At 71.5% G+C, this 56,739-nt stretch carries 52 protein-coding genes (1 of these 52 only partly in view); 30 read left to right on the top strand and 22 right to left on the bottom strand.

The window, feature by feature from the left end:
* Positions 1-323, bottom strand: the 5' end (the start) of a protein-coding gene (locus LPA41_RS30170; RefSeq protein WP_229074406.1) for a carbohydrate ABC transporter permease. It extends 667 nt beyond the left edge of the window; only the first 323 of its 990 coding nucleotides appear in the window; it begins with the start codon at positions 321-323; the stop codon falls past the left edge of the window.
* A 5-nt stretch (positions 324-328) separates the two neighbouring features.
* Positions 329-1,615, bottom strand: a complete 1,287-nt coding sequence (locus LPA41_RS30165; protein ID WP_229074405.1) for an ABC transporter substrate-binding protein — start codon at positions 1,613-1,615, stop codon at positions 329-331.
* A gap of 224 nt (positions 1,616-1,839) precedes the next feature.
* Here LPA41_RS30165 and LPA41_RS30160 point away from each other — a divergent pair, with 224 nt between their 5' ends.
* A complete protein-coding gene (locus LPA41_RS30160) occupies positions 1,840-3,369 on the top strand; it encodes an alpha-N-arabinofuranosidase (RefSeq protein ID WP_229074403.1) in 1,530 nt (509 codons plus the stop codon).
* Here the strand turns inward: LPA41_RS30160 and LPA41_RS30155 are convergent.
* The 3 genes from LPA41_RS30155 to LPA41_RS30145 form a co-directional block, all read right to left on the bottom strand.
* Positions 3,315-5,018, bottom strand: a complete 1,704-nt coding sequence (locus LPA41_RS30155) for a glycoside hydrolase family 43 protein (protein ID WP_229074401.1) — start codon at positions 5,016-5,018, stop codon at positions 3,315-3,317. The two genes, LPA41_RS30160 and LPA41_RS30155, sit on opposite strands and share 55 nt — an antisense overlap.
* A gap of 116 nt (positions 5,019-5,134) precedes the next feature.
* Positions 5,135-6,157: a glycoside hydrolase family 11 protein gene (locus tag LPA41_RS30150; RefSeq protein ID WP_229074399.1), complete on the bottom strand. Its 1,023-nt coding sequence runs from the start codon at positions 6,155-6,157 to the stop codon at positions 5,135-5,137.
* Between the two features lie 291 nt (positions 6,158-6,448).
* The gene (locus LPA41_RS30145; RefSeq protein ID WP_229074398.1) at positions 6,449-7,534 is read right to left on the bottom strand and encodes a DICT sensory domain-containing protein; all 1,086 of its coding nucleotides are present in this window, start codon (positions 7,532-7,534) and stop codon (positions 6,449-6,451) included.
* A 489-nt stretch (positions 7,535-8,023) separates the two neighbouring features.
* Here LPA41_RS30145 and LPA41_RS30140 point away from each other — a divergent pair, with 489 nt between their 5' ends.
* From LPA41_RS30140 to LPA41_RS30130, 3 genes are all read left to right on the top strand, one after another.
* On the top strand, positions 8,024-9,037 hold the full coding sequence (locus LPA41_RS30140) for a hypothetical protein (RefSeq protein WP_229074396.1): 1,014 nt from the start codon (positions 8,024-8,026) through the stop codon (positions 9,035-9,037).
* A gap of 6 nt (positions 9,038-9,043) precedes the next feature.
* A complete protein-coding gene (locus tag LPA41_RS30135) occupies positions 9,044-10,129 on the top strand; it encodes a hypothetical protein (protein WP_229074394.1) in 1,086 nt (361 codons plus the stop codon).
* A 537-nt stretch (positions 10,130-10,666) separates the two neighbouring features.
* Positions 10,667-11,044 carry a hypothetical protein gene (locus tag LPA41_RS30130; RefSeq protein WP_229074393.1) on the top strand — a complete coding sequence of 126 codons (378 nt, stop codon included), beginning with the start codon at positions 10,667-10,669 and terminating at the stop codon, positions 11,042-11,044.
* A gap of 152 nt (positions 11,045-11,196) precedes the next feature.
* On the opposite strand, the gene LPA41_RS30125 is transcribed toward LPA41_RS30130, so the two are convergent.
* Complete coding sequence (locus LPA41_RS30125) at positions 11,197-12,210, bottom strand: LacI family DNA-binding transcriptional regulator (RefSeq protein ID WP_229074391.1); 1,014 nt, start codon at positions 12,208-12,210, stop codon at positions 11,197-11,199.
* Positions 12,211-12,459: 249 nt separating this feature from the next.
* Between LPA41_RS30125 and LPA41_RS30120 the strand changes: the two genes are divergently transcribed.
* The 7 genes from LPA41_RS30120 (at position 12,460) to LPA41_RS30090 (ending at position 21,219) form a co-directional block, all read left to right on the top strand.
* Entirely contained in the window at positions 12,460-13,761 is a 1,302-nt protein-coding gene (locus LPA41_RS30120; protein WP_229074389.1) for an extracellular solute-binding protein, read from the top strand.
* A 61-nt stretch (positions 13,762-13,822) separates the two neighbouring features.
* Positions 13,823-14,707: a carbohydrate ABC transporter permease gene (locus LPA41_RS30115; RefSeq protein ID WP_229074387.1), complete on the top strand. Its 885-nt coding sequence runs from the start codon at positions 13,823-13,825 to the stop codon at positions 14,705-14,707.
* A gap of 2 nt (positions 14,708-14,709) precedes the next feature.
* Positions 14,710-15,609: a carbohydrate ABC transporter permease gene (locus LPA41_RS30110; RefSeq protein WP_229074385.1), complete on the top strand. Its 900-nt coding sequence runs from the start codon at positions 14,710-14,712 to the stop codon at positions 15,607-15,609.
* 33 nt (positions 15,610-15,642) lie between these two features.
* Entirely contained in the window at positions 15,643-18,198 is a 2,556-nt protein-coding gene (locus tag LPA41_RS30105) for an alpha-L-rhamnosidase (protein WP_229074384.1), read from the top strand.
* 93 nt (positions 18,199-18,291) lie between these two features.
* Positions 18,292-19,269, top strand: coding sequence for a LacI family DNA-binding transcriptional regulator (locus tag LPA41_RS30100; protein ID WP_229074383.1), 978 nt, complete (start codon positions 18,292-18,294; stop codon positions 19,267-19,269).
* On the top strand, positions 19,262-20,023 hold the full coding sequence (locus LPA41_RS30095; RefSeq protein ID WP_229074382.1) for an IclR family transcriptional regulator: 762 nt from the start codon (positions 19,262-19,264) through the stop codon (positions 20,021-20,023). Before LPA41_RS30100 ends, LPA41_RS30095 begins: the two co-directional genes overlap by 8 nt.
* Positions 20,024-20,055: 32 nt before the next feature.
* Entirely contained in the window at positions 20,056-21,219 is a 1,164-nt protein-coding gene (locus tag LPA41_RS30090; RefSeq protein WP_229074381.1) for a MalY/PatB family protein, read from the top strand.
* A 47-nt stretch (positions 21,220-21,266) separates the two neighbouring features.
* Here LPA41_RS30090 and LPA41_RS30085 read toward each other — a convergent pair whose 3' ends face one another.
* A complete protein-coding gene (locus tag LPA41_RS30085; RefSeq protein WP_229074379.1) occupies positions 21,267-22,454 on the bottom strand; it encodes a serine hydrolase in 1,188 nt (395 codons plus the stop codon).
* Between the two features lie 213 nt (positions 22,455-22,667).
* Between LPA41_RS30085 and LPA41_RS30080 the strand changes: the two genes are divergently transcribed.
* Both LPA41_RS30080 and LPA41_RS30075 read left to right on the top strand, forming a co-directional pair.
* Positions 22,668-23,876, top strand: coding sequence for an EAL domain-containing protein (locus LPA41_RS30080; RefSeq protein WP_229074377.1), 1,209 nt, complete (start codon positions 22,668-22,670; stop codon positions 23,874-23,876).
* A 179-nt stretch (positions 23,877-24,055) separates the two neighbouring features.
* The gene (locus LPA41_RS30075) at positions 24,056-24,685 is read left to right on the top strand and encodes a hypothetical protein (RefSeq protein WP_229074375.1); all 630 of its coding nucleotides are present in this window, start codon (positions 24,056-24,058) and stop codon (positions 24,683-24,685) included.
* 42 nt (positions 24,686-24,727) lie between these two features.
* Here the strand turns inward: LPA41_RS30075 and LPA41_RS30070 are convergent, their stop codons facing one another.
* Entirely contained in the window at positions 24,728-25,903 is a 1,176-nt protein-coding gene (locus tag LPA41_RS30070) for an epoxide hydrolase family protein (RefSeq protein WP_229074373.1), read from the bottom strand.
* A 102-nt stretch (positions 25,904-26,005) separates the two neighbouring features.
* Here LPA41_RS30070 and LPA41_RS30065 point away from each other — a divergent pair, with 102 nt between their 5' ends.
* The gene (locus LPA41_RS30065; RefSeq protein ID WP_229074371.1) at positions 26,006-26,638 is read left to right on the top strand and encodes a TetR/AcrR family transcriptional regulator; all 633 of its coding nucleotides are present in this window, start codon (positions 26,006-26,008) and stop codon (positions 26,636-26,638) included.
* A gap of 14 nt (positions 26,639-26,652) precedes the next feature.
* Positions 26,653-27,042, top strand: coding sequence for a PPOX class F420-dependent oxidoreductase (locus LPA41_RS30060; RefSeq protein WP_229074369.1), 390 nt, complete (start codon positions 26,653-26,655; stop codon positions 27,040-27,042).
* Between the two features lie 135 nt (positions 27,043-27,177).
* On the opposite strand, the gene LPA41_RS30055 is transcribed toward LPA41_RS30060, so the two are convergent.
* Entirely contained in the window at positions 27,178-28,287 is a 1,110-nt protein-coding gene (locus LPA41_RS30055; protein WP_229074368.1) for a polyprenyl synthetase family protein, read from the bottom strand.
* A gap of 154 nt (positions 28,288-28,441) precedes the next feature.
* On the opposite strand from LPA41_RS30055, the gene LPA41_RS30050 reads away from it, so the two are divergent.
* Positions 28,442-28,900, top strand: a complete 459-nt coding sequence (locus LPA41_RS30050; protein ID WP_374238227.1) for a MarR family winged helix-turn-helix transcriptional regulator — start codon at positions 28,442-28,444, stop codon at positions 28,898-28,900.
* Positions 28,901-28,974: 74 nt separating this feature from the next.
* Here the strand turns inward: LPA41_RS30050 and LPA41_RS30045 are convergent, their stop codons facing one another.
* Both LPA41_RS30045 and LPA41_RS30040 read right to left on the bottom strand, forming a co-directional pair.
* Positions 28,975-29,628, bottom strand: a complete 654-nt coding sequence (locus tag LPA41_RS30045; protein ID WP_229074366.1) for a fasciclin domain-containing protein — start codon at positions 29,626-29,628, stop codon at positions 28,975-28,977.
* Between the two features lie 156 nt (positions 29,629-29,784).
* Positions 29,785-30,456 (bottom strand): enoyl-CoA hydratase-related protein, encoded by a 672-nt coding sequence (locus LPA41_RS30040; protein WP_229074364.1) that lies wholly within the window; start codon positions 30,454-30,456, stop codon positions 29,785-29,787.
* A gap of 153 nt (positions 30,457-30,609) precedes the next feature.
* Here LPA41_RS30040 and LPA41_RS30035 point away from each other — a divergent pair, with 153 nt between their 5' ends.
* Genes LPA41_RS30035 through LPA41_RS30010 form a run of 6 tightly spaced genes read left to right on the top strand, consistent with a single transcriptional unit; the run spans position 30,610 to position 36,359 of the window.
* A complete protein-coding gene (locus LPA41_RS30035) occupies positions 30,610-31,629 on the top strand; it encodes a MoxR family ATPase (RefSeq protein WP_229074363.1) in 1,020 nt (339 codons plus the stop codon).
* 49 nt (positions 31,630-31,678) lie between these two features.
* On the top strand, positions 31,679-32,659 hold the full coding sequence (locus LPA41_RS30030; RefSeq protein WP_229074361.1) for a DUF58 domain-containing protein: 981 nt from the start codon (positions 31,679-31,681) through the stop codon (positions 32,657-32,659).
* Positions 32,656-33,606 (top strand): VWA domain-containing protein, encoded by a 951-nt coding sequence (locus LPA41_RS30025; protein ID WP_229074359.1) that lies wholly within the window; start codon positions 32,656-32,658, stop codon positions 33,604-33,606. The genes LPA41_RS30030 and LPA41_RS30025 overlap by 4 nt, the downstream gene beginning before the upstream one ends.
* 11 nt (positions 33,607-33,617) lie before the next feature.
* Positions 33,618-34,487: a S1C family serine protease gene (locus LPA41_RS30020; RefSeq protein WP_229074358.1), complete on the top strand. Its 870-nt coding sequence runs from the start codon at positions 33,618-33,620 to the stop codon at positions 34,485-34,487.
* 7 nt (positions 34,488-34,494) lie between these two features.
* The gene (locus LPA41_RS30015) at positions 34,495-35,169 is read left to right on the top strand and encodes a response regulator transcription factor (protein WP_229074357.1); all 675 of its coding nucleotides are present in this window, start codon (positions 34,495-34,497) and stop codon (positions 35,167-35,169) included.
* Positions 35,166-36,359, top strand: coding sequence for a cell wall metabolism sensor histidine kinase WalK (locus LPA41_RS30010; RefSeq protein WP_229074355.1), 1,194 nt, complete (start codon positions 35,166-35,168; stop codon positions 36,357-36,359). Before LPA41_RS30015 ends, LPA41_RS30010 begins: the two co-directional genes overlap by 4 nt.
* Positions 36,360-36,449: 90 nt before the next feature.
* Here the strand turns inward: LPA41_RS30010 and LPA41_RS30005 are convergent, their stop codons facing one another.
* The 3 genes from LPA41_RS30005 to LPA41_RS29995 all read right to left on the bottom strand — a co-directional run bounded on the left by LPA41_RS30005 (position 36,450) and on the right by LPA41_RS29995 (position 38,759).
* Positions 36,450-36,773 carry a TraR/DksA C4-type zinc finger protein gene (locus tag LPA41_RS30005; protein ID WP_229074353.1) on the bottom strand — a complete coding sequence of 108 codons (324 nt, stop codon included), beginning with the start codon at positions 36,771-36,773 and terminating at the stop codon, positions 36,450-36,452.
* 261 nt (positions 36,774-37,034) lie between these two features.
* Positions 37,035-37,403: a DUF2255 family protein gene (locus tag LPA41_RS30000; protein WP_229074351.1), complete on the bottom strand. Its 369-nt coding sequence runs from the start codon at positions 37,401-37,403 to the stop codon at positions 37,035-37,037.
* Positions 37,404-37,643: 240 nt separating this feature from the next.
* Positions 37,644-38,759 carry an FAD-dependent monooxygenase gene (locus LPA41_RS29995; RefSeq protein WP_229074349.1) on the bottom strand — a complete coding sequence of 372 codons (1,116 nt, stop codon included), beginning with the start codon at positions 38,757-38,759 and terminating at the stop codon, positions 37,644-37,646.
* 65 nt (positions 38,760-38,824) lie between these two features.
* On the opposite strand from LPA41_RS29995, the gene LPA41_RS29990 reads away from it, so the two are divergent.
* Entirely contained in the window at positions 38,825-39,385 is a 561-nt protein-coding gene (locus tag LPA41_RS29990) for a TetR/AcrR family transcriptional regulator (RefSeq protein ID WP_229074346.1), read from the top strand.
* A 299-nt stretch (positions 39,386-39,684) separates the two neighbouring features.
* Here LPA41_RS29990 and LPA41_RS29985 read toward each other — a convergent pair whose 3' ends face one another.
* Entirely contained in the window at positions 39,685-40,794 is a 1,110-nt protein-coding gene (locus LPA41_RS29985; RefSeq protein WP_229074344.1) for a GDSL-type esterase/lipase family protein, read from the bottom strand.
* Between the two features lie 20 nt (positions 40,795-40,814).
* On the bottom strand, positions 40,815-42,320 hold the full coding sequence (locus LPA41_RS43100) for a GGDEF domain-containing protein (protein ID WP_229074342.1): 1,506 nt from the start codon (positions 42,318-42,320) through the stop codon (positions 40,815-40,817).
* Between the two features lie 153 nt (positions 42,321-42,473).
* Here LPA41_RS43100 and LPA41_RS29975 point away from each other — a divergent pair, with 153 nt between their 5' ends.
* The 4 genes from LPA41_RS29975 to LPA41_RS29960 all read left to right on the top strand — a co-directional run bounded on the left by LPA41_RS29975 (position 42,474) and on the right by LPA41_RS29960 (position 46,277).
* On the top strand, positions 42,474-43,001 hold the full coding sequence (locus tag LPA41_RS29975; RefSeq protein WP_229074341.1) for an NfeD family protein: 528 nt from the start codon (positions 42,474-42,476) through the stop codon (positions 42,999-43,001).
* The gene (locus LPA41_RS29970; RefSeq protein WP_229074339.1) at positions 43,002-44,516 is read left to right on the top strand and encodes a flotillin family protein; all 1,515 of its coding nucleotides are present in this window, start codon (positions 43,002-43,004) and stop codon (positions 44,514-44,516) included.
* A 168-nt stretch (positions 44,517-44,684) separates the two neighbouring features.
* A complete protein-coding gene (locus LPA41_RS29965; RefSeq protein ID WP_229074338.1) occupies positions 44,685-45,575 on the top strand; it encodes an SDR family oxidoreductase in 891 nt (296 codons plus the stop codon).
* A gap of 63 nt (positions 45,576-45,638) precedes the next feature.
* Entirely contained in the window at positions 45,639-46,277 is a 639-nt protein-coding gene (locus LPA41_RS29960; RefSeq protein WP_229074337.1) for a TetR/AcrR family transcriptional regulator, read from the top strand.
* 414 nt (positions 46,278-46,691) lie between these two features.
* Here LPA41_RS29960 and LPA41_RS29955 read toward each other — a convergent pair whose 3' ends face one another.
* The 3 genes from LPA41_RS29955 to LPA41_RS29945 all read right to left on the bottom strand — a co-directional run bounded on the left by LPA41_RS29955 (position 46,692) and on the right by LPA41_RS29945 (position 50,535).
* Positions 46,692-47,567 carry a TylF/MycF/NovP-related O-methyltransferase gene (locus tag LPA41_RS29955; RefSeq protein ID WP_229074336.1) on the bottom strand — a complete coding sequence of 292 codons (876 nt, stop codon included), beginning with the start codon at positions 47,565-47,567 and terminating at the stop codon, positions 46,692-46,694.
* Positions 47,564-49,738: a bifunctional glycosyltransferase family 2 protein/CDP-glycerol:glycerophosphate glycerophosphotransferase gene (locus LPA41_RS29950; RefSeq protein WP_229074335.1), complete on the bottom strand. Its 2,175-nt coding sequence runs from the start codon at positions 49,736-49,738 to the stop codon at positions 47,564-47,566. The genes LPA41_RS29955 and LPA41_RS29950 overlap by 4 nt, the downstream gene beginning before the upstream one ends.
* Positions 49,739-49,881: 143 nt before the next feature.
* Positions 49,882-50,535: a TetR/AcrR family transcriptional regulator gene (locus tag LPA41_RS29945; protein WP_229074334.1), complete on the bottom strand. Its 654-nt coding sequence runs from the start codon at positions 50,533-50,535 to the stop codon at positions 49,882-49,884.
* A gap of 52 nt (positions 50,536-50,587) precedes the next feature.
* Between LPA41_RS29945 and LPA41_RS29940 the strand changes: the two genes are divergently transcribed.
* On the top strand, positions 50,588-52,372 hold the full coding sequence (locus LPA41_RS29940; protein WP_229074333.1) for an ABC transporter ATP-binding protein: 1,785 nt from the start codon (positions 50,588-50,590) through the stop codon (positions 52,370-52,372).
* A gap of 3 nt (positions 52,373-52,375) precedes the next feature.
* Positions 52,376-52,543 (top strand): hypothetical protein, encoded by a 168-nt coding sequence (locus LPA41_RS29935; RefSeq protein WP_229074332.1) that lies wholly within the window; start codon positions 52,376-52,378, stop codon positions 52,541-52,543.
* Between the two features lie 120 nt (positions 52,544-52,663).
* On the opposite strand, the gene LPA41_RS29930 is transcribed toward LPA41_RS29935, so the two are convergent.
* Positions 52,664-52,885 carry an AlpA family transcriptional regulator gene (locus LPA41_RS29930; protein WP_229074330.1) on the bottom strand — a complete coding sequence of 74 codons (222 nt, stop codon included), beginning with the start codon at positions 52,883-52,885 and terminating at the stop codon, positions 52,664-52,666.
* Positions 52,886-52,969: 84 nt separating this feature from the next.
* Positions 52,970-54,163, bottom strand: coding sequence for an NAD(P)-binding domain-containing protein (locus LPA41_RS29925; RefSeq protein WP_229074328.1), 1,194 nt, complete (start codon positions 54,161-54,163; stop codon positions 52,970-52,972).
* Positions 54,164-54,352: 189 nt separating this feature from the next.
* Here LPA41_RS29925 and LPA41_RS29920 point away from each other — a divergent pair, with 189 nt between their 5' ends.
* The gene (locus LPA41_RS29920) at positions 54,353-54,874 is read left to right on the top strand and encodes a QsdR family transcriptional regulator (protein WP_229074326.1); all 522 of its coding nucleotides are present in this window, start codon (positions 54,353-54,355) and stop codon (positions 54,872-54,874) included.
* Here the strand turns inward: LPA41_RS29920 and LPA41_RS29915 are convergent.
* Positions 54,864-55,781 (bottom strand): serine aminopeptidase domain-containing protein, encoded by a 918-nt coding sequence (locus tag LPA41_RS29915; protein ID WP_229074324.1) that lies wholly within the window; start codon positions 55,779-55,781, stop codon positions 54,864-54,866. The two genes, LPA41_RS29920 and LPA41_RS29915, sit on opposite strands and share 11 nt — an antisense overlap.
* Positions 55,782-56,739: the final 958 nt, after the last annotated feature.

Raw genomic sequence — 56,739 nt, 5'->3', positions numbered from 1 at the left:
ATCGACAGCACGACGATCTGGCCGTTGTGCCACAGCGCCTCGTGGAACGCGGTGTCCTTGAGGATGGTGACGTAGTTGTCCAGGCCGACGAAGTCGGTCGGCGGCCCGAAACCCTTCCAGCGGTAGAAGCCGTAGTACGCGGCCATCAGCACCGGGAAGATGACGAAGCCGACGAACATCAGGATCGCCGGGCCGGACAGGGCGGCGATCTCCAGGCGCTGTGCCCAGCCGATCCCGCGCCGGCGGGGACGGACCGGGGGCGGCGTCCGCACGCCACCCCCGAGCCGTGCCCTGTGGACGGGTGCGTCCTCAGTGACCGCCACGCCTCTCAGCCCTTCTTGGCCGCGTCGTTCACGGCCTGGATGATCCCGGCGACGTCGCCCTTGCCGGCGAGCAGGTTCACGACACCGATGTTCAGGGCGTTACCGACGTTCTGGCCGTACACCGTGTCAAGCCATTGCGAGACGTACGGCGCCTTGTTGTACGCGTCGAGCACCGCCTTGAGGTACTCCTCGGTGACGGCTCCCTGGGCGTCCTTGTTGACCGGCAGCGCGTTGAAGGCCTTGTAGTAGCCCTCCTGCACGTCCTTGGTGAGGATGTAGTTGAGGAAGTCGGCGCACTCCTTGGGCGCCTGCGCCGAGCAGGAGTAACCGTCCGCGCCGCCCATGATCGCGGCCGGGTCGCCCTGACCGCCGGGCACTGCCGGGAACGGGAAGAACCCGAGGTCGGGCATCGGCTTGGTGTCCTTGGTCAGCGACGCGATCACACCGGGGTCCCACGCGCCCATCAGTTCCATGCTCGCCTTGTAGTTGGCGACCAGGCCCGCCGAGCTGCCCGCGCCCTGCTGTGCCGAGGTGGTCAGGAAGCCGTCGTTGAAGGGCTTGGTGTCGGCGAAGGCCTTGAGGTCCTCACCGGCCTTGGTCCAGCACGGGTCGCTGAAGTTCTTGTCCTTGGCAGCCGCGTCGAGCGACGCCTGGTTGCAGGCGCGCAGGACGAAGAAGTAGTACCAGTGGGCGGCCGGCCACGCGTCCTTGCCGCCGAGCGCGATCGGCGTGCCGTTGGCCTTGAGCTTGGTCACCGCGGTGTTGAGCTCGTCGATGGTGGCCGGTGGCGTCGTGATGCCGGCTTTCTGGAACAGGTCCTTGCTGTACCAGAAACCCCCGGGAAGGATCGAGACGGGTACGGAGTACGCCTTCCCGTCGACCTGCCCGGTCCGCAGGGCCGCGTCGCCCACCGCCTGTTTCGTCTCGGCGGAGATGTCGGCGGTGATGTCCTTGAGCTGGCCCGCCTCCACCATCGCGGCCATCTTCCCGCCGCCGCGCTGCAGGAAGATGTCGGGCGCGGAACCGGAGTTCAGCGAGGTCTGCAGCTTGCCGTCCAGGTCCTCGTTCTGCACCTGCTGGATCTTGATCTTGACTTTCGGGTTGGCGGTCTGGAAGTCGGCGACCGTCTTCGCCCAGAAGTCCTTGCCCGGCCCGGTGCTGGCGTTGTGCCAGAACTGCATCGTGACGTCGCCGCCGGCGTCGGTGCCGCCGTCGTCGCTCCCGCAGGCGGCCAGGCTCAGGGCGCTCAGCGCCACGGCGGCAGCCATTGCGAGGGTCCGGTTAGGTGCCATGAAGCCCCACCTCTCGGTAGCGAAAGTTTCGGAGTGTTTCCGGAAGATGGCGCTTAAGCTATGAAGAGGCGGCAGCGATGTCAAGACATGCGTATCGATCCGACGTAACGCGTGCGTAATGTGCTCAACGCCGGTAGGTGCCCCCGGTGCCGCGGCGTGATACCAAGAGACACAGCGAAAGTCGGCGGAAGTTTCGCTGGCGGAACAACGGTGAAAGGCAGCTGATGACCCTCGAAGCCGTCATCAACCTGGACCTCGGCGGTCCGCGGATCAACCGGCATCTGTACGGGCACTTCGCCGAGCACCTGGGCCGGTGCGTCTACGGCGGTTTCTGGGTCGGCGAGGACTCCCCGATCCCGAACGCCGGCGGCATCCGCCTCGACGTCGTGCACGCCCTGCGCGCCCTGCGCATCCCGAACCTGCGCTGGCCGGGCGGCTGCTTCGCCGACGAATACCACTGGCAGGACGGCATCGGGCCGAGGGGCCAGCGGCCGGTCATGGTGAACACGCACTGGGGCGGGGTGGAGGAGAACAACCACTTCGGCACCCACGAGTTCATGGCGCTGTGCGAGCTGCTCGGCGCCGAGCCGTACATCAGCGGCAACGTCGGCTCCGGCACCGTGCGCGAGATGAGCGACTGGGTGGAGTACCTGACCCGGGACGGCGACTCACCGATGGCCCGGCTGCGCAAGGCCAACGGCCGCGACGAGCCGTGGCGGGTCAGGTTCTGGGGGCTGGGCAACGAGGCGTGGGGGTGCGGCGGGAACATGACCGCCGAGCACTACGCGCAGGAGGCCCGCCGCTACGGCACCTACTGCCGCGACTACGGCGACAACCGGCTCTACAAGATCGCTGCCGGTGCCAACGGCGAGGACTACGCCTGGACCGAGACCCTGATGAAACAGGTCGGGCACCTGGGCTGCCGGCACGTGCGCAGCACCGGGTACCACGCGCTGTCCCTGCACTACTACACGATCACCGGGCCCAGCTGGGACGAGAAGGGCTCGGCCACCGACTTCGGCACCGACGAGCACTACCGGACGATGGTGGCGGCGGCCCGCGTCGAGGAACTGCTGGCCGGTCACACGGCGGTGATGGACTGCTACGACCCGGCCGGGAGCGTCGGGCTGGTACTTGACGAGTGGGGCACCTGGTTCGACGTGGCGCCCGGCACCAACCCCGGCTTCCTGCACCAGCAGAACACCCTGCGCGACGCCCTGGTCGCGAGCGTGCACTTCGACGTGTTCCACCGGCACGCCGGCCGGCTGGTGATGGCCAACATCGCGCAGACGGTGAACGTGCTCCAGGCGATGATCCTCACCGACCCGGAGACGAACGCCCTGGTGCTCACCCCGACCTACCACGTCTTCCGGATGAACCGCGATCACCAGGACGCCACGTCGTTGCGGGTGGACCCGCGCACCCCACTGCCGTCCCGCCAGGTCGGCGACGCGACCCTGACCACCGTCTCGATGTCGGCCAGTCGCAAGGACGGGCGGTTGCTCGTGTCGCTGTCCAACCTGGACGCCGAGGCCCCCGCGGACGTGGAACTGGACCTGCGCGGCGGCGCCCTCGAGACGGCCGAGGCGGTGATCCTGACGTCCGCCGCCGTGCAGGACCACAACACGGCGCAGTCGCCGTCGACGGTGGCGCCGCGGCCGTACGACGGGGTGGCGCTGCACGGCGGCACGCTACGGGTTCACCTGCCGGCCCACTCGTTCGTCACGGTGAGCGGCGCCTGCGCGGTGCGGTAGACGGCCCGGTCGAAGTCGGCGTACCCGCCGTCGGCGCCCAGGTCCTGCACCCACAACCCGACGAAGGCGCCGGTGAAGCCCCACGCCTCCGGCTCCCCGGGAACCATCGTCGCGGCGTACTCGTCGGACAGCGTGGTGGCGTCGAAGGTGCGTCCGAGCTCCTGCCAGGCGCCGCCGGTGTCGGGGCCGGGCGTCCAGGCGAAGGTCAGGGCGGGTCCGTCCAGGCGGATCCGCAACCCCACCCGGTGTACGCCGCCGAGCGGCCGGCGCAGGCCCGAGGCGGTGACCCGGCCGCTGTCGCAGCACAGCACGTCGAGCACCGGCGTGCCGTCGTCGTCGGCGGTCACGTGCAGGTAGTACCAGTTCCGGGAGTTGTAGTACGCCGTCACCCCGGCCAGCCGGCGGAAGGTGCCGGGCTCGAACTCGCACGTCGCCTCGAAGGTGCAGCACGGGTCGGTCACCCGGCGGGCCACCAGGCTCGGCCGGTGCCGGGCCATCGGTGACTGGCCGCCCCGGATCCGCAGGTGCGACGCCCGGGCGGACAGGTCGAGCCAGTCCGGCGTGGCCGGGCGGCGCAGCGTCGACCAGTTGGGGCCGAGCACCGGGGCGTCGAAATGATCGTCCTCGAACTGCTCGGACGAGGGCGGCCGGACCGCCGGGGCGGCGCCGGCGGGGGCCGGGACCAGCTCGGCGGGCACGCCGCCGGGAATCCTCGGCCACTCGCCGGCCGGCCAGTCCACCCGTTGCAGGGCGGTCTCGCGGCCCAGGACGCACCGGACGGACGGCTGCACCGGCCGGGCCGTCAGGTGCGCCAGGTACCACTCGCCGGCGGGCGTCCGGACCAGGCTGCCGTGGCCCGCCTTCTGCAGCGTCAGGTCGGGGTGGCCCGCCGAGGTGAGCAGGGGACCGGCCGGGTCGGCCCGGTATTCGCCGAACAGGTGCCGGGACCGGGCGACGGTGACCTGGTGCGCCCAGCTGGTGCCGCCCTCCGCGGTGACCAGGTAGTACCAGCCGTCCTTGCGGTAGATGTTGGGCGCCTCGGTGAGACCGGCCTCGGTGCCGTCGAAGATGATCCGGTCCGGGCCGACCAGGCGGCGTTCCCGCCTGTCGTACTGCTGGATCGAGATGCCGGCGAAGCGGTTACGGCCCGGCCGCCAGTCGGCGCGCATCGACAGCATCCAGGTGGTGCCGTCCTCGTCGTGGAACAGCGAGGCGTCGAAGCCGCGGCCGTGCAGCACCACCGGATCCGACCAGGGCCCGGTCATGCTCGGCGCGGTGACCAGGTAGTTCTGCGGATCCCAATATCCGCCCGCGAACGTCGCCACGTCGGCGTAGAGCAGATGGAACAACCCGTGGGCGTACGTCAGATTGGGCGCCCAGACACCGCACGAGTCGGCCGTCCCGGTGAGGTCGAGCAGCCGGCGCTCGGTCAGCACGCCGCCGAGCGGCCGCCAGTCCACCAGGTCCGTCGAGTGGTGCACCCGCACGCCCGGGTACCACTCGAACGTGGACGTGGCGATGTAGTAGTCGGCGCCGACCCGCAGGATCGACGGGTCCGGGTGGAAGCCCGGCAGCACCGGGTTCCGGATGATCGGGCGATCGGCCTCGCCGTCACCGACGGGCGAGACCGCGGTCTTGGCGATCGTCATGGGAACCCTCCGACTTGTCGAAGGTGGCGCGGCGGACCGGCCCGCCGCGCCACGAGTACGGTGTTGGTGAGGCCGGCCGGTTCGGCCAGCCGGTCGGTTCAGCCGGCTCGGTCGGTTCAGCCGGCTCGGCAGGTGATCGTCGGCCACGTCCAGTTGTTGTTGGCCATGATCGTCACGCCGAAGTTGTTGCCGTTGCCGTTCGGTCTCGCGGTGACCGCGCCACTCGTCCCGCTGACCGCGGCGTTCCAGCTGTTCTGCACGCTCTGGCCGCCGTTGAGGTTGAGCGTGACGGTCCAGGTGCTGGTGCCGCTGACCGCGACGTTGAGGTTGAACCGGTCGCCGAACTGCTCACCGGCCGACAGCGTCGCGTTGCAGTTGCTGTTGTTCGGCGGCGGGCTGGACGGGTTGCCGGGGCTGCCGCCGCTGCCCTCCCGGACGGTGATGTCGGAGCTGCCGCTGCTCTGGTAACCCTCGGTCGCCATCACCTGGTAGGCGTGGTTGGTGCCGAGGTTCAGCCCGGCGCGCGCCCAGGCGTCGAAGTGGTTCGCCGTGGTGATGGTGCCAGAGCTGCGCTTCTGCTGGCGGACGCTCCAGAACTGGTAGAACGTCTGGTTGCCGTCGATCGACGGCGCGTTGACCCGCTGACTGCGCAGGATGTCGTACGTGCCGCCGTCGGTGGTGACCGTGCCCATCCGCTGGGCGCCGCTGCTCGGGTTGTAGCTGCCGAAGTTCTCGACGACGTAGTACTCGATGAGCGGGTTGCGCGTCCATCCGTACAGGGCGAGGTAGGTGTTGTTGTTGCCCGGGTTGTAGGTGCCCGAGTAGCTGACCGTCCGGCGGCTGCCGGTGGCCCAGCCCTTGCCGCCTACCCAGTTGTTGGTGCTGCGGTCCCAGCTGCTGGTGTACCGGCCGTCGGCGCGCAACGTCATGCTGGCGTTGCCGCTGTCCTTCCAGAACGAGAAGTAGTAGCCGTTGTGGGTTCCGGTGAGGTTCGAGGTGAGGGTCCGGTCGGCCTCGGCGTGCGCGGTGCCTGCCACGGTCACCCCGGCCACCGCCATCGCGACGGCACAGGCGGCGGCCGTGAACAGGCGGATGCGGCCACGTCGGTGGCGCGGGGGTCGGGCGAGATCTGCGGTCATGTGAGCGCGTCCTCCTTACGAAGGGGCTGACGGGGAACAGCCCCGCGGGGATGACGGCCATCGAGGCCCGTCACTGCGAGATCGTGGCCCGTACGTCTTCGGCTTGTCAACAACTTCCGGAAACATTACGGAAATACCGAAGTTGATCTACGGGCGCGGTGTAGGACCATAACGGCAGTTCGCGGCCGTTGAGCAGGCAAAAACGTGAATCCCGCCTGCGGTCTTGCATTGCAGGCGGGCATGAAGTGACACGTGTACTTCCGAAACTTTCGGTCAGGTCGGGCGTACGCGTCAATCCCCGTTCAAGGTGGCCACCGGGATGCCCTGCCGCTCGGCCCAGGACAGCGCCTGCCGGATGTGGTCCACCGGGAACGGGCGCTGCCGGGTGACCGTCACGACGGTGTGCGCCGTGGCCGGCGTGAACGTGTCCCGCGCGCTCGCCGCGAGCAGATCCGCGCCCACCCGGTGCGCCAGCTTCACGGCGTCGTCGGCGGAGAGCGCGGGCAGCATCAGCAGGAACGTGTCGTCGTCCAGCCTGGTCATCCGGTCGGCGTCACGCAGCAGGGGGCCGAGCACGCCGAGCAGCCCCTCGTTGCGCAGCATCCCGGCGCGCCGGCCGGTCTGCTCGGGCAACTGCTGCGCGGCCGGGACGCGCACACCCAGCAGGGCCACCGGGAGGGTTCCGGAAGCGGTGACCCCGCCGCTGCCGGACCAGCGCCCGACCTCCGCCGGTCCGCTCACCACGGGCCGGTCCGCGGCGGCGGCCTGCCGGCGGGCGAGCCGGGCGCTGTCGCGCTCGACCTGCTCGAGCAGGAACCGGACCGCGGCGTCGGCCCGCCGCTCACCGGTGCCGGCCGGCAGATCGCGGACGTAGGCGACGGCGCCGTCCAGGGCGGCGAGGGCGTCCGGGGCGAGACGATCGCCGAGCATGCTGCGCAGGCGTAGCACCTCGTGCAGGGCGTCGTCGCGGCGCAGGCTCCACCAGCCGTCGAAGAGCCGGCCCGCCTCCAGCGTCGCCGCGGAGCCGTCCACCTGTTCCCGGTCGTAGGCGTTGAGCACGGCACCGAAGCGCGGGGTCAGCACGACCACCGTCCACTCCCGGGCCGCCTCCTCGTCGGGATGCAGCAGCACCACGTGCGTGCCGGTCCCGGCCGCCGGCGGTTCGTCGGCGACCATGCAGACCACGGTGGCCGCCGCACGCACGGCGATCCGGTCGTACACCTGGCGTTCCCGTGCGAAGTACGGCGCCCGCTGGAAGAGCGCGAGAACCACCATCGGCCCGTCCTCCGCCGCGGCCAGAGCCGTCCGCTCGAGGGCGTGGGAGAGAGTCACCAGCGTGCGTTTCGTGAATGTGCGCCTGTCCGGGGTGTTCGACACCAGCGCAGCCTAGACGAATAGATCACGATGGCTCGAACGCGTGAGCCAGGCCGAGCCGCCGACATCAAAGGCCCCGATCGGTCGTACCGGGCGGCGGCGTCCCGGGCGGTGAGCGCGGAGCGGGCTGCCGGGTTGCCACCGCGGTGGTCCTGACGTTGTGTCGATGCGGTGAACCAGGGTCTGTCTTTTTTCAAGCCCCGGATCTTCATGTGGCACGGGGCTATCGTGAGCGCGGGACGAGTGTTGCTCGGAGTCAGCTCGTGCACGCGTCGCATTTTTCTCGCGGTGACCATAGCCCGGCAATGACTATTCCAGCGACGTTGATCGGCACTTGTACGTCGTACCTTTTCTTCGGGCGTGTCGAAGCAGTCATGGGTAGATTTCCGTAGGCTTGACCTGCGGCGGACTCCGCCGGCGTCTCGCGGCCAATCGGCGCGGCGCGTGGTACTTCGCCATTCACAGCATGACTGATGGAGCCGGCGGCTCACCGTGGCGCGCTCACCCGACAATCGTCAAGCAGCTCGAAAGGAAATCCGCATGCCAGGACTTGAAGGCAAAGTCACCGGAGCGAATGAGATCGGCGTCCTGGGAGAAAGCGACCAGGGCGAGGGTGTGCGCGGTGTCGGGCGATCGGGCGGTCATGCCGGGGTGGTGGGCGCCAATTCCGCGGGTGGTGCGGGTGTGTTCGGCGAGAGTGCGTCGGGTGAGGGTGTGCGCGGTGTCGGGCGCTCGAACGGCCACGCCGCGGTGGTGGGCGCCAATTCCGCGGGTGGTGCGGGTGTGTTCGGCGAGAGTGCGTCGGGTGAGGGTGTGCGCGGTGTCGGGCGCTCGAACGACCACGCCGCGGTCGTGGGCACCAACTCCGCGGGTGGTGCCGGGGTGTACGGCGAGAGTGCGTCGGGTGAGGGCGTGCACGGTGCCGGGCGCTCGAACACCTTCGCTGCGGTGGTGGGTGCCAACTCCGCGGGTGGGCCGGGCGTGTACGGGAAGAGCGCATCCGGGCCGGCCGGTTACTTCGACGGCGACGTTCGTGTCACTCGCAATCTGATCGTCAACGGCGACGTCCAATTGGTGGGCGCGGACGTCGCTGAGCAATTCGAGGTCCAGACGGTCCCCGGCGAGACGGCGGAACTTCTGCAACCGGGTTCGGTGGTCGTGCTCGACGAGGACGGCAGGGTCGGCACCTGTGGCGAGCCGTACGACAACCGGGTGGCCGGCATCATCTCGGGCGCCGGGGATCGAGTGCCGGCACTCGTGCTGGATCGCACGCACGACACCACACGGGAACGGCAACCGATCGCGGTCGTCGGCAAGGCGTGGTGCCTGGCTGATGCGACGGATGATCCGATCGCGGTGGGTGACCTCCTGACCACATCCACTCGTCCTGGTCATGCGATGCGCGCGGGGGACCGGCTCGCGAGCATCGGCGCGGTGGTGGGCAAGGCGCTGACCGCCCTTCCCTCCGGTACGGGCCAGGTCCTGGTCCTGGTCGGGCTGAGGTGACCGGGCATGGCAGCCGTCGAGAACGAAGTGTCCGGGCCCAACTCTGAAGGACGCCACGGGCACGATCAGGAGGATGATCCGCCGTTCTCGCGGCTGATCGCCTCGCGACGTGCACTGCTGCTCGCCGGGGGCGCCGGCGTCGGTGTGGTCGTCAGCGGAGGTGTTCTGGCCGACGGCGGAGGCGTTCTGGCCGACGGCGCCGCGGCAGCCGGCAGGCAACCGGATGGTCCCGGCGACGGGTTCGCCGACCCGGCGACGGCGGCACCGGGTTCTGCGCCATGGGTTCGCGGCGCGATCATTCAGCTGGGCGTCGACGGTCTACGACCTCATGGTGTGCGAGCGGTGCTGACGCAGGCGCGGGTGCGCACTCTCCGGGAACTCGTCACCAAGGCCCGGACCGCCCGGGAACTGCCGCCGCGTCTGCAGTTCCGCCTCCGCTATTTCATCGAACACGAGTCCACCGACGATTTCCTGCAAGGCGCAAGCGACGAAGTGTATCTGTCGGCCATCGGTACTGAATCCGGCAACGTCAGCCTCGGTGCCGGCGGAAAACCGGTGGCTCGAACCATGAACACCCCGCTGATCGGCGACGTCTCCGAGAACGCCGTCCGAGATCCGTGGCGGCGAAACCCCCATGTGCTGATGAACTTCGACCTGCGGCGACCCGCCGACTGGCCGCGGACCTTCGCGGTGACCCTGTTGCTCGTCGAGAAGGACAACGGAGATCTCGCCAGTTCCTTCAAGGACCTCAACGAAAAGGTCGGTAAGGCGGTCAGAGGTGCGGTGGAAAACGCAGCGAAATCGGCAGCGGGGGAAATCGTCGGCGCAACGATCGGCACGTTGATCCCGGGCGTGGGAAATGTCCTGGGCGCCGCGGTGGGCGCGCTCGCCGGAAAAGCATTCGAAGAAATCGTCGCGGCGATCGACAAGGGTCTCCAGAACGACCCGTTCACGCCGCAGACCATAGAAATCACGATCCCTGACCCTGAACAGGTCAGGCAGCACGCCGGTATCGGCAGACCTCAGGCTCACGTCATCAAGGAAATGGGAGCGCATTACACCATCGAGTACGACTGGTTCCTGGCCAGCTGAAGATCACCGGGCGAGCGAAGCCTCATGGGGCAGGTCCGGCACGGGTTCCGTCCACCGCCGGGGCGGGCTTTCTGCCGATCTGTGATGGAGCGGGCGCGGCGCGGAGCGCGTACGTGGGCCCGGAAACGGCAGTCATGGCCGGCACGGCCACCGGGTAGCGCCCGCAGCAAAGGCCTGGGCTGGGTCACTGGCGGCACGGTCGGTGCAACGCCCGGGGTCAAGGACGATCGACGGGGCGACCAGCCCGCCGGTGACGGCCGATGCCTGCCCTTGGCTCTGGCGCGATCCATCCGGGTCTGCCGGCCCGTAGATGTGGGTTCGCCCGCTGGACAAGCCGCCGCGGTCGGTTGCGCTGGCTCCGCAGGGCGATGTTGATCTGCGCGGGCGGTGTTGATCTGCTAGCGGTGCGAAATCGCGGTTTTGACCCCTTGATCACAGCAATTTCGTAGCGCTAGCAGATCAACATCTCGCCATGGGCGCCTCGCGGGTGCCCGGGTTGAGTGGGTTATCCCGATTGGGCGGGGGTATGCCTGTGGCATGGAACGAGTGAGCAGCAAGCACGGGCCTCGCCTGGACGAGGGCATGAAGCAGGAGGTCCGCGGCACCCTTCAGGGCGTCGCCGGTGGCCGGGCGGAGGAGTGGAAGACCGCCGAACCGCCGGGGGAGGACCAGCCCGAGGTGAGCCGCGTGCCCAACGCCGACGCCGCGTCCGATCTCAGCCGGTTCGGCCGCTACATCGGGCTGTCCAGCATGCCCGGTGACCGGGCCGCCCTGCGCCGCGGCGCGGAGGCCCTCGCGGCACCGGACGACGTGCTCGCCGACCTGGACGGGCTGCCCGAGGGCGTCGTCTTCCACACGGTCACCGAGATCTGGGCGGCCCTCGGCCGCGGCTCGGCCGAGCGGCAGCCGCGCTGACCCCGGATTGACCGAATCTGATCACCGGCGGCGGACGCTGGACCGGGCAGCCGGACGTGCGCCGGAACCGGCCCGCGTGGCCGGTCAGCCCGCGTGGCCGATCAACCTGCGTGGCCGGTCAGCCCGCGTGGCCGGTCAGCCCGCGTGGGCGGTCAGCCCGCGTGGGCGGGCACCCGGCTGGACTCGCGGGCGATCAGCTCGGGCTGGAAGACGACCTGCCGGTGGCCGTGCTGTGCCGGCTCGTGGATCTCCTCGAAGAGCAGTTGTGCGGCGACCCGGCCGAGCTGGTGGCGGGGTTGCCGCACGGACGTGAGCGGCACGGCGGCGGCCGCGGCGAAGTCGATGTCGTCGTAGCCGACGATCGCCAGGTCGTCCGGGACCCGCAGCCCTTCGCGGGTGGCCGTCTGCAGGGCGCCGAGGGCGAGGATGTCGTTGGCGCAGAACATCGCGGTGGGCCGGGTCGCGGCCGGCCGGCGGGCGAAGTCGGTCGCCGCGGTGCGGGCCGCCGCGACACCGAGGCCGCGCGTCTCGATGACCTCCAGGGTGCCGCCGGCCGCCTCGACCACTTCGCGGGCGCCGGCGAGCCGCGCGCCGACCTGCACGACGGTCAGTGGGCCGCCGACGAAGGCGATGTGCCGGTGACCGCGTTCGATCAGATGGGTGGCGGCCAGGGCGCCGCCGGTGTGGTCGTCGACCGTCACCGAGCAGATGTTGCGCCGGCCGGCCGGGTGGTCGAGCAGCACCACCGGGGTGCCGCGCGCGACGAGCGCGTCCATCCCGCCGGTCACCTGCCGGACCGGGGTGACCAGGATGCCCTGCACCCGCTGCGTCTCCAGTTGGCCGAGGTAGCGCAGCTCCCGGTCGGCGGACTTGTCGCTGTTGTAGAGCATCACGGTGACGTCGTGCTCGTCGGCGACGTCCTCGGCGCCGCGGGCGAGGTCGGCGAAGAACGGGTTCGTCACTTCGGGCACGACCAGGCCGATGGTGGAGGTGCGCCCGGCGACCAGGGCCCGGGCGGCGGCGTGCGGCACGTAACCGAGTTCGGCGATGGCGGCCTGCACCTTCGCGCGGGTGGCGGGGGAGACGGCCTGCGGCCGGTTGAGCACGTTGCTCACCGTGCCGACCGACACCCCGGCGCGCACGGCGACGTCCTCGATCCTGGCCATGGCCCGCAGCGTACGCCAGACGCTTCAATGATTCGACCCTCAAGTGCGGCACGTGGAGGCCTGTGTGTAGCGGCACAGCTAGGGCCAGGCTCGGTTATTGAATCGTTATAGCGAACGTTTCACCAGGTAAAATGCTTGTTTCATGTGGATCACAGAAACCTCTTGGTGTGACCTACTTGACGTCCTGAGGGGCCGCGTCGACTCTTTAGACGCTTCAAAAAAGTGCACCGCAGTCGTCTAGGAGGACCTGTGGCATCCGTCTTCAAGCCCAAGAACCTGCTCGCCGCGGCCGGCGTCGTCGCTCTGGCCCTGTCCACCGCGGCCTGCGGTGGTGGCGGCGACGACAGCGCGTCCGGCGGCAGCTCCGCCAAGAACTTCTCGTTCCTGGCGATCAACGAGAACACCACGATCGCCAGCACGCTCACCACGCTGAGCCAGAAGGAGTGCGCCACCCAGAACACGGCGCAGCCACTGGACATCAAGAAGCAGGCGCAGGCCAGCCTCGACCAGCAGCTGCAGCTGCTCGCCGGCCAGGGCGCGCTGCCGCAGCTGTTCACCGCGGCCAACGCGCCGTCGCTGACGAGCCAGCTCGCCGACAACGGCACGGTGCTCGACGCGGCCGCCGTCTCCACGGGCGTACAGCCCGCCGCCAGCTCGGTGATCAAGGCGCTCTACGACGGCAAGCAGCTCGTCCTGCCGACCGAGCTGAACATCGAGGGCATCTGGTACAACAAGAAGCTGCTGGCCGACAACGGCATCACCACGCCGCCGGCCACCTGGGATGACCTGGTCGCGGCGTTCGCGAAGCTGCAGGCCGCCGGTGTCCAGCCGATCTCAGCGGCCGGCAAGGGCGGCGACGGCTGGGGCGTGACCCGCTGGGTCGGCAACTACATCCTGCGTCAGCAGGGCCCGGACGCGCTGAAGAAGGTCGCCGACGGGCAGGCCAAGCTCACCGACCCGCAGTACGTCGCGGGTGCCGACGCGATCGCCGCGCTCGGCAAGGCCGGCTACTTCGGCAAGTCGCCCACCTCGATCGACTACGCGACCGCGCTCAACACGTTCCTGACCGGCAAGGCCGCCTTCATCTACATGGGCTCCTGGGCGCTGTCCGACTTCAACGACGAGAGCAAGAACAAGATCGGCGCGGACAACGTCGGCTTCCTCAAGTTCCCGACCGTCGCCGGCGGCGCCGGCACCGCCGACCAGACCCCGGCCAACGTCGGCACCGCGATTGCCATCTCCAAGAAGGCGTACGAGAACGACACCAACACCCAGGCCTGGGTCAAGTGCATCGTCGACAACTACGGCACCGTGGCGCTGCGCGACTCCAGCCAGATCACCGGTTTCAAGACCGACGCCGCCGTCGAGGTCCCGGCCCTGACCAAGCAGATCCAGGACGAGATCGCGGGCGTGCAGACAAGCGTCCTGTGGTTCGAGGCGTACTTCTCCGCCAAGGCGACCACGGTCAGCCAGGGCAACGGCGGCCTGCTCGGCGGCGGCCAGCTGACCGGCGAGAAGTTCATGCAGACCGTCACCTCGAACCTGAGCTGATCACCGGTGGATGCCGGCGGCCCCGGCCGCCGGCATCCGGACGAAGGGACGTATCCAAAGGATGCACAGCGTGCTCGGCGACCGGAAGTCGGTCGCCATCCTCCTCGGACCGGCGCTGCTGGTCTATTCCCTGGTGATGCTGCTGCCGATGCTGTGGTCGCTGGGGTACACGTTCTTCACCGGCAGCGTCATCTCCGGGTTCACCTGGGCCGGCACGGCGAACTTCAGCAAACTGCTCGACGACCCGGCGCTGCCCGGCGCCCTGTGGTTCACCGTCAAGTACGCGGTGGTCATCACGGTCGGCCAGGTCCTCGTGGGCTACCTGCTCTCCCTGCTCTACGTGTTCTTCCTGCGCCGGGCCGGTTCGATCGTGCGTACCCTGGTCTTCTTCCCGGTCATCCTGCCCACCGTCGCGGTGGCGCTGCTGTTCCAGAAGTTCTTCGAGTTCGCGCCGCAGACCGGTCCGGTCAACGCCGCCATCGAGGCGTTCGGCGGCACCGGGATCGACTGGTTCAGCACCCCCGGCAACGCGTTCTTCGTCGTCGCACTGATGGACATCTGGCGGTCGATGGGGTTCTACGCGGTGCTGCTCTACGCCGGCCTGCTCGACATCCCCGACGAGGTGATGGAGGCCGCCTCGATCGACGGCGCCTCGACCTGGCGGCTGATCCGCAGCATCATCGTGCCGCTGTCGCTGCCGGTGCTCGTCTCCTCGCTGGTGTTCAGCATCAACGGCACCCTCAAGGCGTTCGACTCGATCTACGCGCTCACCGGTGGCGGGCCGGGCAGCGCCACCACCCCGCTGACGCTGTACATGTACCAGACCTCGTTCGCCTACGGCGACTACGGGTACGGCTCGACGATCGCGCTCACGCTGACCGCGCTGTGCCTGCTGGTCACCGTCTTCATCTTCCGCGGCACCCGTCGCGACACCGGGCTGGGGTGACCATGACACTGACCACCGAACCCACCACGCCGGCGCCGGCAGTCACGAAGCGGCGCCCCGCACGCAACCGCAACGTCGGCCGGACGCTGCGGCGACTGCCCGGGCACGCCCTCGTCGGTCTGCTGCTGCTCGTCGTCGCGTACCCCCTGATCTGGCTCTTCCTCGGCTCCTTCAAGACGCAGGACGAGTTCCTCAACAAGCCGACCACCTCGTTGCCGGAGAGCTTCACCAACTTCGCCAACTACACGCAGGCCTGGTCGTCGGTCGCCACCTACCTGCAGAACTCGCTGCTCACCGTGCTGCCGTCGCTCGCGCTGATCATCGTGCTCGGCACCGCCGCCGGGTTCGCCCTGGAGGTGCTCGTCTGGAAGGGCCGGCAGACCACGCTGATGCTGTTCCTGGCCGGCATCATGATCCCCGGCCAGATGATCCTGCTGCCGCTGTTCACCGTCTACTTCCAGCTGCACCTGACCGGCACGCTGTGGCCGCTGATCATCACGTACACGGCGACCGGCCTGCCGCTGACCGTGTTCATGATGGCCACCTACTTCCGGGCCATCCCGAAGACGGTGTTCGAGGCCGCCACCATGGACGGCGCCAGCGTGATCCGCTCGTTCTGGTCGATCGGCTTCCCGATGATGCGCAACTCGGTGCTGACCATCGCGCTGGTGCAGTTCTTCTTCCTCTGGAACGACCTGCTCATCGCGCTGACCTTCACCACCGACGACGCCCAGCGCACCGTGCAGGTCGGCCTGCTCAACTTCACCGGCCAGTTCGGCGTCGTCGAGTACGGTCCCACCTTCGCCGCCATCTGCATCAACGTGCTGCTGATCCTGGCCATCTACATCTTCCTCAACCAGCGAGTCATGCGCGGCCTGGCGGCCGGCGCGGTGAAGGGCTGAGCTTTGTCGCACCAGAACCACCGGGGTACGCGTGTGCGCGCACCCCGCATCGAACACCACACCCGGCCGCTCGGCATCGGCGAACCCGCACCGCGGCTGTCCTGGCAGGTCGAGACCACCGAACCCGGCTGGCGGCAGCGGGCCTACCAGGTCGACGCCGGCCGCTGGACCAGCGACATCATCGAGTCCGCGGACAGCGTGCTGGTCGCCTGGCCCGGCCCGGCGCTGGCGTCCCGCGAACGCGCCGACGTCCGGGTCCGGGTCTGGGCCGAAGGCTCCACCGAACCCACCGCGTGGAGCGCCACCACGACCGTCGAGACCGGACTGCTCACGCCCGGCGACTGGCAGGCCCGGTTCGTCGGCTCCACCGACACCACCGCGGGGGACCGGCGGCCGGTCCTGCTGCGGCGCGATTTCGGGGTACGGGCGGACGTCGCGCGCGCCCGGCTCTACGTGACCGCCTGCGGCCTGCACGAGATGCACGTCAACGGGGTGCCGGCCGGTGACGACGTGCTCGCGCCCGGCTGGACCAGTTACCACCACCGGCTGCACTACCAGACCTACGACGTCACGGACCTGCTCCGGAGCGGGGACAACACGATCACCGGCTGGCTGGCCGACGGCTGGTGGCGCGGTGAGTACGGCTGGAACCGGATCGGCGAACGCTACGGCGCCGACACCGCGCTGCTGGCCCAGCTGGAGATCGAGCACACCGACGGGTCGATCGAGCGGGTCGTCACCGACGAGACGTGGGCCTGGTCGTACGGGCCGATCCTGAGTTCCGGCATCTACGACGGTGAGCGCCACGACGCCCGCGTCGTGGCCGGGGAGCGGCAGCCCGTACAGCTGAAATCGCCCCAGGTCGGTGCGCTGACCGCGCCCACCGGCCCGCCGGTGCGCCGCACCGCGACCCTGCCGCCGATCGAGGTCACCCGCGTCGACGCCGGCACCCACCTGCTCGACTTCGGGCAGAACCTGGCCGGCCGCCTGCGGATCACCGTGACCGGCCCGGCCGGCACCGAGATCGGCATGCGGCACGCCGAGGTCCTGGAGGACGGGCGGCTCTGCACCCGCCCGATCCGCACCGCCGACGCCCACGACGTCTACGTGCTCGCCGGGGACGGGGAGGAGACGTGGGAGCCGCGGTTCACCTACCACGGCTTCCGGTACGCCGAGATCACCGGCTGGCCCGGCGACCTGGACCCGGCCGCCGTCGTCGCCGTGGTCTGCCACGACGACATGCCCGAGACCGGCACGTTCACCTGCTCCAACCCGCTGCTGCAACGGCTGCACGACAACGTGCGGTGGAGCATGCGCGGCAACTTCGTCTCGGTGCCCACCGACTGCCCGCAACGCGACGAACGCCTCGGCTGGACCGGCGACCTGCAGGTCTTCGCGCCCACCGCCGCCTTTTTGTACGACGCGACCGGTACCGTCACCGGGTGGCTCGCCGACGTGGCCGCCGAGACCGGCGACGACGGGCTGGTCCCGCTCTACGTCCCGCACATCGAAACCGACTTCCCGCAGTTCCACTGCGCGGTCTGGGGCGACGCCACCACCGTGGTGCCGCAGGTGCTCCACGACCGGGCCGGTGACCCCACGCCGATCCTGGCCGGGTACGAGACCGCCCGCGCCTGGGTCGACGCCTGCCGGCGGATGCTCGACGACCGCGACGTCATCTCGACCGGCCTGCAACTCGGCGACTGGCTAGACCCGGCCGCCCCGCCGGACCGGCCGGAGCAGGCGCGCACCGACCCCTACCTGGTCGCCACCGCCTACCTCGCCCACTCGGCGCGGCTGCTGGCGGGACAGGCCCGGCTGATCGGCAAGGACGACGACGCCGCCACCTACGACGAGCTCGCCCGCCGGGTGACCGACGGGTTCCGCCGCGAGTTCGTCACCGCCGGCGGCCGCTGCGTCTCCGACGCGCAGACCGCGTACGCCCTGGCCATCTGCTTCGACCTGCTCACCCCCGAGCAGCGCGGGCCGGCCGGCGACCGGCTCGCCCAGCTCGTCCGGGACGCCGAGTTCCGGATCGGCACCGGGTTCGCCGGCACCCCGCTCGTGCTCGACGCGCTGAGCGAGACCGGGCACCTGGAGGAGGCGTACCGGCTGCTGCTGGAGACCGGCTGCCCGTCCTGGCTCTACCCGGTCACGATGGGCGCCACCACCATCTGGGAACGCTGGGACAGCATGCTGCCCGACGGCACCGTCAACCCGGGCAACATGACGTCGTTCAACCACTACGCCCTCGGTGCGGTCGCCGACTGGCTGCACCGGACCGTCGCCGGGCTGGCACCGGCCGCGCCCGGCTACCGGACGGTGTCGGTGCGGCCCCGGCCCGGCGGCGGGCTCACGCACGCGGCGGCACGGCACCTGTCCCCGTACGGTGAGGTCGCCGTCGCCTGGCATCGGGACGCCGGCACCCTGCACGTGGCGGTGACGATCCCGCCGGGCTGCGACGCCGTGATCGACCTGCCCGGCGCCGGCCCGGCGACCGCCGGCGCGGGGGAGCACCTGTTCACCGTGCCGTTCCGGCCGGCCGTCGACGACCCGATCCAGCCACTCCCGGCCCGGCAACGGTTCTGAGGTGGCGCGGTGGCTCCCGTACCCTCTGTCCGGGAGCCACCGACCGGTGGGCAGTGCGAGAGGACGGCAGTGGCACGCGCGACGATCCGGGATGTGGCTCGCGTGGCAGGCGTCTCCGACGGCACCGTGAGCAACACGCTCAACCGGCCGCACCTGGTCAACCCGGAAACCCGGGAACGGGTGCTGGCCGCGATGACCGAGGTCGGCTACGTGCCCAACGCCGCCGCCCGCGCCCTGCGGGTCGGCCGCACCCGCACCATCGGCCTGGTCGTGCTCGACTTCGGCAACCCGTTCTTCGCCGAGGTCGCCGCCGGCGCCGAGCGCGCCGCCACCGCCGCAGGCGCCGACCTCGCCCTGTTCAACACCGGCATCGGCCGGCACGAACGCGAGAAGCGGCTGCTGACCCGGCTCGCCGAACGCCGCCTCGACGGCCTGATCATCACACCGCACGACGTCCACGACCCGCTGCTGGCCGTCATCGAGGAACGCGGCACCCCGGTCGTCGTCCTGGCCCGCGAGGTGCCCGGCCGCCGACGCAGCGCGGTCCGCAGCGACGACCTGCTCGGCGGTGAGCTGGCCGCCCGGCACCTGCTCGACCAGGGCCACCGCCGGCTGGCCTTCGCCGGCTGGCGCCACGACGAGCGCTATCAGGGCGCGACTACCGTCGCCGGTGCCGCCGGCGCCACCCTGACCTGGATGGGCACCGACGGCGACGGCATCGCCGACGGTCTCGCCGTCGGCGCCCGGCTCACCACCCTGACCGGCGACGACCGGCCCACCGCCGTCTTCTGCGCCAACGACCTCATCGCCACCGGCCTGGTGCAGACCGTCACCCAGCACGGCTGGTGGATCCCGCAGGACCTCGCCGTCGTCGGCTTCGACGGCACCGACCTGGCCAGCGCCGCCGCCGCCGTCGAGCTCACCAGCGTCCACCAGCCGGCCGCCGCGCTCGGCGAGGCGGCGGTGCGCCAGGTCCTCGACGAGATGAACAATCCCGGACACACCCCGCAGGACATCGTCTTCCAGCCGGAGTTGGTGGTCCGCGAGTCCACCACCCGCCGCGGTGCCTGACGAGTCGGTCCTCGCGCGGGCCGCCCGGATCCTGCGCGCGTTCACGCCCGACGACCCGGAGCTGTCGGTCTCCGAGATCGGGCGCCGGGCCGGCCTGCACGTGGCCACGGCGTCCCGGCTGATCGCCACGATGGTCGCCGAGGGGCTGCTGGAACGGTCCGCAGCCGGTGGCGTACGCATCGGGATGCGGCTGTGGGAACTCGCCCAGCGCGCCTCGCCCACGCTGGGCCTGCGGGAGGCCGCGATGCCGTTCCTCGAGGACCTGCACGCCGTCATCGGCCACCACGTGCAGATCGGCGTCCTGGAAGGCGGCGAGGTCCTCTTCGTCGAGCGGCTCTCCGCCCGCGACGCGGTGATCAACGTGACCCGGGTGGCCGGCCGGCTGCCGCTGCACGCCTCCTCGGCCGGCCTGGTGCTGCTCGCGCACGCCCCGCACGAGGTCCAGCAGCGCGTGCTGGACGGCCCGCTGCCGGCCCTCACCCCCGCGACGATCACCACGGCGGCGCGGCTGCGCGGCGTCCTGGCCGGGATCAGGCAGCAGGGGTACGTGATCTGTCCCGGTCACATCCATCCGGACGCTACGGGCGTGGGCGTACCCGTGACCGCCGGAACCGGCCCCGGCAGCCCGGTCATCGCCGGCCTGTCCGCGATCGTCCCGAACGACGGGCGCGCCCCGGCGGCGGTCCCGGCCCTGCGCGCCGCCGCCCGCGGCATCACCCGGACGCTGCTCGCCGCGACCCCCGCGCGGGGCTGATCGAGGAGAGTGGACTCGCCTAGGGTGGGGCGGTGACCGCTCAGGCGAACCCGTTGCGTCAGCTCTCCCTCAACCGGTTGCGGGCGCGAACCAGTGAGAAATGGCGGACCTACCCGGACGACGTGCTGCCGATGTTCGTCGCGGAGATGGACGTCCTGCTCGCCGAGCCGATCGTCGAAGCGATCACCGAGGCGGTGCGGCGCGGGGACACCGGCTATCCGGCCGGGACGGCGTACGGGGAGGCCTACGGCGTGTTCGCCGCCGCCCGGTGGGGGTGGGACGGGTTCGCCGTGGAACGCACCAGCCTGGTCGCGGACGTCATGGAGGGCATTCTGGAGGTGCTCGACGTGGTCTGCGGGCCCACCGACGCCGTCGTGGTCAACAGCCCGGTCTACATGCCGTTCTACGACTTCGTGAAGCACACCGGCCGGCCGCTGCTGGAGGCGCCGCTGAACGCCGCCGGCCGGCTCGACCTCGACGTCCTCGACGAGGTGTTCGGCCGGGCCGCGGCGTGCGGCCCCCGGCCGGTCCACCTGCTGTGCAGCCCGCACAACCCGACAGGCGTCGTGCACACCGCCGAGGAACTGGCCGCGGTCGCGGCGCTGGCCGGCCGGCACGGGGTCCGGGTCGTGGCCGACGAGATCCACGCGCCGCTGGTGCCGGCCGGGGCGCGGTTCGTGCCGTACCTCGCTGTGCCCGGCACCGAGAACGCCTTCGCCGTCTTCTCGGCCTCGAAGGGCTGGAACCTGGCCGGCATCAAGGCCGCCCTGGTCGTCGCCGGTCCGGCCGCCACGGCCGATCTCGCCCGGGTGCCGTGGTGGGTGAAGGAGTCACCCAGCCATCTCGGCGTCCTCGCGCACACCGCGGCACTGCGGGACGGCGGTGACTGGCTCGACAGCCTCCTGGCCGGCATCGACGAGAACCGGCGCCTGCTTGCCGGGCTGCTCGCCGAGCATCTGCCGCAGGTGCGGTACCGGCCGGGGGAGGCCACCTATCTGGCCTGGCTGGACTGCCGGGAGCTGGGCCTCGGCGACGACCCGGCCGCGATCTTCCTCGACCGGGGCCGGGTCGCCCTCAGCTCCGGGCCCGCGTTCGGCACCGGCGGCGCCGGGCACGCCCGCTTCAACCTGGGCACCTCGCCCGAGTTGATCACCGAGGGGGTTCGCCGGATGGCAGCCGCGCTGCCGCCCGGATGACCGGCCGGCAGCCCCCGCTCGTCACGCCGTCGGCAGGCGCCCGTCCGTCACGCCGTCGGCAGGCGCAGCCCCAGGACGGGCATGGACGGTGCGGCGGCCCTCGCGGCCGGCGCGGTCACGCCGAACGCGGTGAAGATCAGGTCGAACAGGGCCGCTTCGAAGTCCCCGGGCCACGGGTTGATCGAGACGGTGAGCTGCGTGCCGGCGTCGGGCGTGGTGAACGCGTAGCTGACGTACCCGAAGATGCCGCCGGTGTGGCCCCACAGCGTCGTGCCGCCGGGCAGCGGCAGCTGATGGATGCCGAGGCCGTAACCGGCCTCCCCGGCCGGGTCCGCCAGCATCTCGGCCAGTTGCGCCCGGCGCAGCAGCCGGCCGCCCAGCAGCGAGCGGTAGAACCGGTTCAGCTCGGCGGTGGTGGAGACCATCTCCCCGGCGGATCCCGCCATCGACGGGTTGAGGTCGGTGAAGTCCACCGGCACGATCTCGCCGTCCCGCTCGATCTGCTCGTACCCGTGCGCGTGCGGCCCGTCGATCGTGACGTCGGTGCCGGGAACCTCGGTGTGCCGCAACCGGAGCGGCCGCAGGATGCGCCGGTCGACCTCCCGGCCGTACGCCCGCCCGGTGACCTTGCGGATGATCAGGCCGAGCAGGATGTAGTTGGTGTTGGAGTACGACCAGGATGTGCCCGGCTCGAAAAGCGGCGGCCGCCCGGCCGCGAGGGCGACGAGTTCTTCCGGCCGGAAGGCGCGGTACCGGGCGTTCAGCACGTCGTCGACCGACCCGAACAGGGCCGCGGTGTAGTCGAACAGCCCGCTGGTGTGCTGCAACAGGTGCCGGACCGTGATCCGGCCGGCGTTCGGCACCGCGCCCGGCAGCCACCGGTGCAGCGTGTCGTCGAGGCGCAGCCGGCCCTCGCCGACGAGTTGCAGGATCACCGTGGCCACGAAGGTCTTGGTGATGCTGCCGACCCGGAACAGCCCGCCGGGCGCCGGCCGGGCCGGACGCCCCAGTGCGATCACGCCACTGGATCCGTGCCAGCTCCCGGCCGGGCTGTCCACCCGGGCCAGCGCAGCGGTGGCCCCGGTGGCGACGATCCGATCGAGCGCCGCCTGCAACCCCGCCCGGTCCGGTCCGCCCGGACCGCCCGGCGACGCCTCGGCCCGGGATGCGGCGCCGGCGCCGGCGGCCAGCGCCGCGGCGGCCGAACCGGCCAGAACAGTTCTACGACTGGGCATGATCGTTCTCCCCCCACGTGACAATCACCCCGCCGACGCTGCCATGAGCAGTGAGAGTGGTCAATGCCGCGGTCCCCGGGCCCTGCCCTTACGGGAGTTCCCGTAACACGGCGGGGTGCCGGATCGGGGGCTGGCCCTCAACCCCGGGTCCGAACGGACGATATGGTCCTCGGTCGCGTCCGCGGCCGACGTGATCCTCCAGGAAGGGCGCCCATGCCGACGACGCCGATGCCGGTCGAGACCCGTACCGAGGCGGACGCCTGCGACGACGCCGCGGCCGTGGCGGCACTGTTGCGCGACCGGTCGGTGGCCCCGCTGTTCCAGCCGATCGTCGACCTGGCCACGGGCGCCGTGGTCGCCGCGGAGGCGCTGGCCCGTGGCCCCGCCGGCAGCGGGCTGGAACGCCCCGACCAGCTGTTCGCCGCGGCGGCCAGGGCCGGTCGGCTGGGCCCGGTCGACATGCTCTGCGCCGAGCGGGCCCTCGAGTGCGCGATCGAGGCGCCCGACATCCCGCCCCTGGTCTTCGTCAACGCCGAGCCGGCGGTGCTGGGCCAGCCGGTGTCGTCGCACCTGGTGGACCTGTTGGTGAGCGGGCTGCGCTTCCGCGTCGTCCTGGAGTACACCGAACGGGCCCTCTCCACGGTGCCGGCCGGGCTGCTGCGCATCGCCGGCATGGCGCACGGGATGGGCAACGGCATCGCCCTGGACGACGTGGGCGCCGACCCGATGTCCCTGGCGCTGCTGCCGTTCGTCGACCCCGACGTGATCAAGCTGGACATGCACCTGCTGCGCAACCCGGCGGCACCGGCCACCCTCGAGGTGTGTGCCGCGGTCAGTGCCGCCGCCCGGCGTACCGGCGCGCTGATCATCGCCGAGGGCATCGAGACGGCGGCGGACGTGGACACCGCCCGGGCGCTGGGTGCCCACTGGGGGCAGGGCTGGCACTTCGGCCGCCCGGTGCGCGCGGCCGACCTGCCCGCACCGCCCGCCGACCGGACGGTGGGGTTGCGCGCGCCCCGGCCCGGTCTGCACCAGCCGGCCGGCAGCCCGTTCCAGGTCGCGGTGGCCGGCGGCGCCCGCCCGGCCGACGAGACGACGATCCGGCACACCATGGAACGGATGCACACCATCGCCGGCACCCGCAAGCACGCGGTCGTCCTCGGCTCCGACTGCGCGACAGTCGACACGACGGTGTGGCGGCCCTACGCCGACCAGGTGACCCGCAACGCCACCTACGCGGCCACGTTGTGCGCGAACGGTGCGGGCAGCCCGTTCCCGGGGGAGAGTTGCCTGCTCGTCGTCACCCCCGAGGACGCCGTGGCGCTGTGCCACAGCGCCACCCGGGGCGAGACGGTCCACACCGAGGACCGCGACCTGGTCACCGCGATCGGCCGCGTCCTGCTCCAGCGCCTGGAAGACTGAGGAGCGACGCGGGCCGCCCGTTCATCGATTCCAGCGCCCAGGAGCCGCCGGTGTTGATCTGCCAGCGGTGCGAAATCGCGGTTTCGACCCCATGATCACAGCGATGTCGTAGCGCTAGCAGATCAACATCTCGCCAGGGGCGGCGCGTCGGGCGCCACTGGCCGGAACCGGGAGGGGCCATGCGCCGTGTGGTGCGATATGAGCCGGCCGGCAATGCCGTTCGCGAGCCGGTGACCAAGCTTGGCGGCGAGCCGACCTGGCTTCAGGAGCCGCAATGGCCACTGTCCCGATCACGTAATCGGCCGATGCCGTTCATCGGGCAGTTTCGCCTCGATGATGGCACCGGTGACGTGCGCGTGGCGTACGTGTTCATGTCCGATCTCTTCATTTTCGACATGGAGGACGAGGAGGCCGCTGACGACGATGAGGAGCGGGTGGACGGCGAGGAGGAGGACAACGCCTACGCGATCGACGGCACTTCCGAGCCGGACGGAGGTGAGAATGCCGTCATCATCCAGCCGGGCGGACGCGTCCCGTCATTCGTCGACGTCCAAGGTCAGCGCGCCGGGTCCGCGTTCACGGAGGATCACCTGCCGGTGGACGTGGCGTCCGACGAGGGAGACATGCCGCTGGAGTTCCTGGGTGGGGATCCCGTGTGGCTTCAAAGCCCGGAGCCACCCGGCCCGGACTGGCAGCTGGTCGGTCAGCTGAGCGATCGCCTCGGGCACAACTTCGGAGATGGCGGAGTTGCCTACATCTTCGTCTCAGCCGACGGCGCAGAGGGACGTTTCCTCTGGCAGTGCCACTGACAATTCTGACAGTCGTACCTCGCGCACATCGGCAGAGTCAGGTCAGGACGCGCGCAGCGGCCGGAACGTCGTGCGGATCTGGTCGGTGAGGACCCCCGGCTGCTCGAGTGCGGCGAAGTGACCTCCGCGATCCAGCCGGGCGTAGTGCACGACCGTCGCGTAGCGGCGTTCGAGCCAGCGCCGCGAGGCCTGCACGGCCTCACCGGGGAAGATGCTGAACCCGGCGGGGACGGGGTTGGGGCCCCGGTCGCCGCCGTTGCCGGCACTGCCCTGCCTGTCCTCCCAGTACAGCCGGGCCGAGGATGCCGCGGCGTTGGGCAGCCAGTAGAGCATGATGTCGTCGAGGATCTCGTCCCGGTCGATGACCGTCTCGGGGTCGCCGCCGCTGTCGGTGACGTCCTGGAACAGGGTGTAGATCCAGGCCGCAAGCCCGGCCGGTGAGTCCGCGAGGGAGTACCCGATCGTCTGCGGCCGGGTGGCCTGCTCCCGGGCGTACCCGTCGAGCTCGGTCAGGTAGCGCTGGGCGCGCGCCATCATCTGCTGTTCCTCCTCGGTCGCCTCGGCCATCTCCGGTCCGGTGGGGAACACCAGTGGCATGTTGAAGTGCACGCCGCGGACCCGTTCCGGCGCCGTACGGGCGAGTTGCTCGACGACCGCCGCGCCCCAGTCGCCGCCCTGGGCGAACCAGGTGGGGTAGCCCAGGCGCTCCATCAGGGTGATCCACGCGTCGGCGACCCGGGGGACGTCCCAGCCGGTGGTGGCCGGTTTGCCGGAGAACCCGAAGCCCGGCATCGAGGGGATCACGACGTGGAAGGCGTCCGCGGCGCTGCCGCCGTGCGCGACGGGGTCGGTCAGCGGGCCGATCAGATGGCGGAACTCGAGGATCGAACCGGGCCAGCCGTGGCACAGCAGCAGCGGGACCGCGCCGGGTTCGGCGGAGCGGACGTGCAGGAAGTGGACGTCGATCCCGTCGATGACGGTGCGGGCGGAACCGGCGCCGTTGATGTCCCGCTCGGCGCGCCGCCAGTCGTAGCCGGTCGCCCAGTGGTCGCAGAGCGCGCGGATGCGGTCGAGCTGCGGTCCCTGGCGTCCGTCCGGGACTGTTTCGCGGTCCGGCCAGCGAGTGCCGGCGAGGCGGCGCCGCAGGTCCCGGAGATCGTCGTCGGGGATTGCGATCGGGAAGGGTTCCACCACGTCGCTGGTGAGAGGGGTCGACATCAGATGCTCCCTGGGGCTCGGCCTGCAAGATCGCCATTGTAGGCGCTAAGTGGAAGAAGAATTCAACTTGGAAATTCTCTTCCACTTGTTTACGATCATGCGGTGAGCGAGACCACGCCGCCGCTGCGGCGCGATGCCGAGCGCAACCGCCGGCTGCTGCTGCGCACGGCGTACGAGTTGATGGCCGTCAAGGGCCTGGACGTGCCGTACGAGGACATCGCGCGAGCCGCCGGCACCGGGATGGGCACGATGTACCGGCGGTTTCCGCAGCGGCAGGACCTGTTGAACGCCCTGTTCAGCGAGCACATCGACACGGTGATCGGGTTCGCCGAGCAGGCCGCGCGGTACGACGACGCCGGGGCCGGCCTCGCCTGGTTCCTCGAGCGGCAACTCGAGGTGGAGGCGCAGAGCCGTGGCCTGGGTGAGTTGCTGCGCGGCCGCAGCCAGGCCGCCGAGGTGGTGCAGCGGGCGCACGAGCGGATGACCCCGCTGGTGGCCGGCCTGATCGCCCGCGCCGTGGCCGCCGGTCAGTTGCCGGCCGGCGTCACGCCCGCCGACTTCGCCGCGGCGCACCTGATGGTGGGCAGCGTCATGGACGCGTCCCGCGCCTTCGCCCCGCACCTGTGGCGCCGTGCTCTGCGGGTGGCCCTGGCCGGTCTGCGCCACGCCGACCTGTCCGGTGATGCACCGGACGAGACGGTCATCGACCACCTCTACAACGACCAGCAGAAATGAAGGTTCCCCCCACCATGGCTCTGCCCGACGACCTGATCGACGTCCTCAACGCCAAAGCGATCTGTTTCGTGACCACCCTGATGCCCGACGGCTCACCGCAGATCTCGCAGACCTGGGCCGGTACGGACGGGGAACACGTGCTCATCAACACGGTCGACACGCACCAGAAGACCCGCAACGTCCGGCGTGACCCGCGGATCGCCATCGGCGTCGCCGACCCGGCCGCGCCGTCGCGGTCCTGGGCGCTGCGCGGCAGCGTCGTCGACATCACCACCGACGGCGCCCGGGAGAACATCGACGAGCTGTCCCAGAAGTACATCGGCCGGCCCTACCCGGGGTTCGGCGGCGGCGCGCAGCAGCGTGTCCTTCTCACCGTCAAGATCGACCGGGTGCACACGCCCTGACCGGAGCACCCGCCTGACCGGAGCACCCGCCTGACCGGAGCACCCGCCTGACCGGAGCACCCGCCTGACCGGAGCACCCGCCTGACCGGAGCACCCGCCTGACCGGAGCACCCGCCTGACCGGAGCACCCGCCGGTCAGGTGACCCGGTTCGCGGCGGCGCGGGCGAGCGAGCCGAGCACCGCACGGCTCGGCTCGTCGGCCTCGATGGCGTCCAGCGCGGCCAGTGACGTCTCCAGCAGCCCGGCGATCTCGTCCTCGACGGCGGCGAGCGCCCCGGAGGACACGATGATGTCGCGCAGGGTGTCGACGCCGGCGGCGTCCAGGCCGGGGTCGCCGAGCAGGGTGGTGAACTGCTCGCGGCGTACCGGATCGGTGTTCTGCAGGGTGAGCGCGACGAGCACCGTGCGTTTGCCCTCACGCAGGTCGTCGCCGGCGGGTTTGCCGGTGCGCGCGCTGTCACCGAACACCCCGAGCACGTCGTCACGCAGCTGGAACGCCTCGCCGAGCGGCAGCCCGAACGCGGAGAGCCCGGCCAGCACGTCGTCGCCGGCCCCGGCCAGCCGGGCGCCGAGCAGCAGGGGCTGTTCGACGGTGTACCGGGCGCTCTTGAACCGCACGACCCGGCGGGCCCGCTCCAGCGCCCGGCCGGGGTCACGGGCCGCGGCGGCCTGTTCGAGCAGGTCCAGGTACTGCCCGCCCATCAGTTCGGTGCGCATGCTGTTGAAGACCCCGCGACCGCGCAGCAGGGCGTCCGCGGGCAGGCCGCTGCTGTGGTAGAGCTCGTCGCTCCAGACCAGGCACAGGTCACCGGCGAGCACGGCGGCCGACACCCCGAAGTGCCCGCCGTCGCCGGCCCAGGCGTTGCCGTGGTGCAGGCCGGCGAACCGGCGGTGCATCGCCGGGGCGCCGCGGCGCAGGTCCGAGTCGTCCATCACGTCGTCGTGGATCAGCGCGGCGGCCTGGAAGAACTCCAGGGCGGCGGCGGCCGCCACGATGGCCGGCTCGTCCGGTCCGCCGGCGGCACGCCAGGCCCAGTAACAGAACGCGGCGCGCAGCCGTTTGCCGCCACTCATCAGGTCGCCCACGTAGCCCACCAGGGGCGCGCAGTCGTCGCTGACCGCGTCGAGCACGCCGGCCTGCGCGGCGAGGAAGCGTTCGATCTCCTTGTGCACCCGTGCCCGCAGGTCCGCCACGGCCGGCGGCGCGAGAAGAACAGCCGGCGGGACGCTCAGATGAGAGGTCATACGTGGTCGGCCTTCCGATCGTGGATCGTCGCCATCCCGAGGCCGACCACGACCAAGCCGACCTGATGCTGCGGGGCAGGTTTCTCTACCGTCATGAATCTCGTTATACAAGTAATTAGATAAACTTGCTACCTGGCGGGCATATGATTTCGGCGTGACCAGGCGACAGGCACGGCAGCGCAGTGACATGGCCCTCGCCATCCGCGAGCTCATCCAGGCCAACAACGAGGCCGCGCAGGGCCTGGCCCGCCGGCTCGACGTGAACGCCACCGACGCCCTCGCCCTCGACCACCTGCTGAGCAGCGCGGACGGGCTCGGGCCCACCGAGCTGGGGCACCGGCTCAGCATCCGGTCCGCCTCGGCGACCACCCTCGTCGACCGCCTGCAGGCCGCAGGGCACGCCCGGCGCATCCCGCACCCCTCCGACCGGCGCCGGCAGACCGTCGTCGCGACCGAGAAGGCGTACGAGGAGGTGCGCGCCGCCCTCGAACCGCTCATCGACCGGATCGAGCAGGCCGGCGCCCGGCTGACACCCGAGCAGGCCGCCACCACCGCCACGTTCCTCCGTGAGGTCGCCGCGGTGATGCGCGACTACGCCCGCGAGCAGCGCTGACCGGCGCCGCCGGCCGCGGCAGGACATGCCGAAAGGCGCGAGCCGGATCGGCCCGCGCCTCTCACGCGACGGGATCAGGGCAGGTTGATCGGGCGCAGCACGCGGTCGATGCCGTGGCCGATCTGCCGGTTGCCCTTGTTGATGTCGAACCGGTTGACCCGCGGGTTACGGTCGCTGCGGTCGGCGTCGATCAGCGAGATCCGCTTGTGCCACCGGGGCCCGTACACGTTGACCTTGATCTTCGAGCCGGCCGCGGTCTTCAGGCGGGCGTTGTCGGACTTGAGCGCCGCCTTCTTGGTGATCGTGGCGCCCGGGACGACGTGGTAGAGCAGCACCGACTCGACGGTGCCGATGCCCAGGCCGGCGACCGCGGTGAACGCCTTCTTCTCGCCGGGCAGACGCTTGGACTTCGTGATGTCCGCGACCAGCAGCTGGAACGCCCGGTCGTTGGGCAGGAACGCGGTGACCCTCTTCGTGCCGTCGCCCAGCACCTTGACCGGGCTGCCCGGCTTGGCCTTCAGCACGGCCTTCACCGCGGCCGCGAGGATGTCGTAGTCGTGGCCGTTGCGGTCGAAGCCCTTCTTGTCGGCGGTCAGCACCGCCGCGAGCGACTTCGTCTTCAGCGGCTTCTTGCCCTGCGCGGCGGCCGGGGCGGCGGTCAGCGCGGAGGCGACGATCGCGGCGGTCGCCACGGCGGCGGCGCGCTTGCCCAGTCGGGTAAGGCTCATGGTCATGCGTCCTCTCGAAGTTCCCGGGTGGTGGCTTCGCTGCCACCACCCGGTACTTCGCTCGGATCGCGCGCGGTGGATGCGGCCGGGCCGGGAATTTTCGATCGACGGCGTCTCCGCGCCGCGCACGAGCGCCAAGAGTGACGCCGGGGGTGCTCAGCCGAGTGGGTTCTCGCGGTCGCGCAGGGTGTGCAGCACGGGCGCGTACATCCGGGTCTTGATCGTCCCGAGCGTGGGGCCGGCCTTCCCGGTCAGGGCGGCGGCGGTCTCCACCGCCGTGCCGCGCACCGCGTCCTGGTCGACCGCGCGGTCGACGATGCCGGCCGTGACCGCGTCCGGCGCGGTGTAACGACGGGCGGTGGTCATCGCCTCGTGCGCGGCCTGCGGCGTGAGCCGGGCCTGGATCAGGGCGGACATGCCGCGGGTGAACGGGATGTTGATGTCGGCCTCCGGCAGGCACCAGTAGCCGCGGTCGGCGCGCATCACCCGGAAGTCGTGTGCCAGCGAGAGCATCGCCCCGGCGGCGAACGTGTGCCCCTGCAGCGCGGCCACGGTGATCACCGGCAGCGACAGGACCCGGGCGAACAGCTCGTGCACGCTCACCACGTACGGAACGTAGGAGTCGCCGTTCGCACCGAGCCACTCCAGGTCCAGGCCGTTGGAGAAGAACTTGCCGGTCGCGGCGGTGACCAGCGCACACGAGTCGCCGGCCTTCTCCACCTCGTCCAGGGCCGCGTTCATCGAGGCGATCCAGTCCGGGTGGAAACGGTTCTCACCGTCGCCGAGATCGAGGATGAAGACGTCGTCCTGGCGATCGAGAACAGGCATGCGGGGCTCCTTGACGGCTGGCGTGGCCCCCCGAAGCTACCGCTCAGTAACTTATGCATCAAGTTCTTCGGTTCTCTTTCGGTCCCGCTTGGTGTGATGGCTGTCCTGGGGCGCTCGCCCTCATCGACACGTGACGCCATCGACGGGAGTTCCATGACCGACAGTGCGGCCGAGGCCGACGTGCGGATGCTCGAGCAGACCCTGTTCGAGGTCAAGAAGGTGATCGTCGGGCAGGACCGGCTGGTCGAGCGGCTGCTGACAGCCCTGCTCGCCGGCGGGCACTGCCTGCTGGAAGGGGTGCCGGGCGTGGCGAAGACGCTCGCCGCCGAAACCCTGGCGATCGCCGTCGGCGGCACCTTCCACCGCATCCAGTTCACCCCGGACCTGGTGCCCTCGGACATCCTCGGCACCCGGATCTACCGGCCCAGCAAGGAGAGTTTCGACGTCGAACTCGGCCCGATCATGGCGAACCTGGTGCTCGCCGACGAGATCAACCGGGCGCCCGCCAAGGTGCAGTCGGCGCTGCTGGAGGTGATGGCCGAGGGGCACGTCTCGATCGGCGGGCGAACCCACCAGGTCCCGCAGCCGTTCCTGGTGCTCGCCACCCAGAACCCGATCGAGAGCGAAGGCGTCTACCAGCTTCCCGAGGCCCAGCGCGACCGGTTCCTGATGCGCGTGGTCGTCGGCTACCCCACCGACCAGGACGAACTCGGCATCCTCTACCGGATGGGCGGACGCCGGCCGGCGGCCCGCCCGGTGCTCGACACCGGCCGGCTGCTCGCCCTGCAGGCCCGCGCCCGGGACGTGTTCGTGCACCACGCGCTCGCCGAGTACGTGGTGCGGCTGGTCCTGGCCACCCGCGACCCGGCCCGGTTCGGGTTGCCGGAGGTGGCCGGTCAGCTCGCCTACGGCGCCAGCCCCCGTGCCACGCTCGGCCTGGTCGCCGCCGCCCGCGCGCTGGCCCTGCTGCGCGGCCGCGACTACGTGCTGCCCGGCGACGTCATCGACATCGCCCCTGACGTCCTCGCGCACCGCCTGGTGCTGGCCTTCGACGCGGTCGCCGACGGGATCGCCCCGGAGTCCATCGTGCACCGGATCCTCGAAGTCGTCGCCCCGCCGGTGATCGCCCCGGCCCAGGAGAACACCGGCTTCGGCCTGGGGGTCGCCGCATGACCGGGGCGACCACGACCACGAAGACCGCGACCAGCGAAGGGGCCGCCGCGTGAACAAGGGCGCCGCCATCAACGAACTCGCACCGGAACGGCGCCTGCGCCGCCTCGAACTGACCGTCACCCGCCGCCTCGACGGGCTGCTGCACGGCTCCTACCTGGGTCTGCTGCCCGGCGCCGGCAGCGAACCCGCCGGCAGCCGCGAATACCAGCCCGGCGAGGACGAGGTGCGCCGGATGGACTGGTCGGTCACCGCCCGGACCACGGTCCCGCACGTGCGCACCGTCGACGCCGACCGGGAACTGACCACCTGGGTGCTCGTCGACGCCACCGCCAGCATGGACTTCGGTACCGCCGAGTTCGAGAAACGCGAACTGGCGGCCGCGGCCACCGCCGCGGTCGGCTTCCTCACCACGGCGACCGGCAATCGTCTCGGCGCCCACCTGCTCACCCCGGACGGCATCCGGCGGCACCCGGCGCTCGGTGGCCGTACCCCCCTGCTCGGTCTGCTGCGCACCCTGCTCGCCGCGCCCCGCGCGCGGGAGAGCACCGAGGTGATCGCGCTCGCCGATGCCATCGACGGCCTGCACCGGGCCGTGCCGCGCCGCGGCCTGATGGTCGTCGTCTCCGACTTCCTGGACGGCCTCGACGACGACGGGCTCGGGCCCGGCGCACCCACCTGGGAGCAGCCGCTGCGCCGGCTGGCCGCCCGCCACCAGGTCCTCGCCGTGCGGATCGGCGACCCACGCGAGCGGGAACTGCCGGACGTCGGCCTGCTCGCCCTGGTGGACCCGGAGACGGGACGGCGCCGGGAGGTGCACACGGCAAGCCGCAAACTGCGGGAGCGGTACGCCGCCGCAGCCGCCCAACAGCACGCCGGCGTCACCGCGGCCCTGCGCCGGACCGGTGCCGCCCACCTGGACCTGCGCACCGACCGTGACTGGGTGGCCGACATCGTCCGGCACGTGCACGCCCAGCGCCGCCTCGGCCGCGCCGCCCACCGACCCATGAACGCCGGAGGTGTCACCGCATGACCTGGCTCTCCCCGGAGCGTCTCTGGCTGCTCGCCGCCGTCGCCGCGCTGGCCGTCGCCTACCTGGTCGCCCAGCGCCGCCGCAGCCGCTACGCCGTGCGCTTCACCAACCTGAAACTGCTGGACCGGGTCGCACCGCAGCGCCCCGGCTGGCGCCGGCACGTGCCGGCGAGCCTGTTCCTCGCGATGCTCGGCCTCCTCGTGGTCGGGTTCGCCCAGCCGCAGGCCAAGGTGCAGGTGCCGCGGGAACGGGCCACCGTGCTCGTCGCGGTCGACGTCTCCCGGTCGATGCTCGCCGACGACGTCGGACCGGACCGGCTCACCGCCGCCAAGTCCGCCGCCCGCGAATTCGTCGCCGAGCTGCCCGAGGAGTTCAACGTGGGCCTGGTCGGGTTCGCCGGCTCGGCCTCGGTGTTCGTGCCGCCGGTGACCGACCGCACCGCCGTCACCACCGGCATCGACCGGCTCGTCGAGGGCGCGGCCGGGCAGGCCGGCACGGCGATCGGCGACGCCATCGCCACGTCGCTGGAGGCGATCCGCACCCTCGACGCGCAGGCCGGGCAGGACGTGCCGCCGGCCCGGGTGGTCGTGCTCTCCGACGGCGCCAACACCGCCGGCCGGGACCCGGGCGAGGCGGCCCGGTCGGCGAGCGAGGTGGGCGTGCCGGTCGACGCGATCTCCTTCGGCACCCCGGCCGGGATCATCGCCGGGGGACAGGCCGTCCCGGTCGACGGGCAGACCCTGCAATCGGTCGCGGAGGCGACCGGCGGCAACTACTTCGCGGCCGGCAGCACCGACGAGCTGCGGGCCGCCTACGCCGACATCGGCAGCTCGGTCGGCTATCAGACCGAGGTCCAGGACGTGTCGGCCCGCTTCATCGGCGTCGGCCTGGCCCTGGCCGTGCTGGCGGCCCTGGCGTCGCTGTTCTGGTTCGCCCGCCTTCCCTGAAAGGACCTGCCGTGACCATCACCGGCCTCGGCGCGACCCCGCGCGGACCCGAATTCCTCTCACCCGTCGTGCCGGCGCTGCCACCGCCGGAGCCGGCACCGACCCCGGGCGTACGCCGCTGGCCGCTCCTGCTCGCCGGTGGTCTCGCCGTCGTCGCCGTCTCGGCCGGCACGGGCGGCGCCGCCGGTTACCTGACCGGCCGCGACGACACCGGCCGCGGCGACTCGGGCACCCCGCCGTACGCGGCACCCGCCCCGGCGCCCGCCGGTGTGCCCGCCGACCTGGTGGCGGCGGCCGCCCGCGCCCTGCCCGGCGTGGTGTCGGTGCAGGTGCGCACCGGTTCCGGCGGTGCCTCCGGGTCCGGTTTCGTCTTCGACGACCGCGGTCACATCGTCACCAACGCGCACGTCGTCGCGGGTGGCCGCGGTGGCGCGGTGAGCGTCGTCGGCGCCGACGGCCGCCGGCTCACCGCCGAGGTCGTCGGCAGCGACACGGCGAACGACATCGCGGTGCTGCGGGTCGCCGAGGCCACGGCGCTGCCCCGGCTCGACCTCGCCGACCCGCGCGGCACCCGGGTCGGCGAGCCGGTCCTGGCCGTCGGTTCCCCGCTCGGGCTCTCCGGCACGGTCACCGCCGGCATCGTGAGCGCCCTGGACCGGCAGGTACGCCTGGGCGGCGCCACCCGGCAGACCGCCGTGCAGACCGACGCCTCGATCAACCCCGGTAACTCGGGCGGACCGCTCGTCAACGCGCGCGGCGAGGTGGTCGGCGTGAACACGGCCATCGCCACCCTCGAGGGCGGCGGTTCGATCGGCATCGGGTTCGCCGTGCCGATCGAGCGGGCCCGCCAGGTGGCCGCCGGCCTGATCGGGCGGGGATAGTCGAATCATGCGGTTACTGGTGGTGGAGGACGAGGAAGACCTGGCCGAGGGGCTGCGGGTCGGGCTGGCCCGGACGGGGTACGCCGTGGACGTCGCCGGTGACACGGCGCAGGCGTACGAGCGGCTCACCGTCAACGAGTACGACCTGATGCTGCTCGACATCAACCTGCCCGACGGTGACGGGTTCACCCTGTGCCGGGCGTTGCGCAACGGCGAGGTCGACACCCCCGGCGACACCGACCTGCGGGTCCTGATGCTCACCGCGCGCAGCGGCCTCGACGACCGGGTCCGTGGCCTGGACGGCGGTGCCGACGATTACCTGGTCAAGCCGTTCCACCTGGCGGAGCTGCTGGCCCGGGTCCGTGCCCTGCTGCGCCGCGACATCAGCGGCAGCACCGCCGTGCTGACCGTCGGGGACCTCACGCTTGACACCGCCCGGCACACGGCCGCCCTGGCCGGCGAGCCGCTGGCGCTGACCCCCAAGGAGTTCGGTGTCCTGGAGTACCTGATGACCCGCCCCGGTCACGTGGTGTCCAGCGAGGAACTGCTCGAGCACGTGTGGGACGCCAACGCCGACCCGTTCACCCAGACCGTCCGGGTCACCGTGGGAACCCTGCGCCGCAAACTCGGCGACGGCCGGATCGAGACGGTCGTCGGGCGCGGATACCGGCTGAGCGCATGAGACGCCCCGACGTCCTGCGGTCGATCCGGTTCCGGCTGACCGTCATCTACTCGACCCTGCTGTTCGCGCTCGCCGGGCTCACCCTCGCCGTCATCTACGTCGCGGTCGCGCAGGCCACCTCCCCGCAGCCGATCACCGAGCGCACCGCGAAGGTCTACAACGACAACCGGCAGTACGTCGGCACGATGACCGTCGCCGACGTCTCGCAGATCGAGGCGGCGGTCAACTACAACACCCTGCAGAACCTGCGCACCTATTCGCTCATCGCGCTCGGCGGGCTGTTCGTCGCCAGCCTCGGCATCGGCTGGGTGCTGTCCGGCCGGGTGCTGCGCCCGGTCGGCGCGATCACCCGGACCGCCCGGGAGATCCAGGCCACCGACCTGACCCGCCGGATCCGGCTGCCCGGGCCCCGCGACGAGTTGCGGGACCTCGCCGACACCCTGGACTCGATGCTCGACCGGCTGGACCGGGCGTTCCGGGCGCAACGGCAGCTCATCGACGACGCCTCGCACGAGCTGCGCAGCCCGCTGGCGATCATCCGGACCCACCTGGACGCCACCCTCACCGAACCGGACGCCACCACCGAGGAACGCGCCCGGGCCGTCGCCGTCGTGGACCGGGCCACCACCCGGATGTCCCGGCTGGTCGAGGACCTGCTGGCCACCGCACGCCGGCACGCCGACGCGCTCAGCGACACCGGCCTCGACCTCACCGTGATCGCCCGCGAGGCCGGCGAGGAGTCCTTCCTGCCGGACCGGCCGCTGCACCTCCGCCACCGGGTCACCCCCGGCCTGCCGATGATCGGCGACGCGGACGCGCTGCGCCGCGCCGCCGGGAACCTGCTCTCCAACGCCGTCCGGCTGGCGCCCACCGGCTCGACGGTCACCCTGGGCACCGGCCGCACCGGCTCGTGGCTGTGGCTCGCCGTCGCCGACCAGGGCCCTGGCATCGCGCCGGACGACCTGCCCCGGGTGTTCGACAGATTCTGGCGCGGCGCCGACGGCGCCGGCTCGTCCCGGGACCGCCGCACCGGCCTCGGGCTGGCCATCGTCCGGCAGATCGTCGAGTCGCACGGCGGCCAGGTCGTCGCGTTCTCCGAACTCGGTGTCGGCAGCACATTCGTCCTGTGGCTGCCGGCGGCGGACCGGGCCGGTGACGAGCCCGCTCCCACGATCAACCCGCTGAGCTGACCGCGGCTGCCGGGCCCTGTCACGGACCGGGCCGCCGGATCCGGTACGGCCGCCGGGCCCGGTCACGCCGGGCCCGGCAGCCGGACCGGATCAGCCCTCGTGCTTGCTCTGGCAGGGCACGCAGAACCGGGCGTGCGGCAGGATCTCCAGCCGCTCCGGCGGGATCGCGCCGTCGCACCTCGCGCACCGGCCGTAACTGCCCTCGGCGATCCGCCGCAGCGCCCCGGTGAGCTGCTCGATGTTCGCCCGGGTGACGGCCAGCAGACCCGCGTGGGTGTCCACGTCCGCGGGGTCGCCGGTGTCCGCCGTGAGTTCGGTCAGCCGTGCCGTCTGCGCCGCGAACTCATCGGTGAGCACGGCCCGCTGCGTGGTGAGCCATTGCTGATCGGTGATGCCGTACATGTCGGTGCTCATTGCCTCTCCCGGAAAACAAAAAAGGCCGAAGCTGATCAGCTTCGCCCTGGTGGCCGTAACGACAGATGCACGATCTGCGGGAGGGCCACGGCCGGTCGGGACGGGGCTCGGCAGGCCGTGGGTGGTGCTCGCCGTGGCCGGTCGGGCGAGCCCGCGCGCCATCGCCGCGGCCGTCGCGGAGGCGACGACCACGCGGACGGGCTGCGCGGCGGCGGTCATGGCCCCACCATAGGCGCCGACGCGCCGGAAACCAACGCCGGCTCAGGCCGGATCGACGCGCATCGTGGTCTCGGTGGCCGGCGGCTCGGTCATCGCCTTGGAGTACGTGCTGGCGCCGTACTTCGCCCGGTAGGCCTCGTCGACCCGGTCGTTGAGGCCCGGATCGCCGGCGGCGGTGAACCGGACCGGGTGCACCCGGCCACCGGCGTCGACGAGCGAACCGGCGCCGGCCCGCAGGGCACGCCGGTACCAGAGGCCGCCGGTGCCCTTCCACGACCGTACGAACAGGTCACCGTCGACGGCGACGACCCAGATGGGCGTACGCACGTCGGGGCGGCCCGGTGCCCGTACCACGATGTCGGCCTCCACCTCGCCGGCCAGTTGCTGCGCTGTCGCGTCGTCCCATGCCATGCCGTCCGCCTCCCGATGCCCGTTCTCCCGACAGTACGGCCCGCGGAGCCGCCGTGGGAGAGCCCGCAGCCCGGGAGGCCGGCGTCGGGGAGAGCCCGCAGCCCGGGAGGCCGGCGTCGGGGAGAGCCCGGAGCCCCGGCAGGCCGGCGTCGGGGAGCGCCCGGAGCCCCGGGAGGCCGGCGTCGGGGAGAGCTCGGAGCCCCGGCAGGCCGGCGTCGGAGGCTGCCCGGGCGCTGGGCGTCAGCCGGGCGGGCCGGCCAGCATGCTCGCGCGCAGCACCTGGTCGCGGACCGGCAGCGCGTGCCGCACCTGGGTCAGCCGCGCGCCAAGGCCGGCCATCCGCGCCAGCCGCCGCGTCACCGGGCGGCGCTGCCGGTCGTACTCCCGCAGGCCCCGCGCGGGTGTCGGCGCCGCCCGCAGGCACGACGCCAGCGCGACCGCGTCGATGATCGCCTCGCAGGCGCCGCGACCCAGGTCCGGCGTCATCGCGTGGGCGGCGTCGCCGATCAGGACGGTCGAGCCGTGCACGTAGGACGGCAGCGGCGGGGTCACGTACACGTCGTGGCGCAGCACCGTGGACTCCTCGATCGCGTCCAGCACGTCGCCGACCGGGGACGTCCACCCGCCGAACACGCGCCGCAACTCGGCCACCTCGGCGCCGGGATGGAAGCGGCCCGCCGGCGCGGCGCCGGCGGCGTACCAGTTGGTGCGCCCGCCCTCGTGCGGCGTCACGCCGAACTTGACGCCCCGGCCCCAGACCTCGGCGAACGTGTCGGTCGGCAGGTCGTCGACCACGCCGCGCCAGGCGGTGCCGCCGGAATGGCGGGCCCGGTAGGCCGGGCCGAACAGCCGTTCCCGGGTCCGGCTGAACACCCCGTCGGCCGCCACCACCAGGTCCGCCCCCAGATCCGCCCCCAGGTCCGCGAAGGCGTCATCGACCGGGTGACCGGCCCGGCCGCCCGCCTGTTCGCCGACCGGGTCGCCGGCCCGCAGGTCGGCCCCGGCGCCGGCCGCCGCGCGGTGCAGGACGGCGAGCAGCCGGGGACGTGAGACAAGGTGGACGTCGTCGCCGGTGCGCCGGCGCAGCCGGTCGACGTCGATCGTGGCGATCCGGGAGCCGTCCGGCCGCAGGAACGCCCCGGCGCGCTGCGCCGGCGCGGCGCGCCGGATCTCGTCACCGACCCCGAGGGCGTCCAGCGCGCGCAGCGCCGCCGGCCACATCCCGAGCGCCGTGCCGGTCGCTGGCAGGGCCGCGTCGCGTTCCCGGACGGTGACCCGCCAGTCCGCCCGCCGCAGCGCGATCGCCGCCGCCAGCCCGCCGATGCCGCCACCGATGATCACCGCATGCCTGTCCATCCTCCGACCGTACTACGGATGTTGTTTACAAACTACAGATGTTGTTGATCGGGTACGGTGTGCCGGTGCCAACTCGCCAGGAGCAGCTGCTCGACGCCGCCATCGGCATCCTCGGAACCCAGGGCATCAGGGCGCTGACCCACCGCGCGGTCGACGCTGCGGCCGCGCTGCCCACCGGATCCGCGGCGAACTACTTCAAGACCCGGGACGCCCTGATCAGCGCCGTAGTCGACCGCTTCGTCGAACGTGACCGGGTTGCCTGGGAGACCATCGCCGGTTTCGTCCGCCCCACCACGCCGGCCGAGCTGGCCGCGGCGCTTGTCGCCTACGTCCACCGGGTGCTGGGGCCGGAGCGCGCGGTCACCCTGGCCCGGTACGGCCTGTTCGTCGAGGCCGCCCTGCACCCGGAACTGCAGGCCGGTCTCGCCGAGGCCGCCGCCACCATCCGCGGCTGGGGGACACACTGGCTGCGGGCCGCCGGCTCGGCGGACCCGGAGCGGGACAGCGCGGCGATCCTCGACTACCTGGACGGCGTGATCCTGCACCAGCTGACCTACCCGAAACCAATCGAGCAGCTGGAGGACGCGGTCACCCGCACGGTCCGCTCGCTGTGCACCCTCGGGTGAGTCGCGGCCACGGCTCACCCGGTCAGGGACACCGCCAGCTGGTCCAGCCCCAGCGAGCCGGCCTCCAGTGCCCGCCGCCGGCCTCCAGTGCCCGCCGGTGGAACGCGCGGCGGTCGCCGCCGGACGACGCGCGGGCGGCCAGCCACACCCGTTCGCCGACCTTGTACGTCAGCGCCTGCCCCGGCCTCCCGGGCACCGCGGCCTCGACCGTCTGCCGGAGCAGCTGCAGCGGGCCGGTCGCCGCCGCGTGCAGTTGCCGCAGGTCCTCGCCGGCCTCGTGGAAGGCGATCCGGGTGCGGTCAGCCGGGGGAGAGGAAGCCGGTCAGGGCGTCGGCCGTGTGCGCGGCGCCCTTGGCGGTCAGGTGGATCAGGTCGTCGCAGTAGAGGCCGAGCCGGTTGTCCACGGCCGGTGCGGGCTGCCGGTCGGCGAGGTCGAAGTGGACGACGCCGCTGCGTCCGCCGTACCCCCCGGTGTCCTCGGCCGCGACCTCCCGCCAGGCCTGCGCCAGGCGGTCGAAGCCGTCCGCCCGTCGTGGGCCCACCCGCGGCGAGCCGTAGATGACGAAGGACGGATCCGTGCCGGAGTGCGCCCGGGCCGCCGCGATGATCGTCTTCAGGTTGCGTTTCACGGTGGCCGCCGGCACGCCGGTGCGCCAGTCGTTGACGCCGAGCTGCACCACCACCAGGTGCGGGCGGATCGTGGACAGCCGGGGCGCCCACGCGCCGGTGGCTGCCGCGAAGCTGCCGGTGGTGGTGCCGCCGTGACCGCCGTTCCAGACCTGGATGCCGCGGCGCTCGTCGCCGTCGAACGTGGCGAACCCGTTGATCCGGGCCCGGCCGCTGACCGTGACGGTGTGCGGGCCCGGGTGCAGCGGCCCGGAGTCCCAGGTGGCGGCGTCGACGCGGGCGGTACGGCCGTCGACCGTCACGTCGAACGGACCTTTCGCCGACCACACCTGCACGCTGGTGCCGGTGAACGCGTGGGTCACCGACCGGCCGTCCAGGTCGTACCCTTTCAGCGCCCAGCCGTGGTCCGGTGGTGCCGGCCGGCCGCCGGCGCGATCCACCGGCCAGTGCGGCGGGCGGCCCCACGCGGCCACGAAGTTCGCCCCGCCGGGCGCGCCGGGCACCGGGAAGGCCGCGCGCAGGTTCTCGGCGAGGAGCTGCACGTAACCGCGGCCGTAGTCGCTGCCCACGCCCTCGGTGCTGGACGAGCCGATCACCGCGACGACAGCCGGTTCCCAGCGCCGGTTGGCGAGGGCCGCATGCCAGGTGAGCAGCGCCATCCGGTCGGTGGACGCGTCGCCGGCCCGGGCGGACGGTGCCAGGGCCGCGCCCGCGGCGACACCCACCGCGACGGCGCCACCGGCGGCAGCGCCGGCCCGGATGAAGCTCCGGCGATCGGTCATGCCGCCCCCTCCCGGCGTCTTCACGTGCTGCTTGTCCGCAGTTTCGGTGAGTGTGGTTCATCGGGGCAATAGACGGATCGGTGGGATGGGGTGCGTTTGTTGTCATACATCCGGGCGTCGGCGATGGCCAGGAGGTCGTCCGGGGCGACGGTCCGCCGCTCCGCCCAGACGGTGGTGCCCAGGGCGGCCGACACGCGCAGCGTCTCGCCACGCCAGGTCAGCGGCTCGGTCAGGGCGGCCACGACGCGGGCACCGAGGGCGTACGCGGTGTCGCTGTCGGCATCCGGACAGAAGATCAGGAACTCGTCACCGCCGATCCGGGCCACCACGTCACCGTCGCGGACCGTCTCGGTGATCCGGCGGGCCGTGGCACGCAGCACCGCGTCGCCCGCCTCGTGCCCGTACCTGTCGTTGATCGGCTTGAACTCGTTGAGGTCGCAGTAGAGCAGCGCCAGATCGCCGCCGTGCCCGGCGGCGTGCCGGGCGATCGACTTCTCCATCACGGTGAAGAGCCGGCGGCGGTTGACCAGACCGGTCAGCTCGTCGTGCGCCGCCTGATGGGCCAGTGCCTGCTGGTCGCGGAAGCGCTGCGCGTTGAGCCGGCCGATCCGGATCAGCACCAGCGGGACCGTGAACATCGGCGCGATGGTCAGCAGCAGCCCATCCACGGGCGCGCCGGCCAGCTGCCCGATCCCGCCGACCACCGGCACCACCAGCATCGCGGCGCCGAACAGGCGCAGCCGCAGCTTCGGTGACCGGTGGGTGGGGCGCAGGTTCGGGTTCATCAGTTCGACGGCGCTCGGGTGCAGACCGGCCGCGCCCAGGCACAGGTAACCGAGGGCGAACAGCATCGACGGCACGGACGCCTGATCGGCCTCGGCCGGCAGCACGTGCACCGCCGCCGTACCGACCACCGTCAGGCCCAGCGCCCCGAACAGGAACCAGAGGCAGACCTGGCCACGCCCACTGGTCCGGGCCACCCGCAGCAGGGCGCCGCAGATGCCGAACAGCACCAGCAACTGGGTCAGCACGAACAGCTGGGTGGCGGTGCTCTCGCCCTTGGCCAGCATCTGCGGCCGGAACAGGAACTCCCAGACCGGGGCGGCGGTCGCGATGCCGAAGACGGCGGCGTCGACCGTGCCGCCGGCGTCGCGCGGGGTGTGCCGCAGCACGATCATCAGGCTGGCCGCGAGGAAGAAGACGTATCCGAGCAACTGCGGCACCACGGCGAGCCAGTCCGGCGGCACCAGCGCGCCGCCGGGGATCGCCGCGGGCAGGTACCAGGTGATGTTGGCGATGCTGAGCATCACCAGCGCCAGCACGGTGAGCAGCCAGGGGCGCCGGTCAGGCATCCGGTTGACGCGGACGCCGACGGCGATCGCCGCGGCCGCGAGGACACCCGCGAGCAGGATCAGCACCAGGCGTACGGGGGCCGGCCCGGTCAGATAGACGGCCGTGAGCAGGCCGGACAGCACCAGGAACCCGGCCGGCACGCCGAACCGGGCCCACGGTCCACCTGGTTTCACGACCGCCACCATCGCCGGTGACGCGGCGTACCTGAGAGAAGTTCTTGATCAACTTCCGCCGGATGTCACGACGCTGTCATGTCCCTGTTAGCGGCTCTGCCATACCCTGTGGCTCCCGGTTCGACGACCGGGCCGACAGCGGAGGTGTGCGGCGTGACGACGGCGACCGTGGTGTTCCTGGTGATCGGCGGCGTCGGTCTCGCGGTCCTGGCGTTCGCCCTGCTCGGCGGCGAGATCGGCCACATCGGTGCCGACGGCCTGGTCTCCCTGGAAGCGGTCGCCGGGTTCCTCGGCGCGCTCGGGTTCGCCGGTGCGATCACCGCGGAGCTGCTCGACGCGCGTGCACCCGGGTCGGTCGCCCTGTCCGCGGCGATCGCCCTCGTCGCCGCGTTCGTGGCCGCCGCGCTCGCCCTGCGCTTCTCCCGCGCCGCCCGCGACATGCCCACCGACGCCACCCCGGCCCGCCATCACCTCGTCGGCACGCTCGGCGTGGTCGTCACCGCGGTGCCCGCCGGCAGCAGCGGTTACGGCGAGGTGCGCGTCCGGCTCGGCGGCCAGCCGGTCAAGCTCAACGCCCGTGCCGAGCAGGCCCTGCCCGCCGGCACCCCGATCTTCGTGGTGGAAGCACCCACCGACACCAGCGTCGTCGTCGAAGCGACCCCGCACACCGGAAAGGCATAGATGTCACCCCTCCTGATCGCGATCGCAGGCGCGGTCCTGCTCATCGTTCTTCTCGTGCTCTTCGTGCTGTCCCGCATCAAGGTGGCGGGCCCGAACGAGGCGTTCATCATCACCGGTCGCAAGGGCCGGGTCACCCAGTCCGCCGACGGCAGCAGCACCACCGACCTCTCCGGGCAGAAAGTCGTGATGGGCGCCTCGGTGTTCGTCCTGCCCGTCGTGCAGAAACTCCAGTCGCTGGATCTGTCCAGCCGCCGCATCGACGTCAGCATCAAGGGCGCCGTCTCCAAACAGGGCATCCGCGCCGAGTTGCACGGCGTCGCCATCGTCAAGGTCGGCGGCACCGAGGACGCGATCCGCGCCGCCGCCCAGCGGTTCCTGCACCAGCAGGCCGAGATCGAGGACTTCACCCGCGAGGTCCTCGCCGGCGCCCTGCGGTCCATCGTCGGCCGGCTCACCGTCGAGGAGATCATCCGGGACCGGGCGGCCTTCGCCAGCGCGGTCGCCGAGGAGGCCGAGCACTCGATGACCAACCAGGGTCTGGTGCTCGACACCTTCCAGCTCCAGGACATCCTCGCCGAGGGCTCCTACCTGCAGGACCTCGGCCGGCCCGAGGCCGCCCGGGTGCTCAAGGACGCCGCCATCGCCGAGGCCCGCGCCCGGCAGGCCGCCGAGCAGGAGCGGCTGCTCGCCGAGGAGGCGATCGCCGAGGCCAACCGCAACCTGGCCCTCAAGCAGGCCGGCATCCAGGCCGAGATCGACGCCGCCAAGGCCCGCTCCGACGCGGCCGGCCCGCTCGCCCAGGCCGAACGCGACCAGGCCATCCTGGCCGAGCAGCAGAAGGTCGCCGAGCGCAACGCCGAGCTGAAGCAGCGCCAGCTCGACACCGAGGTCCGCAAGCCGGCCGACGCCGCCCGATACAAGGTCGAGCAGGAGGCCGAGGCGGCCCGTAACGCGTCGGTCATCGGCGCCGACGCGCAGCGTCAGGCCACCATCGCCGCCGCGCAGGCGTCGGCCGAGCAGGCCCGGCTCATCGGTGAGGGCGAGCGCGCCCGCCGTGCCGCGCTCGCCGAGGCCCACGCCATCGAGGGCGCCAAGGAGGGTGAGGCCGAGCAGCGCCGCCGTTCCGCGATCGCCGAGGCGATCGAGCGTGAGGGCGCGGCCGAGGCGGCGGCCATCCTGGCCCGCGGCCAGGCCGAGGCCGAGGCGATGGCGCGCAAGGCGGAGGCCTTCTCGGCGTACGGTGAGGCGGCCGTCCTCGACCTCCTCGTGAAGGTGCTGCCCCAGGTCGTCGAGGCGGCGGCCGCCCCGATGGGCTCGATCGACAAGATGACGGTCATCTCCACCGACGGCGCGTCCTCGCTGACCAAGTCCGTCGCCAGCAACGTCGCGCAGGGCCTCCAGCTCGGCACCGACCTCACCGGCGTCGACCTGGCCGGCCTGCTCTCGAAGCTGGGCGAGGCCCGCACCACCCGCCCGGTCACCGACGACAACAACAACCGCAGCGTCGAGGCCTGACCGAGCCCGGTTGCCCACCCGGATGCGGCCCGGAGGTCCGCCGCACGCACGGCGATCACCGCCGGGCCGCGTCCAGGGACATCACACGTACGCCTTCAGCTGGTTTTTTGCGACGGAACGTCGTAATGTTTGCGACAGGTCGTCGCATAAAAGGGGTCTGACGTCGTGATGAAGCAGGCAAGAAAGACGGGTACGGGCGACGAAGCCCAGAAGCTGGTCGTCGTGACCGGAGCCTCCACGGGCATGGGCGCGGCAGCCGCTCACGAACTGGCCCGCCGGGGATTCCACGTCCTGGCCGGCGTGCGGCGCGATCGTGACGGCGACGCCATCCGGGCGGCCGGCGTCGAACCGGTCATCCTCGACATCACCGAGTCCTCGCACGTGACCGCACTCGCCGCCCGGGTCGCCGCAGATCCTCGCGAGTTGCACGCGCTTGTCAACAACGCCGGCATCCAGGTGAACGGGCCTGTCGAAGCATTGCCCCTGGAGCAGTGGCGGTGGGTGTTCGAAGTCAACCTGTTCGGTCACGTCGCCGTCACCCAGGCGCTTCTGCCGGCCCTGTTGCGCAGCAAGGGCCGAGTGATCAATATCAGCTCGATCGGCGGCCGGGCCGCCATGGCCACCTACGGCGCGTACGCCGGCGCCAAGTTCGCCCTGGAGGCGGTCAGCGACTCGTTGCGCCGGGAGGTCGCGCCGCTGGGCGTACACGTTGTCGTGGTCGAGCCCGGCGGCGTCCGCACGGAGATGGCCACCCGCGGGGTCGCCACGGCGAACGACCTGGCCGCCCGGATGACACCGGAGCAGACCGAGCGCTACGGCAGTCTGGTCCGGGCGAACAACGCCTTGATGACCTCGGGCACCGCATCGGGCCTGACGGCCGAGGCCGCCGCCCGCGTCATCGTGAAGGCCGTGACGACCCGCAGACCCCGTGCCCGCTACACCGCCGGCCGGGATGCTGCCATGATCATCCCCCTGACCCGAATACTGTCCGACCGCACGCTCGACCGCGTTCTCGCCGCCAACCTGCGCCGCCACTACCCGAAGCAAGCCACCGCGTAGCCACCGGCCTCCCCGGCTGAGAGGTCACGGCACGGACGCGACCCCATCGAAGGAGGTGATCGGATGCCGCGCATCCGGGGAGTCACCATCGAGGAGCACCACGAACTGGTGTGGGCCGACCTCGCCGAGGCGATACGGCAACTGCTGCTCGAACGCGACTACGAGTCGATCACCATGGGCCACATCGCCGCCCGGGCCGGGCTGGCGCGCAACACCCTGTACAACTACGCGACCGACAAGAGCGCCCTGATCCTGGCGTTGACCGAGCGTCGAGGCCGGCCCACGGTCGAGCGGGTGACCGCCATCGCCGCGCGTTCCGAGGTGCCGGCGGCGCAGCGCATGCTGGAGATCATCCAGGAGGTCTTGGAGGCGTTCACGGACCCGGCCATGCACCTGATGTTCCGGCCCGGCACCCGCATGCCGGCCACCGAGGCAGGGGCCCGCGATGAAACCGGCCGCCGCCCGGTGCCGAAGGCGCCGGACAACCCGTTCCACGCCATCGTGGTCGCGGTGGAACACGTTGTCCGGGACGGGGTGGCGCACGGCGAGTTCCGCGACGTCGGCGACCCGCAGCTCACCGTGGAGTTGCTGTCCGGTGTCATGCGCGCCGGTGCGGAACGTATCGGCCGGGATCCGGACGCTTTCGCGGCTACGGTCCAGGCAGCGCGAGAGATGATCCTGGCTTCCCTGGCCACCCGGTAGCGCGGCCTTCGTTCGTGAAGGGGTCCGCCGGGTCGCGGCGGAATCGGCCTGGACGACTCCTGGACCGCGCCGCATCCCTGCCCCGCACGAATCAGGCGGCCAGGGTCGACGCGTGCCTGAGTTGATCGCGCCTTCCGCCCGTCTGCACAGCGCCTGGCTCGAGGCTCATGCGGAGTGGGGGCCGGGGACGCACGAGGACGGCTTCGGACTGCACCCCTCCGACGAGGTCGGCACACCGGAGGGCTTCGCCGCCTGGCTCGCCCGGCTGGCTGGGCAGAGCCACCCGGCCACGACGACCGACGTCGGCAGACACCGCTGCACGTACCGCTGGATCGTGGAGGGCGGCCGGGTGCTCGGTGGGATCGCGCTGCGCGACGGCGACGACGACTACGTCTCCTGGGCCGGACACGTGGGTTACGGCATCCGGCCCTCCGCCTCCGGGCCGGCGGTCTCGGCGGGCGCGAACGGTTTGACCGCTATCCGGCCGGGGCCGAGTGGGGAGAGCAGCAGTCGGGCGCCGGTTTCCTTGACGAACTCGTCGACGGCCTGCCGGGCGCCCTGGAAGGTGCCGTAGTCGTCGATGATCAGGACACCGCCGGGGACCAGCCGGTCGTAGAGGGACAGCAGTTCGTGCCGGGTGGACTCGTACCAGTCGGTGTCGAGCCGCAGGATCGCGATCCGCTCCGGCGCCCGGCCGGGCAGGGTGGACTCGACCGGGCCCTGGACGAAGTGGATCCGCTCCTGCGGGTACGGGATGGCCTCGAACCCCTGCCGCACGTCCTCGAGGCTGGCGACCGCCCAGATCCGGGCGGTGCGCGGCTGCTCGCTCATCAGTTCGGCGACCGGTTTCCCGCTGTAGGTGAGGTCCTTCTCGGTGGGTTCGGTCATCCCCTCGAAGGTGTCGAAGAGGTAGAGGTCGCGCTCGGTGTTCCCGATCGCGAGCAGGGTGCGCGCCACCACGTGCATGCTGCCGCCACGCCACACCCCGCACTCGACGATCGCACCCGGGATGTCGTGCTCCACGACGTAGCGGGTGGCGAGGTAGAGCGCGTACCGCTTCTCCATGCGGGTCATCGAGTACGGGTGGGCGGCGCGCAGGATCGGCACCGCCATCTCGTCGTAGTCGGCGGGGTACTTCTCCTCGCGCGACGCGGGCTTGGGGGCAGGCGCGGGCTGGGGTTTCGGCGGCGGCGGAGCGGCCACGGGTACGGGCTTGCGCCGGCCCGCCCGGACGATCCGGATGCCCAGCGTGGCCGCCAGCACCCGGTTGATCCGCCGCGGCAGGCTCATCCGGTGACCGCCGGCCCGAAGACCTTGCGCACGGCCCGTTCCGCCGCGCCGCCGTCGTCGAGGTGGCAGAACCGCTGCCGGAACCGCAGGCGCGCCTTGTCGGCCCGGTCGTCGGTGTGCGCGCCGGTGCGGAAGACGTCGAGCAGGTCGGGGTAACTGGTGGCGATCGCGCCGGGTGGCTCGGCGAACAGGTCGAAGTAGACGCCGCGGACGGTCTGGTAGGCCTGCCAGTCCGGCGCGAAGATCACGATCGGCCGGTCCAGGACGGCGTAGTCGAACATCAGCGAAGAGTAGTCGGTGATCAGCACGTCGGAGGCCAGGTAGAGATCTTCGACGACCGGGTACTCGGAGACGTCGCGGATCTCGCTGGTGCCGGTGGCCCGGGCGCTGCCCGGCTTGACGTAGAAGTAGTGCGCCCGGACCAGGACCACGTGGTCGGGGCCGAGTTGCCGGGCCAGGTCCTCGACGTCTAGCACCATCCGGTTGTCCGTGTGCCATTCGCGGTGGGTCGGCGCGTAGAGGACCACGGTCTTGTCGGCCGGGATGCCGAGCCGCTCGCGGACGGCGGCCGACTCCTCAGCGGTGGCCCGGGCCAGCCGGTCGTTGCGCGGGTACCCGACCTCGATGGTCTCGTGCCGGCACGGGTACGCGCTCGCCCAGCGTTCGGTGGTGAACGTGTTCGCGCTGATGCTGTAGTCCCAGCGGTCGGCGCGGCGCATCTGTGCCGGGAAGTCCGGGTCCTTCACCCCGCCCGGGTAGCGCACCTGGTCCAGGCCCATCACCTTGAGCGGGGTGCCGTGATGGGTCATCACGTGCACCGCGTCCTTGCGCTTGGTCGCCCAGTCCGGCCAGTTCACGTTGTTGACCAGGTACTTCGCTCGGGCCATCGCCCGGTAGTAGGCGCGGCTGCCGCTGACGACGTGGTCGACGCCGGCGGGCAGGGCGTCGACCCGGTCGCCGCGGACCGCCCAGACGCCGCGCAGCCCGGGTGCCAGCTCGCGGGCCTTCTCGTGCATCGCGGCCGGGTTGCAGGCGTAGCCGCGGTGCCAGTACGCCGAGTACAGCACCAGCGACTCGTCCGCCGGCAGCCGCAGCTGGAGCCGGTAGTACAGCTTGTACAGGGCACCCTTGGCGGACTGCAGGGGACGGCGGATCCGGCGTACCGTCCGGCGCAGTTTGCCCTTGTTGTGCAGGCGCGACCGGTTCGCGGAGCGCAGCAGCTCGAACGTCCGGTACCGGCCGGCGCCGGCGAGCCGGTGCTTGACGCCCTCGACCCCGCCCGGCGCCGGGTAGCCGCCGGCGGGCAGGTACCGCCGGTAGAGCTCGTGGGTCTTGGTGAAGAACTTCCGCCGGGCGCTGCCGTGGATCCGCTGCTTGTTGCCGAGCACGCGGAGAAGGTGCCAGATCATGTGCTGGAACAGCACCGGCCGAACGGTTTCCGGCGCGGGGCTCCACCGGTCGACCAGCTCGTGGGTGCGCTCCCAGGCCGGGAAGATCGCGAAGTGGCCCTCGCCGAGGGTGCGGGTCGCCGCACCGACCCGGCGCTGGCGGTAGGACACGCAGGCCCGGTCCAGGACGCTGATCCGCTCGGCCGCGGCCAGGACGGAGTACGTGTACGGCAGGTCCTCGTACCATCCCGGGTCGAAACCGAACTCCAGCTTGCGCAGCAGCTCCCGCCGGACGATCTTGTTCCAGGCCACGTGCAGGACACCGATCACCGGAGTCCAGGTGTGCAGGGCGAACACGTCAGGCGCCTCGCGGTAGACCTTGCCGGCCGTGCTGGCGCGCACCTTGCCGGTCCAGGACTCGCGCACCCAGTCGACGAGCAGCACGTCGGATCCGGTCTCGCGCAGCCGGGTCGCGACCGCGGCCAGGGCGCCCGGGGTCAGCCAGTCGTCGCCGTCGAGGAACCAGACGTATTCACCGGTGGCGTGCTCGAGGCCGATGTTGCGGGCCGGTCCCTGCCCGACGTTGGTCTTCAGGGTCACCACGTTCAGGCGCGAGTCGGTGGCCGCGTACTCGGCGAGGATGTGGCCGCTGGCGTCGGGCGACGCGTCGTCGACCGCGACGACCTCCACGTCGGTGAACGACTGCTCAAGAATGGAGTCCAGGCACTGGCGCAGGTATCCCTGCACACCGTGGACCGGGACGATAACACTGATGAGAGCCACTTCGACCACCTTCGGCTCAGCCGGGGACACCGGCCGGTTGTGCGACCAGCACGGACTGGAAGGGGGAAGCTATCAAGAATCCGATGAATATTCATCTCCCCTTCCCAGGCCGGCTGCCGTTTCCCGATAGCGGGGGGCCCGGCTCAGCGCCGTAGCGGCCGCACCGCGCCCTCGACGCTGCGCAGGACCAGCCGCAGCACCTCGTGCCGGGAGGCGCCGGGCTCGGCCAGATAACTCCAGCCCGCGTAGAGCTGGGACCAGATCAGGCTCTGCACCCAGTCCGGCGGAAGGTCCGGGTCGATGCTGCCGTCGGCGTAGCCGCGCCGGACCATCGCGGCGAACTCGGGGTCGCAGGAGCCGCCCGGGCCGTTCTCGTCGTCGTGGTCGTTCTGGCCGTGCTTGTCGGTCTTGTCGTCCTTGTTGTCCTTGTCGTGTGCCGGTTCCGCGGAGTCGCCGGGTCCCTGGTCGCCGGGCCCCTGGTCGCGGAAGAGCAGGGATAGCACGTCGCCGAGGTCGAAGTACTCCTGGCAGAGCCGGCGCACCGCGTCGGCGCCGGTGTCGTCAGCGATCCGGGCCCGGAGGCGGGCCCGCACGAGCCGGGACTCCGCCTCGGCCTGCATCGCGGCGACCAGGTCGCCGCGCTCGGGGAAGTAGCGGTGCAGGGTGGTGCGGCCGACGTCGGCCGCGGCGGCCACCTCACCCAGCGACGCGGCCGGGTTGCGGGACAGGATCGTGATAGCGGCGTCCAGGATCGCCTGCCGGGTCCGTGCGCGGCTGCCGGTCGGGGCGGTGGTCATTGGCACAGAATAACGCTTGCCCAGAATGGAACATTAGTGTTCCACTCTGGGTATGTCGGATACCACGAGACTGGGAACCCTTCTCGCCGTGCTGCGCCCGCACCGGCGCACCATGCTCCTCGGCCTCGTCCTCGGCCTCGTCGGCAACGCCGCCGGCCTCGCCACCCCGATGGTCACCAAGTGGGTGCTCGACAGCTTCAGCGGCGGCGTCGACCTGGCCCGCCCGATCGCCGTGCTCGCCGGCCTCGTCGTCGTCGGCGCGGTCATCACCCTCTGGCAGTGGATCCTGCTCGGTACCCTCGCCGAACGCATCGTGCTGGACGCCCGGGCCTCGATCATCGGCCGTTACTTCCGGGCCCGCGTCGGTGACCTCCAGGCCCGGCCCACCGGCGAACTGGTCACTCGCGTCACCTCGGACACCGGTCTGCTGCACGAGGCGTCGAGCAGCATCATCGGCCTGATCAACGCCGGGATCGGCCTGATCGGCACCCTGATCCTGATGGCCGTGCTCGACCTGACCCTGCTCGCCTGCACCCTCGGCGCCGTCGTCGTGATCGCGGTGCTGATGGCGATGCTGCTGCCCAGGATCGGAGTGGCGCAGACCGCTGCACAGGAGGCAGTCGGCAAGCTCGGGGCCAACCTGGAAGGATCGTTGCGGGCCATCCGTACGGTCAAGGCAAGCCGGGCCGAAGCCCGCCAGAGTGACCAGATCGTGGGTAACGCGCGCGACGCCGCCGCGCACAGCGTGCGGGCCGCCAAGGTCGCGGCAGTGGTCTGGACGACGTCCTTCGCCGGCATCAACATGGCGATCATCGTGATCCTCGGCGTCGGCGCGTGGCGCGCCAACGCCGGCCTGCTCGAAGTCTCCAGCCTGGTCGCGTTCCTGCTCTACGTGTTCCAGCTGATGGGCCCGATCAGCGAACTCACCCAGAACCTGACCGCCCTGCAGGCCGGCATCGCCGCCGCCGGGCGGATCAACGAACTGGACAGCATCGCGCTCGAACCGCACAGCGGCGGCAGCCCGGCAACGGCGGGCGGCGACTCCGGCGCGAACGGTCCGATCCTGGCCCTGCGGGGCGTCACCGCGCGGTACGGCCCGGACGCCCCGCACGCCGTCGACGGCATCGACCTGGAGATCCCCCGGCAGGGTCACACCGCGGTCGTCGGTCCGTCCGGCGCCGGCAAGACCACGCTCTTCTCCCTGCTGCTGCGCTTCCTCGAACCCGAGCGCGGCCAGATCCTGCTCGACGGCCGCCCCTACGCGCGGTGGACGCACGAGGAGGTCCGGTCCCGGCTGGCCTACGTCGAGCAGGAGACCCCGGTGGTGCCCGGCACCATCCGCGACAACCTGCGCTTCACCCACCCCGACGCCACCGACGACGAGCTGCGCGCCGTGCTGCGGTCCGTCCGCCTCGACGACAAGATCGACGAACTGCCCGACGGCCTGGACACGTCCCTGACCTCCACCGGCGTCTCCGGCGGCCAGCGCCAGCGGATCGCCCTGGCCCGGGCCCTGCTGCGCACCCCCGACGTGCTGCTGCTCGACGAGGCCACCGCCCAGGTCGACGGCCTCACCGAAGCCGCCGTCCAGGACTGCATCCGCACCCGGGCCGCCACCGGCGCCGTCGTGACGATCGCCCACCGCCTCTCCACCGTCCTCGACGCCGACCGCATCATCGTGATGGACGAGGGCCGGATCCGGGCCCAGGGCACCCACACCCAGCTGTACGCCTCCGACGACCTCTACCGCCGCCTGGTGGAAGCCCTCCGGATAGCCGCCGACCAACCGGCGACCGACGCGCTCCACCTCGCCCCCGACCAGCCGGCAGCGGTGTAAGGCATGCGCCTGATCCCGTTCCTGGCCGTCCGCGGCCCCTGGCTGGACTCCGACGTGACAGTGGTTCATCGCGCCCTGCGGCACTACCACGCCAATCCGGCACACCGGGTCGAGCTGACCGGCGAGGCCGCCGTCGACCGCGTCACCCACGACCGCCTCTTCCCGGCCTGAGCCGCCCTCTTCCCAGCCTTCGCCGCACTTTTCCGGCCGGAGCCGCCGTCTTCCCGGCCTGGGCCGCATTCTTTCCGGCCCTGATCCGCGTCGCTCGCGGGCGGGCATGGGCTTGGGTAGTCACGGCTCCGGCCGGTCCGGCGGGTGCGGTGCTTCGGCCAGGGCGGGCCGGTGCCGCCTGATCCAGGCCTCCACTTCGGCGGAGTCCCAGAGCTTGCCCAGCTTGAGCACCTGGTAGGGCGGCGGGAAACCCGGGTGGGCGACGATCTGATAGATCCGCTGACGGGACACCCGCAGACGGGTACGGATCTCGCCACTGCTCATCAGAACCGGTTTGTACACGTCGTGAGACTAGTTGTTATGGGACTAGATCAGTACGTCGCCCGCCCGTAAATCACCGGGTCGTGTGGCGCGAGCCCGCGGTGTTCACCGGGAAACCTCGGCGGCCGGCCGCAGCACGGTCCGGCTCAGCGTGGCGACGGCCTCGCGGCCGGCCCGGTTGGCACCGATGGTGGACTGGGACGGTCCGAAACCGATCAGGTGGACGCGTGGTTCGGCGGCGACCTGGGTGCCGCGCATCGGGATGCCACCGAGCGGGCCGCGCAGCCCGAGCGGATCCAGGTGGGCCAGGGCGGCCCGGAAGCCGGTGGCCCAGAGGATCACGTCGACCTCGGTCAGGGTGCCGTCGGCCTCGCGCACCCCGTACGGCTCGATCGCCGTGAACATCGGCCGGCGCACCAGCGCGCCGCGATCCCGGGCCGCGCGGGCGTAGTCGGTCCAGATCAGGCCGGTGTAGCTCACCACGCTGGCGGACGGACGCCCCGCCTCGACGTCGGCGGTGACCTTCGCGACGGTGGCTCGCCCTTCCTGCTCGCTGCGGAAGGCGTCGAGGAAGACCGGTTCCCGCCGGGTGTACCAGAAGGTGGTGGCGACCCGGGAGATCTCCTCGAGCAGCTGGACGGCGGAGATGCCACCGCCGACGATCGCCACGCGCCGTCCGGCGAACGAGCTCGCGTCGTCGTACTCCTGGGTGTGCAGCTGACGCCCCCGGAAGGTGTCCGCGCCGGGATAGCCGGGCCGCAGCGGGTTGGTCCAGGTCCCGGTCGCGTTGATCACGGCCCGGGTCAGCCAGTCGCCGTGGTCGGTGCGGACGAGGAGCCGGTCGTCGCCGGCCAGGCCGGAGACCGCGTCGCCGGCGGGGTGTCCGTCCGCAGGGTGTCCGTCGGCGGGGTGTCCGCCTGCAAGGTGTCCGTCGGCGGGGTGTCGGCCGGCGAGGTGTCCATCGGCAGGGTGTTCGTCGGCGCGGTGGACGGACCGGACCCGGACCGGGCGCAGGATCGGCAGCTGGAAGGCCTTCTCGTAGGCGGCGAAGTACCGGGGGATCGCGACGCTGCTCGGCTCCGCGGGATCGATCTCCGGCTTCGGCATGCCGGGCAGGTCGAAGATGCCGTTGACGGTCGCCATCCGCAGCGAGGGCCAGCGGTGCTGCCAGGCGCCGCCTGGGCCGGTCTCGGCGTCGAGCACGGCGAACGGGCCGATGCCGCGGCGCTGGAGGTGATGGGCGGCGGAGAGTCCGGCCTGCCCGGCCCCGATCACGATCACTTCCGCCTCGCGGGTCATCCCGGCCCTCCTGCCATTGCTTGCTATGTCAAGCAACCGAAGGGTACTCCGCGAAATTCCCGCTGCCATAATTGAACCGGGGCGGCCGGAAATCCGTACCCAAGGAAATCGGATCGTCAAAATAAGGGGTTCGCATTGCCTGCGGGGCGGCGTGTCATTGAGCCGAAGGTTCTGTTGCGCGGAGCGGTGATGCACTACTTGCATCATTCCGGGCTCGACATGGACCTTCTGGCCGAGGAATTGGCGATCAGCCGGGCCACTCTCTATCGGGCGGTCGGCAGCCGGGACGCGCTGCTCGGCGAAGTCTTCTGGGCGATCGGCCGGCTGCTGCTCGACGAGGCCCGCGAAGAAGCGGAGGGTCACGGAGCGGACCGGGTCATCGCGGTGTCCCGCCAGTTCGCCGAGCTGATGTGCACGGCACAGCAGCTGCGGGAGTTCGTCGCGGCGGAACCGCACACCGCGGCACGCGTGCTGATCACTCCGGTCACGGAGGTGCAGGCCAAGGCGGTGGCCGCGCAACTGGAGATCTTCCGGGAGTCGGGGCTGACCGGTGGTGACGAGACCGATCTGCGCCGTCGTGCGTACCTCTATGTCCGTCTGATCGAATCGGTCGTGCACAGCGAACTGCTCGGCATGCCGGGAGTGGACTTCCACCTGGCCGAGCCGGCCCTGCGAGCCCTGCTCCCGGCAGCCGAACCTGTCAGAGTGTGAAGTTGTCGCAGGTGTTGCGGTACTCCTGGACGGCCGTGCTGGTGCCGGGGCCGGGGCAGACGAACTGCTTGTAGCGGGTGTCGTTGTCCACGAACAGCTTCAGCCAGGAGATGCTGAACTTCGCGATCGTGGTGTTCGGCGTGTTAGGGGCGAAGTGGCTGGCGCCGTTGAGCTCCAGGTACGCCTTGCCCGGCGACGCCGGCAGGCTCTGGAAGAACGGCTCCGAGTGGCTGCGCACCGACGCCACCGTGTCGTTCTCGGCGCCGATGATCAGCGTCGGCACGGCGTTCGTCCGGAACGACTTGGTGACGTTCCACGGGGTCAGCGGGATCGCGGCCTGCAGCGACGGCCGGCTCTTCGCCGCCTCCAGGGTGCCGCCACCACCCATCGAGTGACCCATCACGGCCACCCGCGTGGCGTCGACCCGGGTCCGCACGCTGCTGTTCTTGGTCAGGAAGTCGGCGGCCGCGAGCAGCTGCCGGCCGCGGCTCGCAGGCTGGTCGGACGTCGTGGTCGTGTCGATGTTGAAGACCACGAAGCCCTGCGAGGCGATGCGCGGCGCCAGCCAGGCCATGCTGGACTTACGGGCGGTGAACCCGGGTGCGATCACCACGGCGCCGAACGTGCCGGCGCTGGTGTCGGTCGGGAAGTAGATGTCACCGCCACCGAAACCGCTTGCTGCGGTACGGGTGACAGCCGTCTGGGAGACCGCGAACGGACCGCGGGTCGCCTCGATGCTGCTGTTGGACGGTGCCGGACCCTTCTCGAAGGACGCGGTCGCCGCGTCGGCGTTCGGGATGAGGGTGACAGCGGCCGCACCTAGCGTCACGGCGGCCAGCGCTCCGGCGATCGCCGGCGCACGCCGGATACGGCGTGCGGGCTTGCGTGTTGCGGTGTTCGGGGACAAGACCGTCTCCTCTGTCGAATCGGGGGAACAGTGCGACGACCGTGATTCGGTCGTCATCACTCGCGAATGGATTCTTGAGGTACGGCAAAGAACATCACAATGGGGTTGCGGCGTTCTGAGACGGGGGTCCGGACACCGGGCCAGGAATCGCGCAAATTGGATTTTCCGGGGCGCGACATCGATAATCTTAAAGCATTGTATGGAATTTGGAGCGCTCCCATAAGTGTTTTCCGGGGAGCGTGGTGCGCGGGGTTTCCGGGAATGTGCCGGGGGAATCGGCGTCCAGTGGGGCCAGGGTGGTGCGTCAACACGCGCCGGCGCCGGCCGGGTCGCGGCCGCGACAGTGGCCGTGGCGGTGGCCGCGACAGTGGCGGTGGCCGTGGCCGTGGCCGTAGCGGTGGCCGTGCTCGTTGAGGTCCGGCGACCGTATGCGCTGGTCGGCCGACTGGCTCCCGCTCATGGTCGTCAAGGACGCGTTCCGGTGACCGTAGACGCAAGATCGGCCGACCCTGATCAAGGGCAGTAGCGCAGAGGGACCCCGCCCAGCCCTTCGACCTGCCGGGCGTGGGACGGAGGGGAGCCGCAGGCCAATCCCGCTGGCCGGCTGTCACTCATGGCTGGTCTGGGGCGGTTTTGGTGACCGTGGCTGACAGCCGGCGCGGTCGGCTGTCACTGGTGGCTGGTCTGGGGCGGTTTTGGTGACCGTGGCTGACAGCCGGCGCGGTCGGCTGTCACTGGTGGCTGGTCCGGGGCTGTGTTGGACCGTGGCTGGCAGCTGGGCCTGGCTGGCTGTCACTCATGGCTGGTCTGGGGCGGTTTTTGTGACCGTGGCTGACAGCTGGCCTGGTCGGCTGTCACTGGTGGCTGGTCCGGGGCGGGTTTTGTGACCGTGGCTGACAGCCGGGCGTGGCCGGACAGGGCGTGATCGGGCCGCGCGGTGTGACGGGCGGCCCGATCA

Origin of the sequence: Actinoplanes sp. DH11, assembly GCF_020873875.1 — a bacterium.
GTDB lineage: Bacteria > Actinomycetota > Actinomycetes > Mycobacteriales > Micromonosporaceae > Actinoplanes.
Note: the sequence above shows the minus strand (reverse complement) of the source record. Positions and strands in the feature narration are given on the sequence as shown.

What these genes read in the sequence shown, in the direction of transcription:
- LPA41_RS29985 (WP_229074344.1), bottom strand. Translation starts at nt 40,794, where the DNA reads ATGACCGATCGCCGGAGCTTCATCCGGGCCGGCGCTGCCGCCGGTGGC.
- LPA41_RS30160 (WP_229074403.1), top strand. Translation starts at nt 1,840, where the DNA reads ATGACCCTCGAAGCCGTCATCAACCTGGACCTCGGCGGTCCGCGGATC.
- LPA41_RS29955 (WP_229074336.1), bottom strand. Translation starts at nt 47,567, where the DNA reads ATGAGCCTGCCGCGGCGGATCAACCGGGTGCTGGCGGCCACGCTGGGC.
- LPA41_RS30080 (WP_229074377.1), top strand. Translation starts at nt 22,668, where the DNA reads ATGCCGACGACGCCGATGCCGGTCGAGACCCGTACCGAGGCGGACGCC.
- LPA41_RS29925 (WP_229074328.1), bottom strand. Translation starts at nt 54,163, where the DNA reads ATGACCCGCGAGGCGGAAGTGATCGTGATCGGGGCCGGGCAGGCCGGA.
- LPA41_RS30015 (WP_229074357.1), top strand. Translation starts at nt 34,495, where the DNA reads ATGCGGTTACTGGTGGTGGAGGACGAGGAAGACCTGGCCGAGGGGCTG.
- LPA41_RS30060 (WP_229074369.1), top strand. Translation starts at nt 26,653, where the DNA reads ATGGCTCTGCCCGACGACCTGATCGACGTCCTCAACGCCAAAGCGATC.
- LPA41_RS30000 (WP_229074351.1), bottom strand. Translation starts at nt 37,403, where the DNA reads ATGGCATGGGACGACGCGACAGCGCAGCAACTGGCCGGCGAGGTGGAG.
- LPA41_RS29945 (WP_229074334.1), bottom strand. Translation starts at nt 50,535, where the DNA reads ATGACCACCGCCCCGACCGGCAGCCGCGCACGGACCCGGCAGGCGATC.
- LPA41_RS30025 (WP_229074359.1), top strand. Translation starts at nt 32,656, where the DNA reads ATGACCTGGCTCTCCCCGGAGCGTCTCTGGCTGCTCGCCGCCGTCGCC.
- LPA41_RS29920 (WP_229074326.1), top strand. Translation starts at nt 54,353, where the DNA reads ATGCACTACTTGCATCATTCCGGGCTCGACATGGACCTTCTGGCCGAG.
- LPA41_RS30135 (WP_229074394.1), top strand. Translation starts at nt 9,044, where the DNA reads ATGGCAGCCGTCGAGAACGAAGTGTCCGGGCCCAACTCTGAAGGACGC.
- LPA41_RS30165 (WP_229074405.1), bottom strand. Translation starts at nt 1,615, where the DNA reads ATGGCACCTAACCGGACCCTCGCAATGGCTGCCGCCGTGGCGCTGAGC.
- LPA41_RS29935 (WP_229074332.1), top strand. Translation starts at nt 52,376, where the DNA reads ATGCGCCTGATCCCGTTCCTGGCCGTCCGCGGCCCCTGGCTGGACTCC.
- LPA41_RS29940 (WP_229074333.1), top strand. Translation starts at nt 50,588, where the DNA reads ATGTCGGATACCACGAGACTGGGAACCCTTCTCGCCGTGCTGCGCCCG.
- LPA41_RS30075 (WP_229074375.1), top strand. Translation starts at nt 24,056, where the DNA reads ATGCGCCGTGTGGTGCGATATGAGCCGGCCGGCAATGCCGTTCGCGAG.
- LPA41_RS30010 (WP_229074355.1), top strand. Translation starts at nt 35,166, where the DNA reads ATGAGACGCCCCGACGTCCTGCGGTCGATCCGGTTCCGGCTGACCGTC.
- LPA41_RS30005 (WP_229074353.1), bottom strand. Translation starts at nt 36,773, where the DNA reads ATGAGCACCGACATGTACGGCATCACCGATCAGCAATGGCTCACCACG.
- LPA41_RS30040 (WP_229074364.1), bottom strand. Translation starts at nt 30,456, where the DNA reads ATGCCTGTTCTCGATCGCCAGGACGACGTCTTCATCCTCGATCTCGGC.
- LPA41_RS30125 (WP_229074391.1), bottom strand. Translation starts at nt 12,210, where the DNA reads ATGGCCAGGATCGAGGACGTCGCCGTGCGCGCCGGGGTGTCGGTCGGC.
- LPA41_RS29970 (WP_229074339.1), top strand. Translation starts at nt 43,002, where the DNA reads ATGTCACCCCTCCTGATCGCGATCGCAGGCGCGGTCCTGCTCATCGTT.
- LPA41_RS29960 (WP_229074337.1), top strand. Translation starts at nt 45,639, where the DNA reads ATGCCGCGCATCCGGGGAGTCACCATCGAGGAGCACCACGAACTGGTG.
- LPA41_RS30045 (WP_229074366.1), bottom strand. Translation starts at nt 29,628, where the DNA reads ATGAGCCTTACCCGACTGGGCAAGCGCGCCGCCGCCGTGGCGACCGCC.
- LPA41_RS30110 (WP_229074385.1), top strand. Translation starts at nt 14,710, where the DNA reads ATGACACTGACCACCGAACCCACCACGCCGGCGCCGGCAGTCACGAAG.
- LPA41_RS30155 (WP_229074401.1), bottom strand. Translation starts at nt 5,018, where the DNA reads ATGACGATCGCCAAGACCGCGGTCTCGCCCGTCGGTGACGGCGAGGCC.
- LPA41_RS30150 (WP_229074399.1), bottom strand. Translation starts at nt 6,157, where the DNA reads ATGACCGCAGATCTCGCCCGACCCCCGCGCCACCGACGTGGCCGCATC.
- LPA41_RS30055 (WP_229074368.1), bottom strand. Translation starts at nt 28,287, where the DNA reads ATGACCTCTCATCTGAGCGTCCCGCCGGCTGTTCTTCTCGCGCCGCCG.
- LPA41_RS30085 (WP_229074379.1), bottom strand. Translation starts at nt 22,454, where the DNA reads ATGCCCAGTCGTAGAACTGTTCTGGCCGGTTCGGCCGCCGCGGCGCTG.
- LPA41_RS30130 (WP_229074393.1), top strand. Translation starts at nt 10,667, where the DNA reads ATGGAACGAGTGAGCAGCAAGCACGGGCCTCGCCTGGACGAGGGCATG.
- LPA41_RS29995 (WP_229074349.1), bottom strand. Translation starts at nt 38,759, where the DNA reads ATGGACAGGCATGCGGTGATCATCGGTGGCGGCATCGGCGGGCTGGCG.
- LPA41_RS30035 (WP_229074363.1), top strand. Translation starts at nt 30,610, where the DNA reads ATGACCGACAGTGCGGCCGAGGCCGACGTGCGGATGCTCGAGCAGACC.
- LPA41_RS29965 (WP_229074338.1), top strand. Translation starts at nt 44,685, where the DNA reads ATGAAGCAGGCAAGAAAGACGGGTACGGGCGACGAAGCCCAGAAGCTG.
- LPA41_RS30070 (WP_229074373.1), bottom strand. Translation starts at nt 25,903, where the DNA reads ATGTCGACCCCTCTCACCAGCGACGTGGTGGAACCCTTCCCGATCGCA.
- LPA41_RS30115 (WP_229074387.1), top strand. Translation starts at nt 13,823, where the DNA reads ATGCACAGCGTGCTCGGCGACCGGAAGTCGGTCGCCATCCTCCTCGGA.